Source organism: Pantoea sp. SS70 (assembly GCF_029866845.1).
In the GTDB taxonomy this organism is placed as follows: Bacteria; Pseudomonadota; Gammaproteobacteria; order Enterobacterales; family Enterobacteriaceae; genus Pantoea; species Pantoea leporis.
Window position 1 is genome coordinate 1,784,406 of the sequence record NZ_CP117199.1, and the last position, 56,932, is coordinate 1,841,337.

56 protein-coding genes, 1 other RNA gene and 1 other annotated feature (2 of these 58 only partly in view) are annotated in these 56,932 nt (G+C 54.2%); of the genes, 37 read left to right on the plus strand and 20 right to left on the minus strand.

Annotated features, from left to right (window positions below; genetic code table 11):
• From PO881_RS08290 to PO881_RS08305, 4 genes are all read left to right on the plus strand, one after another.
• Positions 1-526, plus strand: partial view of an ABC transporter permease gene (locus PO881_RS08290; RefSeq protein ID WP_101764597.1) — the final stretch only. The gene continues 542 nt to the left of window position 1, outside the view; 526 of the gene's 1,068 nt are visible here — the last part of the coding sequence; its start codon lies beyond the left edge, outside the window; it ends in the stop codon at positions 524-526.
• Between the two features lie 11 nt (positions 527-537).
• The gene (locus PO881_RS08295; RefSeq protein WP_101764596.1) at positions 538-1,335 is read left to right on the plus strand and encodes a glucose 1-dehydrogenase; all 798 of its coding nucleotides are present in this window, start codon (positions 538-540) and stop codon (positions 1,333-1,335) included.
• Between the two features lie 32 nt (positions 1,336-1,367).
• On the plus strand, positions 1,368-1,493 hold the full coding sequence (locus tag PO881_RS08300; protein WP_271459885.1) for a hypothetical protein: 126 nt from the start codon (positions 1,368-1,370) through the stop codon (positions 1,491-1,493).
• Positions 1,494-1,794: 301 nt separating this feature from the next.
• Positions 1,795-3,231 (plus strand): YchO/YchP family invasin, encoded by a 1,437-nt coding sequence (locus tag PO881_RS08305; RefSeq protein WP_192233611.1) that lies wholly within the window; start codon positions 1,795-1,797, stop codon positions 3,229-3,231.
• A gap of 90 nt (positions 3,232-3,321) precedes the next feature.
• Here the strand turns inward: PO881_RS08305 and PO881_RS08310 are convergent, their stop codons facing one another.
• Entirely contained in the window at positions 3,322-4,395 is a 1,074-nt protein-coding gene (locus PO881_RS08310) for a porin (protein ID WP_280172729.1), read from the minus strand.
• Between the two features lie 878 nt (positions 4,396-5,273).
• On the opposite strand from PO881_RS08310, the gene PO881_RS08315 reads away from it, so the two are divergent.
• From PO881_RS08315 to spy, 6 genes are all read left to right on the plus strand, one after another.
• Complete coding sequence (locus PO881_RS08315) at positions 5,274-6,494, plus strand: aspartate aminotransferase family protein (protein WP_110866001.1); 1,221 nt, start codon at positions 5,274-5,276, stop codon at positions 6,492-6,494.
• Positions 6,491-7,522 (plus strand): arginine N-succinyltransferase, encoded by a 1,032-nt coding sequence (gene astA / locus PO881_RS08320; protein WP_280172730.1) that lies wholly within the window; start codon positions 6,491-6,493, stop codon positions 7,520-7,522. The genes PO881_RS08315 and astA overlap by 4 nt, the downstream gene beginning before the upstream one ends.
• Positions 7,519-8,985 (plus strand): succinylglutamate-semialdehyde dehydrogenase, encoded by a 1,467-nt coding sequence (astD, locus tag PO881_RS08325; RefSeq protein ID WP_280172731.1) that lies wholly within the window; start codon positions 7,519-7,521, stop codon positions 8,983-8,985. Before astA ends, astD begins: the two co-directional genes overlap by 4 nt.
• The gene (gene astB, locus PO881_RS08330) at positions 8,985-10,313 is read left to right on the plus strand and encodes an N-succinylarginine dihydrolase (protein ID WP_110866004.1); all 1,329 of its coding nucleotides are present in this window, start codon (positions 8,985-8,987) and stop codon (positions 10,311-10,313) included. Before astD ends, astB begins: the two co-directional genes overlap by 1 nt.
• Before the next feature lie 45 nt (positions 10,314-10,358).
• Positions 10,359-11,354 (plus strand): succinylglutamate desuccinylase, encoded by a 996-nt coding sequence (gene astE, locus PO881_RS08335; RefSeq protein WP_101764588.1) that lies wholly within the window; start codon positions 10,359-10,361, stop codon positions 11,352-11,354.
• Positions 11,355-11,738: 384 nt separating this feature from the next.
• Complete coding sequence (gene spy, locus PO881_RS08340) at positions 11,739-12,236, plus strand: ATP-independent periplasmic protein-refolding chaperone Spy (RefSeq protein WP_137385657.1); 498 nt, start codon at positions 11,739-11,741, stop codon at positions 12,234-12,236.
• A 79-nt stretch (positions 12,237-12,315) separates the two neighbouring features.
• Here spy and cho read toward each other — a convergent pair whose 3' ends face one another.
• The 3 genes from cho to PO881_RS08355 all read right to left on the minus strand — a co-directional run bounded on the left by cho (position 12,316) and on the right by PO881_RS08355 (position 15,422).
• Positions 12,316-13,176, minus strand: coding sequence for an excinuclease Cho (gene cho / locus PO881_RS08345; protein WP_280172732.1), 861 nt, complete (start codon positions 13,174-13,176; stop codon positions 12,316-12,318).
• 110 nt (positions 13,177-13,286) lie between these two features.
• Positions 13,287-14,114: an ammonia-dependent NAD(+) synthetase gene (nadE, locus tag PO881_RS08350; RefSeq protein ID WP_101764585.1), complete on the minus strand. Its 828-nt coding sequence runs from the start codon at positions 14,112-14,114 to the stop codon at positions 13,287-13,289.
• A 117-nt stretch (positions 14,115-14,231) separates the two neighbouring features.
• A complete protein-coding gene (locus PO881_RS08355) occupies positions 14,232-15,422 on the minus strand; it encodes a multidrug effflux MFS transporter (RefSeq protein ID WP_280172733.1) in 1,191 nt (396 codons plus the stop codon).
• Between the two features lie 192 nt (positions 15,423-15,614).
• On the opposite strand from PO881_RS08355, the gene osmE reads away from it, so the two are divergent.
• Positions 15,615-15,950 carry an osmotically-inducible lipoprotein OsmE gene (gene osmE, locus PO881_RS08360; protein ID WP_007892614.1) on the plus strand — a complete coding sequence of 112 codons (336 nt, stop codon included), beginning with the start codon at positions 15,615-15,617 and terminating at the stop codon, positions 15,948-15,950.
• A 55-nt stretch (positions 15,951-16,005) separates the two neighbouring features.
• Here osmE and PO881_RS08365 read toward each other — a convergent pair whose 3' ends face one another.
• From PO881_RS08365 to hxpB, 6 genes are all read right to left on the minus strand, one after another.
• On the minus strand, positions 16,006-16,389 hold the full coding sequence (locus PO881_RS08365) for a DUF6515 family protein (protein WP_101764583.1): 384 nt from the start codon (positions 16,387-16,389) through the stop codon (positions 16,006-16,008).
• Positions 16,390-16,632: 243 nt separating this feature from the next.
• The gene (locus PO881_RS08370) at positions 16,633-18,024 is read right to left on the minus strand and encodes an L-cystine transporter (protein ID WP_192413538.1); all 1,392 of its coding nucleotides are present in this window, start codon (positions 18,022-18,024) and stop codon (positions 16,633-16,635) included.
• A 150-nt stretch (positions 18,025-18,174) separates the two neighbouring features.
• Entirely contained in the window at positions 18,175-18,765 is a 591-nt protein-coding gene (locus PO881_RS08375) for a metal-dependent hydrolase (protein ID WP_110866437.1), read from the minus strand.
• A gap of 140 nt (positions 18,766-18,905) precedes the next feature.
• Positions 18,906-19,667: a 2-dehydro-3-deoxy-D-gluconate 5-dehydrogenase KduD gene (gene kduD / locus PO881_RS08380; RefSeq protein ID WP_110866010.1), complete on the minus strand. Its 762-nt coding sequence runs from the start codon at positions 19,665-19,667 to the stop codon at positions 18,906-18,908.
• A 13-nt stretch (positions 19,668-19,680) separates the two neighbouring features.
• Entirely contained in the window at positions 19,681-20,517 is an 837-nt protein-coding gene (kduI, locus tag PO881_RS08385) for a 5-dehydro-4-deoxy-D-glucuronate isomerase (RefSeq protein ID WP_280172734.1), read from the minus strand.
• Positions 20,518-20,674: 157 nt separating this feature from the next.
• Positions 20,675-21,343 carry a hexitol phosphatase HxpB gene (gene hxpB, locus PO881_RS08390; protein ID WP_280172735.1) on the minus strand — a complete coding sequence of 223 codons (669 nt, stop codon included), beginning with the start codon at positions 21,341-21,343 and terminating at the stop codon, positions 20,675-20,677.
• 142 nt (positions 21,344-21,485) lie between these two features.
• On the opposite strand from hxpB, the gene PO881_RS08395 reads away from it, so the two are divergent.
• Positions 21,486-22,022, plus strand: a complete 537-nt coding sequence (locus PO881_RS08395) for a YniB family protein (RefSeq protein ID WP_280172736.1) — start codon at positions 21,486-21,488, stop codon at positions 22,020-22,022.
• A gap of 4 nt (positions 22,023-22,026) precedes the next feature.
• Here the strand turns inward: PO881_RS08395 and PO881_RS08400 are convergent, their stop codons facing one another.
• Both PO881_RS08400 and ghoS read right to left on the minus strand, forming a co-directional pair.
• Positions 22,027-22,920, minus strand: coding sequence for a fructosamine kinase family protein (locus PO881_RS08400; RefSeq protein ID WP_280172737.1), 894 nt, complete (start codon positions 22,918-22,920; stop codon positions 22,027-22,029).
• Between the two features lie 89 nt (positions 22,921-23,009).
• Positions 23,010-23,300 (minus strand): type V toxin-antitoxin system endoribonuclease antitoxin GhoS, encoded by a 291-nt coding sequence (ghoS, locus tag PO881_RS08405; RefSeq protein ID WP_137385661.1) that lies wholly within the window; start codon positions 23,298-23,300, stop codon positions 23,010-23,012.
• Between the two features lie 331 nt (positions 23,301-23,631).
• Here ghoS and PO881_RS08410 point away from each other — a divergent pair, with 331 nt between their 5' ends.
• From PO881_RS08410 to PO881_RS08485, 16 genes are all read left to right on the plus strand, one after another.
• Complete coding sequence (locus PO881_RS08410; protein WP_101764576.1) at positions 23,632-24,393, plus strand: DUF481 domain-containing protein; 762 nt, start codon at positions 23,632-23,634, stop codon at positions 24,391-24,393.
• Between the two features lie 246 nt (positions 24,394-24,639).
• Positions 24,640-26,577 carry a threonine--tRNA ligase gene (gene thrS / locus PO881_RS08415; protein ID WP_101764575.1) on the plus strand — a complete coding sequence of 646 codons (1,938 nt, stop codon included), beginning with the start codon at positions 24,640-24,642 and terminating at the stop codon, positions 26,575-26,577.
• Complete coding sequence (gene infC / locus PO881_RS08420) at positions 26,573-27,124, plus strand: translation initiation factor IF-3 (RefSeq protein WP_036621995.1); 552 nt, start codon at positions 26,573-26,575, stop codon at positions 27,122-27,124. Before thrS ends, infC begins: the two co-directional genes overlap by 5 nt.
• 99 nt (positions 27,125-27,223) lie before the next feature.
• The gene (gene rpmI, locus PO881_RS08425; RefSeq protein ID WP_004157374.1) at positions 27,224-27,421 is read left to right on the plus strand and encodes a 50S ribosomal protein L35; all 198 of its coding nucleotides are present in this window, start codon (positions 27,224-27,226) and stop codon (positions 27,419-27,421) included.
• A gap of 170 nt (positions 27,422-27,591) precedes the next feature.
• Positions 27,592-27,948 carry a 50S ribosomal protein L20 gene (gene rplT, locus PO881_RS08430; protein WP_007892678.1) on the plus strand — a complete coding sequence of 119 codons (357 nt, stop codon included), beginning with the start codon at positions 27,592-27,594 and terminating at the stop codon, positions 27,946-27,948.
• A gap of 116 nt (positions 27,949-28,064) precedes the next feature.
• Positions 28,065-28,190: a sequence feature (Phe leader region), on the plus strand.
• Positions 28,070-28,114 (plus strand): pheST operon leader peptide PheM, encoded by a 45-nt coding sequence (gene pheM, locus PO881_RS08435; RefSeq protein WP_106120997.1) that lies wholly within the window; start codon positions 28,070-28,072, stop codon positions 28,112-28,114. (Overlaps the previous feature by 45 nt.)
• A 71-nt stretch (positions 28,191-28,261) precedes the next feature.
• Positions 28,262-29,245 carry a phenylalanine--tRNA ligase subunit alpha gene (pheS, locus tag PO881_RS08440; protein WP_280172738.1) on the plus strand — a complete coding sequence of 328 codons (984 nt, stop codon included), beginning with the start codon at positions 28,262-28,264 and terminating at the stop codon, positions 29,243-29,245.
• A gap of 14 nt (positions 29,246-29,259) precedes the next feature.
• Positions 29,260-31,647, plus strand: coding sequence for a phenylalanine--tRNA ligase subunit beta (pheT, locus tag PO881_RS08445; protein ID WP_280172739.1), 2,388 nt, complete (start codon positions 29,260-29,262; stop codon positions 31,645-31,647).
• A 4-nt stretch (positions 31,648-31,651) separates the two neighbouring features.
• The gene (gene ihfA / locus PO881_RS08450) at positions 31,652-31,954 is read left to right on the plus strand and encodes an integration host factor subunit alpha (protein WP_007892687.1); all 303 of its coding nucleotides are present in this window, start codon (positions 31,652-31,654) and stop codon (positions 31,952-31,954) included.
• 191 nt (positions 31,955-32,145) lie between these two features.
• On the plus strand, positions 32,146-32,508 hold the full coding sequence (locus tag PO881_RS08455; protein ID WP_280172740.1) for a DUF2502 domain-containing protein: 363 nt from the start codon (positions 32,146-32,148) through the stop codon (positions 32,506-32,508).
• 90 nt (positions 32,509-32,598) lie between these two features.
• The gene (gene btuC / locus PO881_RS08460) at positions 32,599-33,582 is read left to right on the plus strand and encodes a vitamin B12 ABC transporter permease BtuC (protein WP_101764571.1); all 984 of its coding nucleotides are present in this window, start codon (positions 32,599-32,601) and stop codon (positions 33,580-33,582) included.
• A gap of 39 nt (positions 33,583-33,621) precedes the next feature.
• Complete coding sequence (locus PO881_RS08465; RefSeq protein WP_110866017.1) at positions 33,622-34,167, plus strand: glutathione peroxidase; 546 nt, start codon at positions 33,622-33,624, stop codon at positions 34,165-34,167.
• Positions 34,168-34,914, plus strand: coding sequence for a vitamin B12 ABC transporter ATP-binding protein BtuD (btuD, locus tag PO881_RS08470; RefSeq protein ID WP_280172741.1), 747 nt, complete (start codon positions 34,168-34,170; stop codon positions 34,912-34,914).
• A 69-nt stretch (positions 34,915-34,983) separates the two neighbouring features.
• A complete protein-coding gene (locus PO881_RS08475) occupies positions 34,984-35,442 on the plus strand; it encodes an NlpC/P60 family protein (protein WP_280172742.1) in 459 nt (152 codons plus the stop codon).
• Between the two features lie 314 nt (positions 35,443-35,756).
• Positions 35,757-36,500, plus strand: a complete 744-nt coding sequence (locus PO881_RS08480) for an EAL domain-containing protein (protein WP_280172743.1) — start codon at positions 35,757-35,759, stop codon at positions 36,498-36,500.
• A gap of 98 nt (positions 36,501-36,598) precedes the next feature.
• Positions 36,599-38,038, plus strand: coding sequence for a protein adenylyltransferase SelO (locus tag PO881_RS08485; RefSeq protein ID WP_192413517.1), 1,440 nt, complete (start codon positions 36,599-36,601; stop codon positions 38,036-38,038).
• A 7-nt stretch (positions 38,039-38,045) separates the two neighbouring features.
• On the opposite strand, the gene PO881_RS08490 is transcribed toward PO881_RS08485, so the two are convergent.
• Together PO881_RS08490 and PO881_RS08495 are read right to left on the minus strand one after the other, a co-directional pair.
• Complete coding sequence (locus PO881_RS08490) at positions 38,046-39,092, minus strand: 3-deoxy-7-phosphoheptulonate synthase (RefSeq protein WP_280172744.1); 1,047 nt, start codon at positions 39,090-39,092, stop codon at positions 38,046-38,048.
• 195 nt (positions 39,093-39,287) lie between these two features.
• The gene (locus PO881_RS08495) at positions 39,288-40,115 is read right to left on the minus strand and encodes a pyruvate, water dikinase regulatory protein (RefSeq protein WP_110866022.1); all 828 of its coding nucleotides are present in this window, start codon (positions 40,113-40,115) and stop codon (positions 39,288-39,290) included.
• A gap of 449 nt (positions 40,116-40,564) precedes the next feature.
• Between PO881_RS08495 and ppsA the strand changes: the two genes are divergently transcribed.
• Positions 40,565-42,952 carry a phosphoenolpyruvate synthase gene (gene ppsA, locus PO881_RS08500; protein ID WP_192411946.1) on the plus strand — a complete coding sequence of 796 codons (2,388 nt, stop codon included), beginning with the start codon at positions 40,565-40,567 and terminating at the stop codon, positions 42,950-42,952.
• A gap of 99 nt (positions 42,953-43,051) precedes the next feature.
• Here ppsA and rprA read toward each other — a convergent pair.
• From rprA to PO881_RS08515, 3 genes are all read right to left on the minus strand, one after another.
• Positions 43,052-43,159, minus strand: an RNA gene (gene rprA / locus PO881_RS08505) — antisense sRNA RprA.
• Positions 43,160-43,502: 343 nt separating this feature from the next.
• Positions 43,503-44,615 carry an AI-2E family transporter YdiK gene (gene ydiK, locus PO881_RS08510; protein WP_101764562.1) on the minus strand — a complete coding sequence of 371 codons (1,113 nt, stop codon included), beginning with the start codon at positions 44,613-44,615 and terminating at the stop codon, positions 43,503-43,505.
• Between the two features lie 77 nt (positions 44,616-44,692).
• Positions 44,693-44,872, minus strand: coding sequence for a hypothetical protein (locus PO881_RS08515; protein WP_271460182.1), 180 nt, complete (start codon positions 44,870-44,872; stop codon positions 44,693-44,695).
• On the opposite strand from PO881_RS08515, the gene PO881_RS08520 reads away from it, so the two are divergent.
• Entirely contained in the window at positions 44,821-47,874 is a 3,054-nt protein-coding gene (locus PO881_RS08520; protein WP_101764561.1) for an FAD-binding and (Fe-S)-binding domain-containing protein, read from the plus strand. The genes PO881_RS08515 and PO881_RS08520 overlap by 52 nt on opposite strands.
• A gap of 30 nt (positions 47,875-47,904) precedes the next feature.
• Here the strand turns inward: PO881_RS08520 and PO881_RS08525 are convergent, their stop codons facing one another.
• Entirely contained in the window at positions 47,905-48,309 is a 405-nt protein-coding gene (locus PO881_RS08525) for a hypothetical protein (RefSeq protein ID WP_008102969.1), read from the minus strand.
• A 389-nt stretch (positions 48,310-48,698) separates the two neighbouring features.
• Here PO881_RS08525 and sufA point away from each other — a divergent pair, with 389 nt between their 5' ends.
• From sufA to PO881_RS08560, 7 genes are all read left to right on the plus strand, one after another.
• Positions 48,699-49,073, plus strand: a complete 375-nt coding sequence (gene sufA / locus PO881_RS08530; protein WP_280172745.1) for a Fe-S cluster assembly scaffold SufA — start codon at positions 48,699-48,701, stop codon at positions 49,071-49,073.
• 7 nt (positions 49,074-49,080) lie between these two features.
• Positions 49,081-50,574, plus strand: coding sequence for a Fe-S cluster assembly protein SufB (sufB, locus tag PO881_RS08535; protein WP_101764559.1), 1,494 nt, complete (start codon positions 49,081-49,083; stop codon positions 50,572-50,574).
• 34 nt (positions 50,575-50,608) lie between these two features.
• On the plus strand, positions 50,609-51,355 hold the full coding sequence (gene sufC / locus PO881_RS08540; protein WP_008102973.1) for a Fe-S cluster assembly ATPase SufC: 747 nt from the start codon (positions 50,609-50,611) through the stop codon (positions 51,353-51,355).
• Positions 51,330-52,607, plus strand: a complete 1,278-nt coding sequence (gene sufD, locus PO881_RS08545) for a Fe-S cluster assembly protein SufD (RefSeq protein ID WP_192411942.1) — start codon at positions 51,330-51,332, stop codon at positions 52,605-52,607. Before sufC ends, sufD begins: the two co-directional genes overlap by 26 nt.
• Positions 52,604-53,827: a cysteine desulfurase SufS gene (gene sufS / locus PO881_RS08550; protein ID WP_192411941.1), complete on the plus strand. Its 1,224-nt coding sequence runs from the start codon at positions 52,604-52,606 to the stop codon at positions 53,825-53,827. Before sufD ends, sufS begins: the two co-directional genes overlap by 4 nt.
• Before the next feature lie 20 nt (positions 53,828-53,847).
• Positions 53,848-54,264: a cysteine desulfuration protein SufE gene (gene sufE / locus PO881_RS08555; RefSeq protein WP_101764556.1), complete on the plus strand. Its 417-nt coding sequence runs from the start codon at positions 53,848-53,850 to the stop codon at positions 54,262-54,264.
• A 61-nt stretch (positions 54,265-54,325) separates the two neighbouring features.
• Positions 54,326-55,312, plus strand: coding sequence for a L,D-transpeptidase family protein (locus tag PO881_RS08560; protein WP_101764555.1), 987 nt, complete (start codon positions 54,326-54,328; stop codon positions 55,310-55,312).
• Between the two features lie 75 nt (positions 55,313-55,387).
• On the opposite strand, the gene PO881_RS08565 is transcribed toward PO881_RS08560, so the two are convergent.
• Positions 55,388-55,624, minus strand: coding sequence for a major outer membrane lipoprotein (locus PO881_RS08565; protein WP_007892735.1), 237 nt, complete (start codon positions 55,622-55,624; stop codon positions 55,388-55,390).
• Between the two features lie 303 nt (positions 55,625-55,927).
• On the minus strand, positions 55,928-56,932 hold the 3' portion of the coding sequence (pykF, locus tag PO881_RS08570) for a pyruvate kinase PykF (protein WP_110866028.1). 408 nt of this gene lie beyond the right edge of the window; only the last 1,005 of its 1,413 coding nucleotides appear in the window; its start codon lies beyond the right edge, outside the window; the stop codon is at positions 55,928-55,930.

The window sequence follows — 56,932 nt, forward strand, 5'->3', positions numbered from 1 at the left end:
CCCGATATGGATGATGCTCGGCTTCCTGCTGCTGGGGTTGTATCTGACGCGTAAAACACCGCTGGGTCGTTACATCTATGCCACCGGTGGCAACGAATCGGCGGCGCGCCTGGCGGGTGTGCCGATTATCAAGGTCAAAGTGTTTGTCTACGCCTTTTCCGGCTTGTGCGCCGCGCTGGTCGGTTTGATTGTGGCGTCGCAGCTGCAAACCGCGCACCCGATGACCGGCAACATGTTCGAGATGGACGCCATCGGTGCCACGGTGCTGGGCGGCACGGCGCTGGCGGGTGGACGCGGTCGCGTTTCAGGCTCGATTATCGGTGCTTTTGTCATCGTGTTTCTCGCCGATGGCATGGTGATGATGGGCGTCAGCGATTTCTGGCAAATGGTGATCAAAGGCCTGGTGATTGTCACTGCGGTGGTGATCGATCAGTTCCAGCAAAAATTACAAAGTAAGGTGGTGCTGCTGCGCAGACATGAAAAAAAGCAGCAATCGGCCGCCCTGCCTGAAGCGACACATGGATAACAGGAGGCAATATGACACGCGATTTTAGTGGAAAGACGGTGGTGATTACCGGCGCCTGCCGCGGCATTGGCGCGGGCATTGCAGCGCGCTTTGCACGCGACGGGGCGCGTTTGGTGATGGTGTCGAATTCGGAACGCGTTTTCAGTACCGCGCAGGCCATCGAACAGCAGTTTGGCAGTGAGGTTCTGGCGCTGCAGGTCGATGTTACCGATGAAACGGAGGTGCAGCAGCTTTATCAGCAGGCGGCTGAGCGCTTTGGCAGCATTGATGTGTCGATTCAGAATGCGGGGGTGATTACCATCGATCGTTTCGATGCGATGCCCAAAAGTGACTTCGAGAAGATCCTCGCGGTGAACACCACGGGCGTGTGGCTGTGCTGCCGGGAAGCGGCGAAATATATGGTGAAGCAGGGCAGCGGCAGCCTGATCAACACCTCGTCCGGTCAGGGACGGCAGGGTTTCATTTATACGCCGCACTATGCCGCCAGCAAGATGGGCGTGATCGGTATTACCCAGAGCCTGGCGCTGGAGCTGGCGCCGTGGCATATCACGGTGAATGCTTTCTGTCCGGGCATCATCGAGAGTGAAATGTGGGACTACAATGATCGCGTGTGGGGCGAGATCCTCAGCAGCGATAAAAAGCAGTATGGCAAAGGCGAACTGATGGCCGAATGGGTGGAAAACATCCCGCTTAAACGCGCAGGGCAGCCGGAAGATGTCGCTGGCTTAGTGGCTTTCCTCGCCTCTGACGATGCGCGCTATATCACCGGGCAGACCATCAATGTGGATGGCGGTTTAATCTTTTCCTGATAGTTCGCTGTTGGGTCGCCATTGATGGCGTCATGCTAAACACTAAGCCTCATGGTCGCACCTTCCGTAGCGGCGTGATTCATCGCGCAATGCCGATCACTAAAGCGCTGTATCAAATCTCCGCACCTTCAGTAGCGGCGCGATTTATCGCGCAATGAATTGCGCCGCTACAACATATGCTCTCGGTAATTAGGGGTTTCATATTTTAACTGACGAGCATTACGCAATGCATTGCGCCGCTACAATGTGCGCGCTCAATGATTTGAGCGGTCATCTCTTGATGGGCAAGCAGGGCACAACATATTGCGTCGCCTGCTTACCTACATTCTGATTTTTTCGTTTTCTGCCTTAATCGAAACCAGACATGTCCGGCACTTGCATCAGAATATGCTAGGGTAGACTTATGCAGTTTTGTGAGCCACCTCTAATTCTGAACCGGGTCGAACCCTATTTTTAGCTATGTTATTTACTTTGTTATCACCTAAAAGCGTGCGTTATCTCTCTGGTTTTTCACTACTTGCCGCATCCGCGCCTGCGCTGGCGTTGATCTCTGACACTAAACTCGCCGATGCGCCGTTTAGCGATCCCACACGTTTCCAGAAAATGGCCGATCAGTTGCCTGCATTGGGTTACCAGGATGAAACGGAAGCGTTCAACAAAAAACTGGCGACCATTGCCAAAAGCATTGGTGAAGCCAGCCAGAACAGTACGGACGACAATGCCCTTGGCCAGCAGGCGGGGCTGTGGGCCTTTAACCATTTCCGCGATGAAGTGGGCAATCGACTGGTTGATGAAGGCCAGTCGCTGTTGTCACCGTATGGCAATGCTCAAATCGATTTCAATGTGGATATGGAGGGCAATTTTGCCGGCAGCGGTGCTTCGCTGCTGACACCCTGGGCGGATAACTATCGCTATCTGACCTTCAGTCAGGTTGGCTTTCATCAAACTGATGATGGGCTGGTCGGCAATGCTGGCCTCGGGCAACGTTGGGTGGCAGGAAAATGGCTGCTGGGCTATAACGGTTTTGTCGATCGCATGTTCAGCAGTGGCCTACAGCGCGCTTCGCTGGGTACCGAAGCGTGGGGCGATTATCTGCGCTTCTCCGCCAACTACTATACGCCGCTCTCAGGTTGGCAGGATCGCAATCCCTTCCAGCAGCAGCGCATGGCGCGCGGCTATGATTTCACCACGCAAGGCTATTTGCCGCACTATCGCCAACTCGGTGCGTCAGTAAGCTGGCAGCAATATCTGGGCGATAACGTCGATTTGTTTAGCTCCGGCAACCGCTACCATAACCCATCGGCGTTGACCTTTGGCGTCACCTACACGCCGGTGCCGCTGGTAACCTTATCCGCCAGCCATAAAACCAGCGACAGCGGTGAGAGCCAGGATCAGCTCGGCTTGCGTCTTAACTATCGCTTTGGCGTGGCGCTCAGCCAGCAGCTGAGTCCGGATAACGTAGCGGCTGCGCACTCACTGCGCGGCAGTCGCTACGATAACGTGACGCGCAGCTATACGCCGGTGCTGGAATATCGCCAGCGTAAAACGCTGTCGGTGTTTCTCGCTACGCCGCCGTGGCAGCTGAATGGCGGAGAAAGTTTGCCGCTGAAACTGCAAATCCGTAGCACCAATCCGATCGCTAAAGTGATGTGGCAGGGCGATACCCAGGCGCTGAGCCTGACGCCGGGTGCCAATCCCAACGATCCACAGGGTTGGAGCGTGATCCTGCCCGCGTGGGATAGCTCGCCGGGTGCGCATAACAGCTATCGCTTGTCGGTGGTGTTAGAAGACAGTAAACAGAATCGCGTTACTTCAAACGAAATCGTCCTGCAATTGCAACCGCCGTTCTCACTGGATCAGGGCGATGATGATCGCTTTGATCTGATGGCGCCGTAATCGCCTCGCACCAATAAAAAAGGGCAGCTTTCGCTGCCCTTTGCGCATATTCAGCCGACACTAGCCGAACAGCCATGAGGGTATTGCCACTTAGAACTGGTAAATCAGACCCACAGCGGTGACATCATCAGAAGCGATGCCCAACGCATTGTTATCTTTTAACAGGTTGATCTTGTATTCAGCATAAACAGACATGTTTTTGTTGAAGTAGTAGGTTCCACCGACAGCGACGTATTTGGTGAGATCGACATCACCAATATTTTCAATCTCTTTGCCTTTCGATGAAACATAGCCGATTGAAGGACGCAGTCCGTTAATGAACTGATACTGCGCAACGGCTTCAAAGTTGACGGCTTTGTTAGCAAAGCCACCAGTGATTGGGGTTGCGTTGAGCGTTTCGCCGTACATGGTTGCCAGGTAAATCTGGTTAGCATCGTATTTCAGGCCCGTGGTCCAGTGCTGTGCTTTCTCGCCTTCGCCACGTAAGGCCTGGTTCTGCGTATTGGTACGATCCAGGCTCGCGTAAGCGCCAACCACGCTCAGACCGAAATCGAAATCATAAGAAGTGGAGAGCGCGAAGCCATCACCATTCGAACGGCGTACGGCAACGTTTGCATCGTTACGATCGTTTTTACCTTCGTACTGTGCAGCAACGTTCCAGCCTTTCACCAGACCGAAGAAATCTTTGTTGCGCCAGGTCAACACGCCACCTGAGCGGCTAGACAGGAACCCATCAGAGTAACCTTGATCGCCACCAAAGAAGGGCAGCATATCGGTGTAACCCAGCACGTCATAAATCAAACCGTAGTTACGACCGTAATCGATCGAGCCGAACTGACCAAACTTCAGGCCAGCAAAGCCCAGGCGGGTTCTGTTACCGCTGTTGGCATCGCTGCCTTCAGAGTTGCTCAGGCTGTACTGGTACTGCCATTGACCGTAGCCGGTCAGCTGGTCGTTGATCTTGGTTTCGCCTTTAAAACCAATACGGGTATAAGACGAGGTATCACCATTTGACCCTTCGTTATCGGAGAACAGATGCGAGACGTTAATTTTGCCGGTCAGGTCCAGCTTGTTGCCATCTTTGTTATAGATTTCGGCGGCCTGAGCCGAAGAAAGTCCCAGCAGTAAAGGCATCACTGCTGCCAGTAAGGAGCGCTTCATCATTTAATTTTTACCCTGTGATATTTTTTAATTTTGTCCCCATCTGCGGGGTGAAAAGAAAATGACACAAAAGGTTCAAGATCGACAGTGCAATATATGTAACTAAATATTTCTCGTTAACTTTTTGTGTGATTTTTAATCTTAAATTCCATTATGTGGAATTTTGTATTGGTTAAACTTATCCATAAGACAACATGTGTAATGATGATTTTAATATTTATCTGTATGATTTTATTGAATAACTTTAAATTTAAAGATGCGTAAATAAAATCAGTAGCTTGTTCGTGAAATAGCACAAGCCTATGCATTATTGTTCAATAGCAAATATCTGAATCCAGCTAATCATTAGCAGAGTAATTATCGGCTTCATGGCTTTGTGTCCTTTTATTTCTGTTCTGATAATAACCTTGGTCACAAAATGTTATTTAGCTTTTCGCTTAACAATGAACTGGCGAAATAATATTCAATTCAGTGAGAGAAATGTTAAAACCCGATTAATTCGCGCCATGCTAAATTTGCACCGCGCTATCACTTTCCTGCACCAATCAGGCACATTGCGCCCTAAAAAAGTGCGTTTATCGCATTAATTTGGCGAAATATTTCCTGCCCGATCACAAAAGCAATATTTCATTTTGCCGATGCATAAATCCGCTAAATAAATTACTGCTATTCAGCCTGCATCAGACTGATATTCACTTTTTATGCAATTAAAGTGAATATCACCACCTGTTAAGTTATTGATATTCCGTAGTGGTAAGACGGTTATGCATTTTTGCGGCTGGCTGGCACGCTATCTGCAATATACAGTAGAGCTGCCACTTAACATTTTTAACAATTTCAAAACAAAAGGCTTCACCGGGTGTGGAGCAGGAGAAAGGGCTATGTCACTGCAGGTTTCACGTCAGAATTTCGATCAATGGATGATGCCAGTTTATGCACCCGCGGCTTTTGTTCCGGTCCGCGCGGAAGGTTCAACGCTGTGGGATCAGCAAGGCAAAGAGTATATCGATTTTGCCGGTGGCATTGCGGTCAACGCATTGGGACATGCGCATCCGGCGTTGCAGCAGGCGCTGATCGAACAGGCCGGCAAACTGTGGCATACCGGAAATGGCTATACCAATGAACCTATCCTGCGTCTCGCCAAACAGTTGATTGATGCTACTTTTGCCGATCGCGTGTTTTTCTGTAACTCCGGCGCTGAAGCGAATGAAGCGGCGCTGAAACTGGCACGTAAAACCGCACACGACCGTTTCGGTGCTGAGAAAAATGGCATCGTTGCTTTTAATAATGCTTTTCACGGTCGCACGCTGTTTACCGTGACAGCAGGCGGACAACCGGCCTATTCCCGTGATTTTGCGCCGCTGCCACCGGCGGTCGAACACGCTAATTTCAACGATCTGGCCTCGGCGGCCGCGCTGATCAATGACCAAACCTGCGCGGTGATCGTCGAGCCGATTCAGGGTGAAGGCGGCGTCCTGCCAGCCGATCCCGCTTTCCTGCGCGGACTGCGTGAACTCTGCGATAAACATCATGCGCTGCTGATTTTTGATGAAGTGCAGAGCGGCGTAGGTCGCACCGGTTCGCTGTATGCCTATATGCATTACGGCGTGACCCCGGATGTATTAACCACCGCCAAAGCGCTGGGTGGCGGCTTCCCGATTGGCGCGATGCTGACACGTGAAGATCTGGCGCAGGTGATGGGCGTGGGCACGCACGGCACCACCTACGGCGGCAATCCGCTGGCGGGCGCAGTCGCGGGCAAAGTGATGGAGCTGATTAATCAGCCGGAATTTATGGCCGGCGTGGCCGAGCGTCATCAATGGTTTGTTACGGCGTTGCAGGAACTGAACAAGCGTCTGCCGGTATTTAAAGAAGTGCGCGGGTTGGGTCTGTTGATTGGCGCCGTGCTAAACGACGATTTCGCCGGTAAAGCCAAACAGTTCAACCTCACCGCGGCCGAAGAGGGCGTAATGGTGCTGATAGCAGGTGCCAACGTGGTACGTTTTGCGCCAGCGCTGAACATCAGCGAGCGCGAAGTTAAAGAAGGTTTGGCGCGTTTCGAACGTGCCTGTGAACGCGTGCTCAAAGGAGCCACATCATGATGGTGATTCGCCCCGTCGAACGTGACGATCTCTCGCAGTTGTTGTCGCTGGCGGGCAAAACCGGGGGTGGCTTAACCTCGCTGCCCGCGGATAGCGAAACGCTTAAAGCCCGTATTGAGCGTTCGCTGCTCACCTGGCAAGGCGCGTTACCGCCTGCCGAACAAGGCTATGTGTTTGTGCTGGCCGACAGCGAGGATAATCGTGCCGTCGGCATCTGTGCCATCGAAGCGGCGGTGGGTTTGCAGGATCCTTGGTACAACTTCCGCGTTGGCACACAGGTGCACGCCTCGAAAGAGCTGAACGTTTATGCCAGCCTGCCGACGCTGTCGCTGAGCAACGATCATACCGGCAGCAGCGAACTCTGCACATTGTTCCTCGATCCCGATTACCGCGATGGCAAAAACGGCCATCTGCTTTCGAAGTCGCGCTTTCTGTTTATGGCCAACTTCCGCGACCGCTTTATGCAACACGTGGTGGCGGAGATGCGTGGCGTCAGCGATGACAGCGGCCACTCGCCTTTCTGGGACAGCGTCGGTAGCCGCTTCTTCTCGATGGAGTTCAGCAAAGCCGACTTTCTGAGCGGCACCGGGCAGAAAGCCTTTATCGCCGAGCTGATGCCCAAACATCCGCTCTACATTCATTACCTGTCTGAAGCGGCGCAAAAAGTGATTGGCGAAGTCCATCCGAAAACCGCGCCCGCGCGTGCGGTGTTGGAGGCGGAAGGTTTCCGCTATCTCAACTATGTCGACATCTTCGACGGCGGCCCGACGCTGGAGTGCGAAATCGATCGCATTCGTGCCATTCGCAAGAGTCGCCAGTTAACCGCTGAGAACGGTGCAGCCGATGAAAGCTGGCCGCTGTGTCTGGTGGCCAACGCGGATTTTCAGCATTTCCGCGTGGCGCTGCTGCCGGTGGATATGGCATCCGGCACGGTAAAACTGACTGAAAGCCAGCGCGCGGCGCTGCATTGCAACATTGGCGATCAACTGCGTGTGGTCACGCTGTGTCGCGAGGAGAAAAAAGCATGACGCATTTTATTCAAGGTCAATGGGTGACCGGCGGCGCTGACGCCCTGAGCAAACACAATCCGGTAACCGGCGAAACGCTGTGGCAGGGCAAAGCGGCATCGGCAGCACAAGTGGCCGCGGCCTGCGAAGCGGCGCGCGCGGCGTTCCCGCAGTGGGCGAGAAAACCGTTTGCGGAGCGTCAGGCGCTGGTGGAAGGGTTTGCCCGTCTGCTTGAAAGCCACAAAAACGCGCTGGCGGAAACCATCGCCCAGGAAACCGGCAAGCCGCGCTGGGAAACGCTGACCGAAGTGCAGACGATGATCAACAAAATTGCCATTTCGATTAAGGCCTATCACAGCCGCACCGGCGAACAGGCCGATGGCGAGAGCTCGCTGCGCCATCGGCCGCACGGCGTTTTGGCGGTGTTTGGTCCGTATAATTTTCCTGGCCATCTGCCGAACGGCCATATCGTGCCAGCTCTGCTGGCGGGTAACTGCGTAGTGTTTAAGCCGAGCGAGCTGACGCCGCTGACGGCGGAGAAAACTGTGCAGCTGTGGCAGCAAGCGGGTTTACCGGCGGGCGTAATGGCGCTGCTGCAGGGCGGTCGTGAAACCGGCCAGGCGCTGGCCAATGCGGCACAAATTGATGGTCTGCTGTTTACCGGCAGCGCCGCCACCGGCTATCACCTGCATCGTCAGTTCGCCGGACAGCCAGAAAAAATGCTGGCGCTGGAGATGGGCGGCAACAATGCGTTGATTGTTGAAGATCCTGCGGATCTTGATGGTGCGGTACATATCGCTATTCAGTCGGCCTTTATTACCGCCGGACAGCGCTGCACCTGCGCGCGTCGTCTGCTGGTGAAGCGCGGCGCGGCGGGCGATGCCTTCCTGCAGCGTTTGGTTGAGGTCAGTGCGCGCTTGCAGCCTGGCGCGTGGAATGCCGAGCCGCAGCCGTTTATGGGCAGCGTGATTTCACCCACCGCCGCCGGACATATTTTTGCCGCCTGGCAGCAGCAGGTGGAAAAGGGCGGGAAAGTGATGCTCGGCATGCACTGGCCGGACCGCGACAGTGCCATCATCACGCCGGGCATCATTGATGTGACCGAAGTGAAAGATTTAGCGGATGAAGAAGTCTTTGGTCCGTTGCTGCAGGTGATTCGTTACGACAGCTTCGAGCAGGCGATTGCTATCGCCAATAATACCCGCTATGGCTTGTCGTGCGGTCTGATTTCGCCGCAGCGCGCGCAGTTTGATCAGCTATTGCTGGAGGCGCGCGCCGGTATCGTTAACTGGAACAAACCGCTGACCGGCGCGGCCAGCACCGCCCCCTTTGGTGGCATTGGCGCATCCGGGAATCATCGTGCCAGCGCGTGGTACGCCGCCGATTACTGTGCATGGCCAATGGCGTCGCTGGAGAGCCCAAGCCTGGCGCTGCCGGGCAGCTTAGCGCCGGGCCTCGATTTCTCCGCGCAGGGAGCGAAATAATGCAAGCATTTGAAGCGAACTTTGATGGGCTGGTCGGCCTGACACATCATTACGCGGGATTGTCGTTTGGTAACGAAGCCTCGACGCGCAATCAGCTGCAGCCCTCAAACCCGCGTCTGGCGGCGAAGCAGGGTTTGCTGAAGATGAAAGCGCTGGCGGATATGGGCTACGTACAGGGCGTGATCCCGCCGCACGAACGTCCTAATCTGCCGCTGCTGCGCCAGCTCGGCTTTGGCGGCAGCGATGAGCAGGTGCTGGCGCAGGCGGCGAAGCACGCGCCGCAGCTGCTGTCGGCGGCCAGCTCAGCCTCAGCGATGTGGGTGGCGAATGCCGCCACGGTGTCACCGTCGGCGGATAGCGCCGATGGTCGCGTGCATTTCACCGTCGCCAATCTGAATAACAAATTCCATCGCGCCATTGAGGCGCCGGAAACTGCCGATCTGCTGCGCGCGATTTTCCGTCATCCGCAGCACTTCTGCGTGCACGATGCGCTGCCGCAGGTGGCGCAGTTTGGTGATGAGGGCGCGGCCAATCACAATCGTTTCGGCAGTGATTACGGTGATGCGGGCGTGCAGCTGTTTATTTATGGCCGTGATGGTCAGCAGCAGGGCGCAACGCCAGCACGTTATCCAGCGCGTCAAACGCGTGAAGCCAGCGAAGCGGTGGCGCGGTTGCATCAGCTCGATGCGCAACGCACGCTGTTTGCTCAGCAAAATCCAGCGGTGATTGATCAGGGCGTGTTTCATAACGATGTGATTGCGGTGAGCAATCAGCAGGTGCTGTTCTGCCATCAGGATGCCTTTGTGAACCAGCCGCAGTTGCTGAGTGACATCGCCGCCCGCGTTAGCGGTTTCCAGCCGATTGAAGTGCCGCGCGATAAAGTATCGGTAACCGATGCGGTCAATACCTATCTGTTTAACAGCCAGCTGTTGCAGCGCGCCGACGGCGGTATGCTGCTGGTGCTGCCAGAAGAGTCACGCCAGCATGCGGGCGTGTGGCGTTATCTCACTGAGCTGGTGGAGAGCGGCGGGCCAATCCGTGAACTGAAAGTTTTCGATCTGCGTGAAAGCATGTTTAACGGTGGCGGTCCGGCCTGTTTGCGTCTGCGCGTGGTGTTAACCGAAACCGAGCGTCAGGCGCTGAATCCGGCGGTATTGATGAACGATCGCCTGTTTGCCACGCTCAACGATTGGGTGGATCGCCACTACCGCGATCGCTTAACTCAGGCCGATTTAGCCGACCCGCAACTGCTGCGTGAGGGGCGCACCGCGCTGGATGAGCTGACGAAGCTGCTAGACTTAGGCAGTGTCTACGCGTTTCAGCGTTAACGCCGGGGTGAGAGGTTCGCCCCACGTCGTTAAAAAGGAGTGAACATGCAGGATTTTTTACAGCAGACCTTGTCTGGTGAGCCGCCACAGCAAAGAGAGGGCAGCAACGATCATCTCAGTTGGCAATGGCATAACGAGGGACTGATGTCCCTCACGCCGCATACGCCCACACAGCAGGCGCTGGTGCTCTCTGCGGGCATTCACGGCAATGAAACCGCGCCGGTTGAGATTCTCAATCTGTTGCTGACGCCACTCTTAAAAGGCGAGAAGCCGCTGGCGGTGCGCTTACTGGTGATTTTGGGAAATCCAGCCGCGTTGCGCAGCGGCAAGCGCTACCAGCAACATGATATCAACCGCCTGTTTGGTGGACGCTGGCAGCAGGTGGCCGATGTACCCGAAGCGCAGCGCGTGCTGCAGCTGGAGCAGGAGCTGGAGAGTTTCTGGCGCGCCTGTCTCGATCATGAAGTGCGCTGGCATCTCGATCTGCATACCGCGATTCGCGGCTCGTATCATGCGCGTTTTGGCGTAATGCCGCTGAATCCCAATCCGTGGCCCGAGGCGTTTATGCACTGGCTGGCGGCGGCAGAAATGGAGGCGCTGGTGTTCCATCGTTCACCGGGCGGCACCTTCACCCATTACAGCTGCGAGCACCATAATGCGGCGAGCTGCACGCTGGAGCTGGGCAAGGCTTTGCCGTTTGGTGAGAACGATTTAAGTCAGTTTGCCGGCGTGCAGCGGGCGCTGGCGGCGTTGCTGTATGGCGATGCCTTACCGGAGGTGCGTGAACAGCCACGCCATTATCGCGTGGCGCAACAGCTGACCCGGCACGGCGATAAGTTTGTGTTGCACATGGGGCCGGAGACGCTGAACTTTACCGCTTTCCCGCAGGGCACGCTGCTGGCGGAGGAGGGTGACCGGCGTTACTACGTGCAGCAGGCGCGCGAGTATGTGCTGTTTCCCAATCCGAATGTCGCGCCAGGATTGCGCGCGGGGCTGATGCTGGTGGAGGAGAATGAACAGACGCAGGCGCTGGCGTTGTGATTTTCCCTCACCCTAACCCTCTCCCGCAGGCGGGAGAGGGAGCCGAACGAGCGAATATTTGGATTGAGTGACATGTGGCAGCGTTTCCATCTTCCGGTGGGAGAGGGCCAGGGTGAGGGCATCAACGCGCCGACATTTCCCTTCCTGAAAACCGACAATACCGTTACACTCCTCCTTAATTCCTGCGTTTTTCCCTTGATTGTCATAAACTTTTTCAATTCCTCACGCATTTCTTCTCTTTCTCTCCATGATTGCCTGATCTCTGTCTTTTATGCTTTCAGGGCTTTACTCAGCCTCTGAGTAGTTGACGTTCAGCGTCGTATGCTTGTTTCCGAAGACGCGACACAGGCTGTCGTCATTAAACTGATAAGTAAGGACAATATTATGCGTAAATTAACTTCTGTGTTCCTGGCTACCGCAATGGCTTTTGGTGCTGCAAATATCGTCCATGCAGCGGCAGACAACCTGACTCCGCCGCCAGCAGGCAGCGAAAAGCCGATGCACAAGCCGCCGATGCGTCATCACGGTATGGAGATGATGTTTAAAGGTCTGAACCTGACCGATGCGCAGAAAGCGCAGATCAAAACGATTTTGCGTGATGGACATAAAGAGATGAAACGCCCGTCGCTGGAAGAGCGTCGTGCTGACCATGCCATCATCGCTTCCGATACCTTTGACCGTGCGAAAGCCGAAGCGCAGGCTGAGAAGATGACGGCGAATGCCAAAGATCGTGCGCTGCAGATGATGGAAACTCAGAACAAGATCTACAACGTGCTGACACCAGAGCAGAAGAAACAGTACAACGCGAACTTTGAGAAGCGCTTAACTGAGAAAGGCCCGCACGATGGTAAAACGCCACCACCGCCGGCTGATGCTGAATAAGTTCTTTCGCTAACGGAATAGAGACCGCCGGGGTTGTCCATCGCATCTGATGCTTTGGGCAACCTCGGCGGTTTTGTTTTTACAGCTCGATCAGCGGGAACACGCCAGAAAGCAGCGGACGGCAGAGAATTTTATAGCCGTCATGATCGAAGCCGTGCGAGGCGCGCTGCAGCTGGCGCGCTTCAGCTTCGCTGTTGACCGATCCCAGCCAGAACCAGTGATCGATCACGTGGATTTGCGTAATGTTTGTCCCCGTTTCCACCATGCCAACCGGGCCTTGCCACGGCCAGCATTGAATGCGCATCTGCTCTAATGCCGCATGCAACCGCTGCTGATGCTCAGCAACCGACTCGTTACCACAGCAGGCACCGGCGCAGCGTTTTAGTGCAGCACGAAAACAGCCGCGTCCTGGACGCAACGACTCCAGCCCCAGCAAGCCGTGGCACAAGCGCTGCTCATCGGCGATGGCTTTTAGCTTCTCCAGCGCGGCAAAGCGACTGCGAAACAGGCCATAAAGATTGGGCGAGCGGGAGAAGTCGAGATCCTTTGCATACACCACCTGCGGCGCACCGTCGCCCAGCTGCAGCGAACAGAGCTGGCGGTTCTTACGCAGGCGCTTATTAAACAGCGGCTGTTGCGTTTTGATCATCTGCGCTTCCAGCAGCTGCGCGCCGACGTCGCCAGCGGTAGGGATCCAGGTGACGCGCCGCGCCTGACGCAGCATTTTCGCTTCATCCGGCGCCCGGAAATGCGCCATCACCCGACTGCGCAGGTTGACGCTTTTGCCGATATACAGCGGCAGATTTTCGCTTTCACCGTGAAAGGTATAGACGCCCGGCTGGTTGGGTAAACCTTCCAGCCACTGACGTAGATGTTCGGGATATTGATAGATGGCTGCCGCATCGAAATCGAGGCGGTGGCTGGCTGCACGTCTGACCAAAGCACACTCCAATTACTGGTTGTTCATCCAGTGTATCAAACTGTGCTTTTTCTCGCCAGTCAGCGGCGATGAGAAAGTTTCCCGCCCGGACGGCGGGAAACGCCATGCACTTACTTCTTCCAGAAGTCGTCGAACACGGTGATCGGCGGGCGACGTTTGTGCTCAGTTTTCAGATACCAGCCTTCGATGGTTTTTGCTGCGGCGGCATCGATGGTCTTGCCTTCCAGATAGGCATCGATTTGCTGATAAGTCACGCCGAGCGCCACTTCATCCTGCAAGCCAGGACGATCATCTTCCAAATCGGCAGTAGGATGCTTGAGATAGAGGTGTTCCGGGCAGCCCAGCGTTTTCAGCAGCTGTTTGCCCTGGCCTTTATGCAGGCGGAAGATCGGGTTGATGTCGCTGCCGCCGTCACCGTACTTGGTGAAGAATCCGGTGATCGCCTCTGCCGCATGGTCAGTACCGACCACCACGCCTTTGGTCATGCCGGCGATGCTATACTGCGCTTTCATGCGCTCACGCGCTTTTTCATTGCCGCGCACGAAATCCGATACCGTAATACCCGCATCTTTCAACGCACGTTCGCTGGCCAGGATCGCTTCTTTGATGTTCACCACCAGCGTGCGATCGGGTTGGATAAATGCCAGCGCATCCTGACAATCCTGCTCATCGGCCTGCACACCATACGGCAAACGCACGGCAATAAAGGTGTAATCGTTATCGCCGCTCTCTTCACGCAGTTCGCGAATCGCGGTTTGCGACAAAATGCCGGTCAGTGTCGAATCCTGGCCGCCGCTGATGCCGAGTACCAGCGTTTTCAAAAAGGGATGGGCTTTCAGGTAAGACTTCAGAAAATCAACGCTGACGCGGATCTCCTGCTGCGGGTCGATAACCGGTTTTACACCAAGGGCTTCAATGATTTCCTGTTGCAGTGACATGAACCTCTCCTCAAGTCAGTAGCCTGACGGCACAATGCGAATCATCTGCTAAAGCTAACGCCTCTCCCCACAAACAACAAGCCGCACGGCTGGTTGTTCAGGTTATTTGCTGGCAAATCAGACGTTTTTTGCCTTCTGCACCAGCAGATTGAACGACACAATCGCCAGCATAAAGCAGCCAAAGATGGTGCCGGTCATGCTCGCGACCGAGGTGCCGCCCAGGCCGGTAATGGGTACGCTAATGGCACCAAAGGTGAACATGCCGACGCCAATCACCGCCGAGGCGCTGCCCGCGCGCTGGCCCTGGCTTTGCATCGCCAGCGAAGAAGCGGTGGTGGCGATCACGCCATTACTGGCGATGGTGAAGAACAGCGCGACCAGCAGAACTGGCAGCGCTGCGTCGGTAAGTCCCGCCAGCAGCAAGCAGCTCGACGCAACAAACGCCAGCGTCAGGCCCCCTTTCAGTACGCGATATTCTCCCCACAGCGGACAGAGGCGCGCACTGGTTTGTGATGCAATAATCAAGCCGAAGCCGTTGGCAGCGAAGCAGAAGCTAAAGGCTTGCGGCGTCAGGCCATACAGCTGTTGCAGTACAAACGGCGAGGCACCGATATAGGCAAACATGCCGGACATCATAAAACCTTGCGTCAGGCAGAAGCCCATAAACTGCCGATGCGTGACGACCTGGCCGAGCGCCGCCCAGGCGGAAAAGATCGAGCCCTGACTGCGGCGCGCTGGCGGTAAAGTTTCGTGCAATTTCCAGCGGGCAAGGAAGATCAGCACGACGGCGATGCAGCCGAGCACCACGAAAATGCCGCGCCAGTTAAGCACCGTCATCAAGGCGCCGCCCAGCACCGGCGCACCAATCGGCGCTAAACCATTGACCAGCATCAGCAGTGCAAAGAAACGCGTCAGCTCATGGCCGCTGTACATATCTCGGGCAATGGCACGCGACAGCACCGCGCCGCCGGCGCCTGCCAAACCTTCAAACAGACGCGCTACCAGCAGCGAGTGGATGTCTTTTGCCAGCGCACAGCCAATCGAGGCAATAAACAGCAGCACCAGCGATAACAGCAGCGGACGGAGGCGACCAAACTTGTCGCTCATTGGCCCAAACAGCAATTGACCCGCACCCAAACCCAGCAAGCCAGCGGTGAGGCTCAGCTGCGCCGTGGCGGTTTCGGTGTGCAGATCGCGCGCCAGCTCCGGCAGCGCCGGCAGGTAAAGGTCGATACAAAGTGGCCCGAGCGCAGCGAGCAGGCCCAGCGTGATGGCATAAACCAGCCGATGAGAAGGTGCAGGTGTCATTAATCCTCTGTCTTTATTCATTGCTATAGGTATTTTTTCGCGGGTGATTATACGAACCGTAGCGCATCAACACAGCATTTTTACCAAATCCTAACGCTTCGGAATTTAGCTAAATTTATCCCATAAAGTTGATAAATCTGGATTTATGTTCCAGGCTAATTTCACACGGACAAAAAAACGAGGAACAACAACATGAATAAAGTGATGGGATGTATCGCTGCCGCTATGACGCTGGCAGCCCTGTCTGGTTGTACGACTTATGACAAAGCCGAAAGCTACGTAACCAAGCCGGTAGTGAAGGATGTTAAGAAAGGCATGACGCGCGATCAGGTTCGCCAGATTGCCGGCCCAGCGTCTACTGAAATCACCATGGTTCACGCTCGCGGCACTTGCCAGACTTACGTGATTGGCGAGCGCGACGGCAAACCGCAGACCTACTTCGTGAGCTATAACGATACCGGTCGCGTCATGAACTACGGTTTCCAGAGCTGTAAAGACTACGATACCGATCCGCAAGCGGCTCAGTAATCGCAGCAGAATAAGAAACGGCCCGTCATTGACGGGCCGTTTTTCGTTGTGGCGCTTATAAACCGTAAGGACGCGGCACTTCGATATACTCGCCGCCGATCTCGCGCTGGTAGTAGTGACCTTCCTGCACGTAATAACGCTTGCCGTTGAAATCCAGCACGCGCATACCGCCGCCCGGCGGGGCTTCAGGCGGCTGCACCACCACATAGGTGTCGCCCTGACGCTGATAGTAGTTACCGTTCAGCATGTAATAGGTCAGACCGCCCAGCAAAACGGCGGTTGCTGCTTCGGGTAGGAAACGCAGCGGGCCGGGACCACCCCAACGTGGACCTCCACCCCAATGCGGGCCTGGGCCGGGGCCCCAACCGCCGGGATGGGCAAAACTGATGGCTGGTGTTAATAAGGTTAACGCCAGCACCGAGGCGATAACTGTTTTCATCGGTGATTCTCCTGCTGTGATTAACTGCAGAATTGGCTTTACTGAGCGAAAACTCAAGCGAAAAGCGGCTGATTTTTCCTCTGTTTACCATGCTTAACGCTTTCCTGACGCTAGCGCCATGATTGGGTTGAATTGGGGAGGAAAGCGGGTAAGGTCGTCATAAACGGCGACCTTACGGGGCATATCGCGCAGGCATAAAAAAACGGCAGACCTTGCGATCTACCGTTGTTGCAACTCATCAATTTAGCGGTGTGCCAGTTCGGCGTGTTCGTCGCTCTCCAGCACTTTCTTGTCGGTCAATCCGAGCCAGCGGCTGGTGAGTGAACCGGCGGTCATTGAACCATTAACGTTGAGCGCGGTACGCCCCATATCGATCAGCGGTTCGATGGAGATCAGCAGCGCGACCAGCGTGACCGGCAGGCCCATCGCCGGCAGCACGATCAGCGCGGCGAAGGTGGCACCGCCGCCCACGCCAGCCACACCGGCAGAACTCAGCGTCACGATACCTACCAGCGTTGCAATCCACATTGGATCAAACGGGTTGATGCCCACGGTTGGCGCAACCATCACCGCCAGCATGGTGGGATAGAGACCGGCACAGCCGTTCTGGCCGATGGTGGCACCGAATGACGCCGAGAAGCTGGCGATCGATTCTGGCACGCCCAGGCGACGCGTCTGGGTTTCCACGTTCAGTGGAATACTGGCGGCGCTGGAACGGCTGGTGAAGGCGAAGGTGATCACCGGCCATACTTTACGGAAGAAGCGCATTGGGTTGATGCCGTTAACCGACAGCAGCAGTGCGTGTACGGCAAACATGATCGCCAGACCGAGATAAGAGGCCACCACGAAGCCACCCAGCTTGATGATGTCCTGCAGGTTGGAACCTGCTACTACTTTGGTCATCAGCGCCAGCACACCGTACGGCGTCAGCTTCATGATCAAACGCACCAGCTTCATGACCCAGGATTGCAGGGTATCGATCGCCACCATCACGCGCTCGCCTTTGACCTTGTCATCTTTCAGCAGTTGCAGCGCCGCCACACCGAGGAAGGCGGCGAAAATCACTACGCTGATGATCGAGGTGGGATTGGCGCCCGCCAGATCGGCAAACGGGTTTTTCGGAATGAAGGAGAGCAGCAGCTGCGGCGTGCTGAGGTCAGCCACTTTGCCCACGTAGTTGCTCTGAATCGCGCTCAGACGCGCGGTTTCCTGCGCACCTTGCACCAGACCTTCAGCGCTCAGGCCAAACAGGCCGGTCACCAGCACGCCGACCAGCGCGGAAATTGCGGTGGTAAACAGCAGCACGCCAATGGTCAGCACGCTGATTTTACCCAGCGATGAGGCATTGTGCAGACGTGCGACCGCGCTCAGGATCGAGGCGAACACCAGCGGCATCACGATCATCTGCAACAATTGCACGTAGCCGTTGCCGACGATATTGAACCAGCCAATCGACGCTTTCACGGTTGGGCTGTTTTCGCCATAGATGGTTTGCAGCGCCAGACCAAAGGCCACACCGAAAACCAAACCGGTCAGCACGCGTTTGGACAGGCTCCAGCTTTGGTTGCCAATCCGATTCAGCAGAATCAGTAGTGCGATAAACGCCACGATATTAATAATGAGGGGAAAATCCATGCTCAACTCCAGGGTGTGACGCGCCATCCTGGGATGGCACGAAAAACAGTAAGTCCCGGTTAGGGAATATTTGGAATGTTATCAGTTCAGCGTGGGGCGGGCTTATACCCAAAAAGAATGCTTTATAACTTTAACGCTTGATTCGACTGCTTATTGACCGTTTTGACCATTAACCAACCGACCGACGCCATTTTGTAGCGTATTGAACAGTTGCTCCGGCCAGCCGTTGGCACCAAAAGAGGGCATGCCGGGCGGGAACCACAACGCATAACCGACCAGCGCCAGGCAAAGTGCTCGCTCCAGCTGGTTACCTTTTTGACTATTCAGGATGGGCAAACGGAAGCGCCAGCGGCAGGGCCACAGCAGCGGCACGCCGGCGGGCGTGAGCATATCGGCGACAATATGGCTGAGATAGCCGAGCGTCATGCCTTGCAGTACGTCGGCGGGAAGAAACCAGTCGGCGGGCACATTGATCTGGAATAGCCACAAACTCACCGCCACCGCCAGCAAACTGTGGGTAAAACCGCGATGACCAAAGATGCGGGCGATGGGATGAGATAGCCACCTTAAGCGCTGGCCAAGCACGGATTTAGGGTGATCGATATCGGGCAGCAGGCAGGTTAACAGCGCAGCAGGCACTAAATGCCACCAGTCGGCGCTGGCCAATACTGGCGTCAGTTCCGCGCGCTTGGCAAAAATGGCGCTGGCAATGGCAAAAATGATATGGCCTTCGGCCGTCATGATGGAACCTGGCTGCATAAAACTGTCGATGCATCCAGTATAGGGATTTATCCAGTGAATGAGAATGGTGACGCTGTAACGAAGCGTTAATATTTTTCACTTTCCCGCGTCACAATGACGCGGGAAAAGAACAGGTTAGCCTAGCGCGCTAACCATCCGCCGTCGACGGCCAACGTATAACCTTGCACATAGTCGGAGGCGCTGGAGGCGAGAAACACAATTGGGCCCATCATGTCGTCCGGGATGCCCCAACGACCTGATGGAATGCGGCCTAAAATCTCCTCGTTGCGTGACTCATCGCTGCGCAGCTGTTCCGTGTTATTGGTGGCCATGTAGCCCGGCGCAATGGCGTTAACGTTGATGCCGTGCTTCGCCCATTCGTTGGCCATCAAACGGGTTAACCCCATCACTGCGCTTTTTGATGCGGTATAAGAAGGCACCCGAATGCCGCCCTGGAAAGACAGCATCGAGGCGATATTGATGATCTTGCCGCCATTGCCTTGCGCGATAAACTGCCGCGCAACCTGCTGTGACAGGAAGAACAGACTTTTGCTGTTGATGTTCATCACATCATCCCAATCCTGCTCGCTGAAGTTGAGTGCATCTTCGCGGCGAATGATGCCTGCGTTATTCACCAGGATATCGATGCGACCGGCCTGCGCCACCGCCTGTTCAACAATTTGCGGCACGATGGATGGCTTGGTCAGATCGGCCTGAATTGACCAAAAACGGCGGCCTAACGCCTCAACTTTGGCCTGCGTATCATCCGGTCCGGCGCGGTTAACGCCAATAATGTCACATCCCGCCTGCGCCAGACCCAGCGCCATACCTTGGCCTAAACCGGTATTGCAGCCGGTGACCAGCGCGATTTTGCCTGCAAGATTAAATGCGTTGAGTATCATGATTCGCTCCTTGTTAGCGCAGTGCGCTGATGTTGACGTGGTCCATGTCATCAAATACCTGGTTTTCGCCCACCATGGCCCAGATAAAGGTATAGCGCTGCGTTCCCACGCCCGCGTGAATCGACCAGCTCGGTGAAATCACCGCTTGCTCGTTATGGACCAATAGATGACGCGTCTCCTGCGGCTGGCCCATCATGTGGAACACGGCGCTGTCGTCGGCCATATCGAAATAGAAGTAGACTTCCATGCGACGTTCGTGGGTGTGACACGGCATGGTGTTCCACAAGTTGCCGTCATCAAGGCGGGTTAATCCCATGGTTAGCTGGCAGGTTGGCAACACGTCCGGCACGATGAATTTGTTGATGGTGCGGCGGTTCGAGGTGGCGGCATCGCCGAGCGTGGCTTTCACAGCCTCGTCGAGGGTGATTTTTTTGTCTGGATAATGGGTGTGTGCCGGCGCGCTGTTGTAGTAAAACTTCGCCGGGCGGCTGGCATCGCTGCTGCAGAAAATCACGCTCTGCGCGCCTTGTCCGACATACAACGCTTCCTGCTGATCAATCTCCCAGGTTTTGCCATCCACTTCAATCACCCCGGGTCCACCGATGTTGATTACGCCGAGTTCGCGGCGTTCGAGAAAGTAACTGACGCCCAGCTGCTTACCCACTTCATGGCCGATAGTCACCGGTTTCTGCACCGGCATCACGCCGCCGATAATGATGCGATCGATATGGCTGTAAGTGAGGGTGTAATTGTCGGCGTCGAAAATCTTGTCGATCAGAAACTCACGGCGTAAGCCGTCCGTGTCCAGGGTTTTGGCATGCTCGCTATGAATGCTTTGACGAATGTCCATCTCAGGCCTCTCAAGAGTTAAAGGAAGTGGTCCCGATGCGGGTCTTTGGGCATCTTAGGCAGGATGAGATGTGAATTCAATAAAAATGAAACGATGTTTTATTTATTTGCGTGCGCGATCAAGTTGCATAAAAAAGCCCGCGTTAAGCGGGCTGCGATTAACCGTGCAGATGTTCGAGTTTGAGCTGGGTTAAATCATCAAGAATCACATTGGCCAGCGCCCAACGCGCATCTTCACGATGCTCGGCCGCCGGCACCACAATTGAACGCATGCGTGCGGCTTTGGTGGCGATCATGCCGTTGAAGGAATCTTCCAGCGTGACGCAGTTAAGCGGATCGATACCCAGTTTGGCTGCGGCGTCGAGATAGACCTGCGGATGCGGCTTGCTGTACGGCAGCGCTTCCGCGGACGCCAGCACATCAAAGTATTTGCGCAGGTCAAACATCTCCAGCACGCGCTCCAGCATGTGCAGCGGCGAGGCGGAGGCGAGGCCGATTTTCAAACCTTGCTGCTGGCACAGTTGCAGCGCCTGCTCCACGCCAGGCAGCAGCGGACGCGTCTCTTCCACCAGCGCCAGCGCGCGGGCGATGATGCGTTGCGTCACTTCCTGTTGATCCGGGCCGCTCCAGGGCAGCGCTTCAAACCACATGCGCACGGTTTGATCGATGCGCAGACCCAGCGTATCGGGCAACTCGTGGCGGCGGGTGATGTCCACGCCAAGGCTGGCGAATATATCCAGTTCCGCGCGATCCCACAGCGGTTCTGAGTCGATCAACAATCCATCCATATCAAAGATGGCGGCCAATACGGGACGACGATATGACATATAACTGCTCCCTTAGAAATTTGGCTTACCATAGCACGAGAGCCGGATAAAGCCGACTTGCGGCAGGCCACGCATTTTTCAGGAAAAATTGCAGTAGTACAGGTAGACTTAGGCAAAACTATTTTTGGTTCAGGGAGACACCATGACTTACCAACAGGCTGTCCGCATCGCCATCCTTAAGCGAGTGGCTGGCTGGGTGATTTTTATACCCGCATTGTTATCCACGATGATTTCGCTGCTGGGCTTTATGTTTAAGCACAGTGAAAAGCAGCCGGGCATCGATGCCGTGATGCTCGATTTTGTGCATGTCATGGTCGACATGGTGAAGTTCAATACGCCGTTTCTTAATGTGTTTTGGCAGAACTCTCCGGTGCCGGAATTTAACGGTGGCGCGAATATCGGGTTTTGGCTGATCTACATCCTGATCTTTATCGGCATAGCGCTGCAGGCTTCAGGTGCGCGCATGTGGCGTCAGTCGCGCCATATTAAAGAGGGAATTGAAGATCAGCTGATCATGGAACAGGCCAAAGGCAGTGAAGGGCGCACGCGAGCGCAGCTGGAAGAGAAAATCCACATCCCGCGTCACACCATTTTCTTGCAGATTTTCCCGCTCTATATCCTGCCGATCATTATCGCAATCGCGGGCTACTTTGTGCTGAAACTGCTCGGCATGCTGTAACACGTCAGGCCGGTCTGGCCTGACGTTCGCCCAACACATCTTCATCTAACAACTGGCCGATGGCGAACTGCGCTTCGCCCGTCCAGTTGCCACCGAAAACATTGGCGCGATTCAGCAGGTAATAGAGCTGATACACCGGCTGACGCTGCGAGAATCCGTCTTCCAGTGGCCAAACCGCCTGGTAGCCATCATAGATCTGGCGCGGCAAATCGGCGTAGTAACTCAGCATCGCTAAATCGCACTCGCGATCACCCCAATAGCAGGCGGGATCAAACAACCACGGACCCTCTGCGCTGCCGGCGCAGTTGGCGGGCCACAAATCGCCGTGTAATAAAGAAGGTTGCGGATGGTGGTTGGCTAACGTGCGCTGCACACAATCAACAATCAGTTCGGTATCGCCATAGTGCACGCCTTTTTCCGCGGCCAGTTGCAGCTGCCAGCCGATGCGCTGCTCAGCGAAGAACACTGACCAGCGGCGTAACCAGCTATTCGGCTGAGGTGAGGTGGTGATGTTGTTGTCGAAATCGAGACCAAATTGCGGTTGCTCGCTCCATTGGTGTAGATGCGCCAACTGCTGGCCGAGCTGGAAAGCGCTCTGTGCGGTAAAGGGTTGAGGCGGAATATATTCCAGCAGCAGGAAGCTGGTATCACGATCATTGCCAACGCCATACACTTTCGGGACGCGAACGGTTTGCGTGCGCGCCAGCAGGTCGAGTTGATCGGCTTCCCAACTGAACAAGGTGAGCATATCGCGGGTGTTACATTTGACGAACACATCCAACTCGCCATAGCGGATGCGCCAGGCGGGATGGACATCGCCACCGGGAAGTTCCTGACGATCGGTGATTTCGGCATCACCGGCGTACTCGCTTAACAGACGACTAATGGCTGACCACATCGGGTAATCCTCTTTGTTCGCTGCGTGAGTTCGATTGTAACGCGCAAAACCTGAGCAAACCTGGCGTCGATGCCGTTTTTTGCACTGCGTCAGGATTGTTGTTTCAGAAATGCCTCTAACGTGATGACGGTGACCTCAGGTTTATGATCGAGCGCGATTTGGGCATATCCCGCGGCTTGCTCTGCTATTTCATGCTCCTCTAACGCGCTGACAATGCCGAAGCTATTGGTGCCCAACTCATGCGGATGACCTTCATCATCGCTGAAGGTGGTGCTGTAACCGCCATTGATCATGGCACTGGTCACTGACTGCACGTCGCCGAGTCCACTTTCCTGATATTTTAACGTGACAATGTAACGTTTGACATCATGGTCACTCATTATTCACCTCATTGTTATCGAACAGATTTCAGCGTAGACCAGCGCGCAGTATAGAGCGAATTTTAGCCAATTCATTAGTGAAAATAGCAGGTAAAGCTTTGTCAAAAGAGTTCAGAAAAATCGTGTAGCCTTCAGGCTGCTATTTGAGTAATTGCCCCCTATAATGCGCAGCGAAAATGGGAAAAGTCCCATTAAAAGAGCGGTCCAGCGGCTTTCCTGGTTTTTTATGCGGATACATACTTTTTTACAAAACTTACGGTAAATTGCATTGATTGGCCGGAGAAACGCTTCAGACTCTTCGTTTTTTAAACTGTCGTACGGGTTACTTTTAATGAAAGCCTTTAACAAGCTGTCCGCTGTTTTATTGCTCTCTGCTGGAGCATTTTGTCACCAGGCCTTTGCAGATAACGCCGTTTTCACCTCCATGGATGACCCTGCAACGGCGAAAAAGCCGTTTGAAGGCAGCGCGTCAGCGGGTTACCTGGCTCAAACTGGAAACACCACCAGTTCTTCGCTGAGTGCGTCTACCAATATGACGTGGTATCAAACCAATACCGCATTGAGTCTGTGGGGCAACGCCGCAAACAACTCCTCAAACGATGAGCGTTCATCTGAGACTTACAACATTGGTGGCCGTAGCCGTTATAACCTCAACAGCGCTGACTACCTGTTTGGTCAGGCAAGCTGGTTAAGCGACCGTTTCAACGGTTATGACTCACGCGATGTGCTGACCGCCGGTTACGGTCGTCAGATCCTCAGCGGCCCGGTTCACTCACTGCGTGCTGAATTCGGTCCGGGTGTGCGTTACGACGATTTCCATGATGGCGGCCATGAAACCAAAGCATTGGGTTATGGTGCAGTGAGCTATCAATGGCAGCTGACAGATACCACCAAATTTATCCAGGGTGTTTCTGTGCTGAGCAGCTTCGGTGAAGACACCACGCTGAACTCAGAAACCGCGTTGCAGGTGGCCATCAATGCCCATTTCGCGCTGAAGCTGGGCTACAACGTGACCTGGAACAATAATCCGCCAGAATCTGCGCCGGATCGTACCGATACCAAAACCACGATCCAGCTCTCATACTCAATGTAAGCGAGACGGATGTGAATCACCGCTGCCAGGCCTGTGCCTCGCAGCGGTTTTTTTTATTTCTCTTTAGCTTAGCGAATCTCTGCACGGGTTTTGATCGGCGGCGAAAGCTGCTATTATCATCGCCGCTTTACATTCCTGGCGTCATTCCGACAACGTGGGTCTGACATCACGCCGGGTTACACACTACGAAACTCATTTTTGCATGTAGGCTTTCGTGTGGCTTACCACTGCAATTAAGGATATGAAATGCCAGTAATTACTCTTCCTGATGGCAGCCAGCGCAGCTTTGACCGTCCGGTCAGCGTGATGGATATTGCGTTGGATATTGGACCGGGTTTGGCGAAAGCCTGCATCGCGGGTCGCGTGAATGGCGAATTGGTTGATGCGGTTGATCCGATCACCGAGGACGCTCAGGTCGCGATTATTACCGCTAAAGACGACGCCGGTTTAGAAATCATTCGTCACTCTTGCGCGCACCTGTTAGGGCATGCGATTAAGCAGCTGTGGCCAAACACCAAAATGGCGATCGGCCCGGTGATTGATAACGGTTTCTATTATGACGTTGACCTGGAACATACCTTAACCCAGGAAGATCTTGAGCTGCTGGAAAAGCGTATGCACCAGCTGGCTGAAACCAACTACGATGTGGTGAAGAAAAAGGTGAGCTGGCAGGAAGCACGTGACGTGTTTGCTGAGCGTGGCGAAAGCTACAAAACCACCATTCTTGACGAGAACATCAGCCACGACGATCGTCCTGGCCTGTATCAACATGAAGAATACATCGACATGTGCCGCGGTCCGCACGTGCCGAATATGCGTTTCTGCCATCACTTCAAACTGCAGAAAATCTCCGGGGCTTACTGGCGCGGCAACAGCGACAACAAAATGCTGCAGCGTATTTACGGTACGGCCTGGGCGGATAAAAAGCAGCTGGCTGCCTATCTGCAGCGTCTGGAAGAAGCGGCGAAGCGCGATCACCGTAAAATCGGTAAGCAGCTTGATCTCTACCACATGCAGGAAGAAGCACCGGGCATGGTGTTCTGGCACAATGACGGCTGGACCATCTTCCGCGAGCTGGAAGTGTTTGTGCGTACCAAGCTGAAAGAGTACGACTATCAGGAAGTGAAAGGTCCGTTCATGATGGACCGCGTGCTGTGGGAGAAAACCGGGCACTGGGAGAACTATAAAGAAGCCATGTTCACCACCTCTTCAGAGAACCGTGAATATTGCATCAAGCCGATGAACTGCCCAGGCCACGTTCAGATCTTTAATCAGGGTCTGAAATCCTACCGCGACCTGCCGCTGCGTATGGCGGAGTTTGGTAGCTGCCATCGTAACGAGCCATCAGGTGCCTTGCATGGTCTGATGCGCGTGCGCGGCTTTACCCAGGATGATGCTCACGTCTTCTGTACCGAAGATCAGGTACGTGATGAGGTGAACAGCTGTATCCGCATGGTATACGACATGTACAGCACCTTCGGTTTTGAAAAAATCGTGGTGAAGCTGTCGACCCGTCCGGAAAAACGTATCGGTACCGACGAAATGTGGGATCGTGCGGAAGTGGATTTGGCAGAAGCGCTGAAAGAGAATGATATTCCATTCGAATATCAGCCGGGAGAAGGTGCCTTCTACGGCCCTAAAATTGAGTTTACCCTGTACGATTGTCTCGACCGCGCCTGGCAGTGTGGTACCGTTCAGCTAGACTTCTCCCTGCCGAAGCGTCTGGACGCGACTTTTGTCGGCGAAAACAACGACCGCCAGACACCGGTAATGATCCATCGCGCAATTCTCGGTTCAATGGAGCGCTTTATCGGCATCCTGACCGAAGAATTCGCTGGATTCTTCCCGAGTTGGCTGGCGCCGGTGCAGGCTGTGGTGATGAATATCACCGACAGTCAGTCAGAATACGTCAGTGAATTGACGAAGAAATTGCAGAATGCTGGCATTCGTGTCAAAGCAGACTTGAGAAACGAGAAGATAGGCTTTAAAATCCGCGAGCACACATTACGTCGCGTCCCTTATATGCTGGTTTGCGGTGACAAAGAGGTGGAAGCAGGCAAAGTTGCCGTGCGCACCCGCCGTGGTAAAGACCTTGGGAGCATGGACGTAGATGTGTTTGTTGAGAAGCTGCAACAAGAGATTCGCAGCCGACATCTTCACCAATTAGAGGAAACAGGTTATTAAAGGCGGAAAACGAGTACAACCAACACGTCCGAACCGTATCAACGGCGAAATCCGTGCCACCGAAGTGCGCTTAACTGGCGTAGACGGCGAGCAACTTGGCATTGTCACCCTGCGTGAAGCCATTGAGAAAGCTGAAGAAGCCGGCGTAGATTTAGTTGAAATCAGCCCGAACGCCGAACCGCCGGTTTGCCGTATCATGGATTACGGCAAGTTCCTTTATGAAAAAAGCAAGTCTTCTAAGGAACAGAAGAAGAAGCAGAAAGTTATCCAGGTCAAGGAAATCAAATTCCGTCCTGGTACCGATGATGGCGACTATCAGGTCAAACTACGCAACCTGATTCGCTTTCTGGAAGAGGGTGATAAAGCCAAAATCACGCTGCGTTTCCGCGGTCGTGAGATGGCGCACCAGCAGATCGGTATGGAAGTGCTTAACCGCGTCCGTAAAGATCTGTGTGAAGACATGGATCTGGCGATTGTCGAATCCTTCCCTTCGAAGATCGAAGGTCGTCAGATGATCATGGTGCTCGCTCCTAAGAAGAAACAGTAGGCCTTCAAGTAATAAAGCCGCGCAGCGCTTGCGTTGTGCGGATTTTTATTCGCCTGTCTGATTCATTTTATTAACAATGCGAAGTGGATATTTGTAAAAATGCCAAAGATTAAAACTGTACGTGGCGCCGCTAAGCGCTTCAAGAAGACCGCTTCTGGCGGCTTCAAGCGTAAGCACGCGAACCTGCGTCATATTCTGACTAAAAAGTCTACTAAGCGTAAACGTCACCTGCGTCCGAAAGGCATGGTGTCTAAAGGCGATCTGGGTCTGGTTATTGCCTGCCTGCCGTACGCATAAGTAAATTTTTTTAGTTTAATTCCCCGAAAGATTTCGGGTTGCAGCAAGGCGGCAACTGAATGAATCCCTGAACTTACATCAGTAAGTGACTGGGATGAATGAAGACAGCCACCGCCGCTGCGGCACGAAAGATGAAGGGAAATCACAGAATATGATATAGGAGAGCTCACATGGCTCGCGTTAAACGTGGTGTAATTGCTCGCGCACGTCACAAGAAAATCTTAAAACAAGCTAAAGGCTACTATGGTGCACGTTCACGTGTATACCGCGTTGCCTTCCAGGCTGTTATCAAAGCTGGTCAGTATGCTTACCGTGACCGTCGTCAACGTAAGCGTCAGTTCCGTCAACTGTGGATCGCGCGTATCAACGCTGCGGCTCGTCAGAACGGTATCTCTTACAGCCGTTTCATCAATGGCCTGAAAAAAGCCTCTATTGAAATCGACCGTAAGATTCTGGCTGACATCGCTGTATTCGACAAAGTGACATTTACTGCACTTGTTGAAAAAGCAAAATCAGCTCTGGCGTAAGTCAGTTGAAAAAGGGAGCTTGCTCCCTTTTTTATTACCCGCAACTCACGCAAAAGATTGACATTTTGGCCGCTGCGCATTTCAATAGTGCGGTTTCTAAATATGACAAGGTAACGCAAGCATGAATGCTGCTATTTTCCGTTTCTTTTTTTACTTTAGCGCCTGAACATCAGGGGCTTTTGCGCATAAGAAAAGAAACGAAAAATCGCGCTGAAAGCCTCCCTCGTGGAGGCTTTTTTGTTTCTGGCGACACTTAATCGGATCATCTGATCCCAACGAGAACTGACCAGCCCGGCTGGAAGAAGAGGAAATCATGTCCCAACTCGCAGACCTGGTGGCTCGTGCCACGGCCGCCATCGACGAGGCGGCGGATATCGCTGCTCTGGACGCCGTGCGCGTCGAATTTCTGGGTAAGAAAGGGCATCTGACGCTGCAAATGACCACCCTGCGTGAACTGCCGGCAGAAGATCGCCCGGCTGCGGGTGCGGTCATCAACGAGGCCAAACAGCAAGTGCAGGACCGCCTTACCGCGCGCAAAGAGACGCTGGAAAGTGCGGAGCTGAATGCGCGTCTGGCTGCGGAAACCATCGACGTGTCGCTGCCTGGCCGCCGCGTTGAGAATGGTGGCTTGCATCCGGTGACCCGCACTATCGATCGTATCGAAACCTTCTTCGGCGAACTGGGTTTCGCGGTGGTAACAGGTCCGGAAATTGAAGACGATTACCACAACTTTGATGCGCTGAACATTCCCGGCCATCACCCGGCGCGTGCCGATCACGACACGTTCTGGTTTGATGCCACGCGTCTGCTGCGCACCCAAACTTCAGGCGTGCAGATCCGTACCATGAAAAACCAGCAGCCGCCAATCCGCATCATCGCGCCAGGCCGTGTTTATCGTAACGATTACGATCAGACGCACACGCCAATGTTCCACCAGATGGAAGGTTTGATTGTCGATAAAGAAATCAGCTTTACCAACCTGAAAGGCACACTGCACGATTTCCTCAACAACTTCTTCGAAGAGAATCTGCAAATTCGCTTCCGTCCTTCTTACTTCCCGTTCACCGAACCGTCCGCAGAAGTGGACGTGATGGGTAAAAACGGCAAGTGGTTGGAAGTGCTGGGTTGCGGCATGGTGCACCCGAACGTATTGCGCAATGTTGGCATCGATCCGGAAATTTATTCGGGCTTTGCGTTTGGCATGGGCATGGAGCGTCTCACCATGCTGCGCTACGGTGTGACCGATCTGCGCGCCTTCTTCGAAAATGATTTACGTTTCCTCAAACAATTTAAATAAGGGCAGGTTATCCAATGAAATTCAGTGAACTCTGGTTACGCGAATGGGTAAATCCAGCCCTGGACAGCGCTGCGCTGTCTGAGCAAATCACCATGGCCGGCCTTGAAGTGGACGGCGTGGATCCGGTTGCCGGTGCGTTCCACGGTGTCGTGGTGGGTGAAGTGGTTGAGTGCGGCCAGCATCCGAATGCCGACAAACTGCGCGTCACCAAAATCAACGTCGGTGGCGATCGCCTGTTGGATATCGTCTGCGGCGCGCCAAACTGCCGTCAGGGCCTGAAAGTGGCGGTAGCGACCGTTGGCGCTGTGCTGCCGGGCGATTTCAAAATCAAAGCGGCAAAACTGCGTGGCGAGCCGTCTGAAGGCATGCTGTGCTCCTTCTCTGAGCTGGGTATTTCCGACGATCACAACGGCATCATCGAGCTGCCAGCCGATGCGCCAATTGGCACCGATATCCGCAGCTATCTGCAGCTGGATGACAACACCATTGAAATCAGCGTCACGCCAAACCGCGCCGATTGCCTGGGCATCATCGGGATTGCGCGTGATGTAGCAGTTTTGAACGGTTTGCCGCTGACGGCTCCCGCAATTGAGCCGGTAAAAGCCACCATCAACGATACCTTCCCGATTCGCGTTGATGCCACCGCCGCTTGCCCGCGCTACCTTGGCCGCGTGGTGAAAGGTGTCAACGTCAAAGCCGATACGCCATTGTGGATGCGTGAGAAGCTGCGTCGTTGCGGTATTCGCTCAATCGATCCGGTGGTCGATATCACCAACTTTGTACTGCTGGAGCTTGGCCAGCCGATGCATGCCTTCGATCTCGACCGCATCGACGGCGGCATCGTGGTGCGTATGGCAGAAGAGGGCGAAGTGCTGACGCTGCTGGATGGTACCGAAGCTAAACTCAGCAGCGACACGCTGGTGATTGCCGATCACCACAAAGCGCTGGCGATGGGCGGCATCTTTGGTGGCGAGCATTCCGGTGTCAATGAAGAGACGCAAAATGTGCTGTTCGAATGCGCCTACTTTGATCCGCTGGCGATCACCGGCCGCGCTCGCCGTCAGGGCCTGCATACCGATGCATCTCATCGTTACGAGCGTGGCGTCGATCCAGCGTTGCAGCACAAAGCGATTGAACGCGCGACGCAACTGTTGCTCGACATCTGTGGCGGCGAAGCGGGCCCGGTCATCGACCAAACTGACGCGAGCGCGCTGCCGCCACGCGCCACCATCACGCTGCGCCGTGAAAAGCTCGATCGTCTGATTGGCCATGTCATTGCTGACGAACAGGTTACTGACATCCTGACGCGTTTGGGTTGCGAAGTGAAAGTGAGTGCAGGAGAGTGGCAAGCCGTTGCGCCAAGCTGGCGTTTCGATATGGCTATCGAAGAAGATCTGGTCGAAGAAGTGGCGCGCGTTTACGGCTATAACAATATCCCCGATGTGCCGGTGAAAGCCAGCCTGATCATGACGCAGCATCGTGAAGCCGACCTGTCGCTGAAGCGTGCGAAAAATCTGTTGGTAGATAAAGGTTATCAGGAAGCGATTACCTACAGCTTCGTTGATCCCAAACTGCAGCAGTTGCTGCATCCGGGCGAAGAGGCGCTGATCCTGCCCAGCCCAATCTCCAGCGATATGTCGGCAATGCGCCTGTCGCTGTGGACCGGTTTGCTGGGCGCGGTGGTGTATAACCAAAACCGTCAGCAGGGCCGCGTACGCCTGTTTGAAAGCGGTTTACGCTTTGTTCCTGATACACAGGCCGATCTGGGTATCCGCCAGGATCTTATGCTGGCCGGCGTTTTAAGCGGCAATCGCTATGAAGAGCATTGGGATCTGGCGCGTCAGACGGTTGACTTCTATGATTTGAAAGGCGATTTAGAATCGCTGCTGGATTTGACCGGTAAACTTGATGAGATTTCCTTCCGTGCGGAAGCCAATCCGGCGCTGCATCCAGGACAAAGCGCCGCCATTTATTTACGCGGCGAACGAATCGGATTTATCGGGGTGGTTCATCCAGAGCTGGAACGTAAGCTGGATCTGAATGGTCGCACCTTAGTGTTTGAACTGCTTTGGAATAAGGTCGCAGACCGCGTCCTGCCTGATGCGCGCGAGATTTCTCGCTTCCCGGCAAACCGTCGTGATATCGCCGTTGTGGTGGCTGAAAATGTGCCTGCAGCAGATATCATTGCGGAGTGTAAGAAAGTTGGCGTAAATCAGGTAGTTGGCGTAAACTTGTTTGACGTGTACCGTGGTAAGGGCGTAAACGAAGGTGAAAAGAGCCTAGCGATTAGCCTGATTTTGCAGGATACCAGCCGGACACTCGAAGAAGAGGAGATTGCCGCGACCGTTGCCAAATGCGTTGCGGCATTAAAAGAGCGATTCCAGGCAACCTTGAGGGATTGAACCTATGGCGCTTACAAAAGCTGAAATGTCAGAGTACCTGTTTGAAAAACTCGGGTTGAGCAAACGCGATGCCAAAGAGTTGGTAGAACTTTTTTTTGAAGAGGTTCGCCGCGCGTTGGAAAACGGAGAACAGGTAAAACTGTCCGGATTTGGTAATTTTGATCTGCGTGACAAAAACCAGCGTCCGGGCCGTAACCCGAAGACGGGGGAAGATATTCCTATCACCGCGCGCCGAGTGGTGACATTCCGTCCGGGACAGAAGTTGAAAAGTCGCGTCGAGAACGCGACACCCAAGGATGCTGACTAATTTCAGTACGACAAAAAGGCCGCTTAGCGGCCTTTTTTTTTGTCTTAAATCTGGCCGCTCCTCACGATTTATTCACGATGTAAGGATTTAGTAAGTATCCGGAAAGTAGGGCGAAAATCGGTCCTCACCGATAGTGACGGCATCAACACTTTTGTTATAACAGCGCCATCACAGAGCAAAAGGTTCGAATAATGAAAAAGACAGCAATTTTATTAAGTGTCTTGTTAGGCATGCCGCTGCTGGCTAGCGCCAATGTTTCCGTCAGCATCAACACGCCGGGCGTTTCGGTGCATATCGGCGATCAGGATAAACGTGGCTACTATTGGGATGGCTACGACTGGCGCGCGCCAACGTGGTGGAAACAGCACCACAACCAGCGCATCGGCACCAAAGGTCCGCACGGTTACTGGAACGGTAACGGCTGGCAGGCGCAGCATCCGGGCAATGGACCGCACCGCGACGACAAACGTCAGCCGCAACCGCAGCATCACGGCAAGCGTGACAATCAGCAGAAGCGTGATAATCATGGTCAGCCGCTTCCTCCGCATCAGTAAGGCTTCTCCAGCGGCGCCTCCACAGCGCCGCTTTCTTTTTGCTGTAATCCCACTACAATCAAATCTCTGTTTTCTCAGCCAATCTTATCTATGACTCTGCTGGATCAGCTTGCTTCCCAGGCAAATCGCCGCAGCCAGCGCTGGCTCATCGCACTCATTGCGCTGCTATTGCTGCTCATCGGGCTTAGCCTGTGTGCCGGCGACAGCTGGATCTCTCCCACACAATGGTTTTCGGCGGAAGGCGATCTGTTCGTCTGGCAGCTGCGCATGCCGCGCACGCTGGCGGTGCTGCTGGTGGGGGCGGCACTGGCGGTGTGCGGTGTGGTGATGCAGGCGCTGTTCAATAATCCGCTGGCGGAACCCGGCTTACTTGGCGTGTCTAATGGGGCGGGGATTGGTCTGGTATTAGGCGTGATGCTCGGTAACGGTTCGCTATGGAGCTTAGCGCTGGCGGCCATGGCCGGTGCGCTGCTGATCACGCTGATGCTGCTGCACTTCGCTCACAAACAACTCTCAGTGAGCCGCTTACTGCTGACCGGCGTGGCGCTCGGCATTATCTGTAGCGCCATCATGACGTGGGCAGTGTACTTTAGCACCAGCCTTGACCTGCGCCAGTTGATGTACTGGATGATGGGCGGCTTTAGCGGCATCGACTGGCGCTATGGCTGGATGATGTTGGCGCTGCTGCCGGTAACGCTGCTGCTGATCGCCACCGCACGCACGTTGAATTTGCTGGCGCTGGGCGAAACCTCGGCACGTCAGCTCGGATTACCGCTGCTGCTGTGGCGCAACCTGCTGGTGCTGGCGATGGGCTGGCTGGTGGGCGTGAGCGTAGCGATGGCGGGTGCGATCGGTTTTATTGGTCTGGTTATCCCGCATCTATTGCGTCTCAGCGGTTTTAGCGATCATCGTTATTTGTTGCCTGCGGCGGCGTTAGCCGGTGCCGCAGTGCTGCTTGGCGCGGATATTATTGCGCGGCTGGTGTTAACCTCTGCCGAACTGCCGATTGGCGTGGTAACGGCCACGCTCGGCGCGCCGCTATTTATCATGTTATTAGTGAAGTCTTCGCGCTAGCTTTGGCTGGCAACGTGTTATCAACAACAGGAATCGACTATGAGCATTTATCAGACAGAACTGGTTACGCTGGACGGTGAAAAAACCACGCTGGCGGCCTATGAGGGCAAGGTGCTACTGGTAGTTAATGTGGCATCTAAATGTGGCCTGACGGCGCAGTATGAGCAGTTAGAATCGCTGCAGAAAGCCTGGCAGGATAAGCCGTTCAGCGTGCTTGGCTTCCCATGCAATCAGTTCCTCGAGCAAGAGCCGGGCAGTAACGAAGAGATCAAAACCTTTTGCAGCACCACTTACGGCGTCACTTTCCCGATGTTCGATAAAACCGATGTCAACGGCGAGCATCGTCACCCTCTCTATGCGCAGCTGACGGCGGCGCAGCCGGTGGCGCAACGCCCGGAAGGCAGCGGTTTCCTCGAGCGCATGGAGAGCAAAGGGCGCGCGCCGAAAGCGCCAGGCGATATCCTGTGGAACTTCGAAAAATTCCTTATTAATAAGCAGGGCAAAGTCATTGCGCGCTTCTCACCGGATATGACGCCAGACGATCCCATCATCCTGAAAAGTGTAGAGCAGGCGCTGGCCGAATAAATGCTATTGCAGTGTCAGGGAGTCAGCGTCACAGGGCGGCTGGCTCCCGTTGAACTTAGCGTTAACGCCGGTGAATTAGTGCATCTGGTGGGGCCGAACGGCGCCGGCAAAAGTACCTTGCTCAACGCGCTGTCCGGTTTGTTGCCGAGTCAGGGCAGCATTCTGCTGGATGGCGCGCCGCTGTCCACGTTAAACGGTGCAGCATTGGCCCCGCTGCGCGGCTGGCTGCCGCAACAGCAGATGGCGCCGGGACAAATGCCGGTGTGGCATTACTTACGCATGCATATCACCGCACATACGGCGAAAACAGACTGCGTGTTACAAGAGGTGCTCGCGCAGTTAGCGCTGCAGGACAAACTGACGCGCAGTCTTACGCAGCTTTCTGGTGGCGAATGGCAACGCGTGCGGTTGGCTGCCGTGGTGTTGCAGGTTCATCCGGCGATCAATCCACGCGGCAAACTGCTGCTACTGGATGAGCCGATGAGTGCACTCGACGTGGCGCAGCAACGTGCGGTCGATAAGCTGCTGGCCGAACTGTGTTACAGCGGTCTGGCGATTGTTGCCAGCGGACACGACCTCAACCACAGCCTGCGCCATGCCGAGCGCGTGTGGTTAATGCATCAAGGCGCGGTTTTCCGTCAGGGCAGGGCCAGCGAGGTGCTGACCGCTGCGCATTTAGCGCCGCTTTACCAAACCCCGTTTGAACAAATTGATACCGCACAAGGTCCGCTGCTGTTTATTCCCTGACAGAGGATTGCGTGCCGTAGCGCTTTGCCGCTACAGTGTCTGCCGGACAAGGGAGAGAGGAAAAGGCGGATGCGGCTGAGAATTTTGATTTTGGCACTGTTGCTGGCGGGCTGTAGCCATCATGCACCGCCGCCGAATGGCCGTTTGTCTGACTCTATCACCGTGATTGCCCAACTCAACGATCAGCTGAGCCGCTGGCGGGGAACGCCGTATCGCTATGGCGGATTAAGCCGCGGTGGCGTAGATTGTTCCGGCTTCGTCTATCTCACCTTCCGCGATAAATTCGATATGCAACTGCCACGCTCGACCATTGATCAAACCGACATTGGTACGCGCATCGACAAGGGCGATCTGCTGCCTGGCGATCTGGTGTTCTTCAAAACCGGCAGTGGAGAAAACGGTTTGCACGTCGGTATTTACGATACCGACAACACCTTTATTCACGCCTCAACCAGCCAGGGCGTGATCCGCTCGTCGCTGGATAATGTTTACTGGCGTAAAGTATTTTGGCAGGCGCGTCGCATCTAAATAGCGTTGTTATCGCTTAATAAAGACGCGAAAAAAGAAAGGGTATCTCACCCTGAATTAAATCTGAATTCTGCCGATATTTAACTATCATTTAAAATGGCACTTTACCCGCCATTGATTTAATACTAATAATAAAGCTAAATTTATTTAATTGGTATGGACATTAACCCCGGCTTATTTGGCTTAAGTATTATTTGCGGTTTAAATCAGCGTAATAAGACCTAAAACGGCACCTCTTCAAACGTTTGGTCCTATTGCCTGGTGGTATTCGTTGATATACGATGCGCCAATTGCCATTGCTTCTGGCTTGAAAAATGAAAGTCCATTTGTCTGCCGACTATCAGTCGGAAACCTGGTTTTATCCAGTTTACTCTCTGGCGGGCCAGCTGACTGCGGTCGAGCTGGTGACGCAATTTGTCCACGACAGCGCACCTATTACGCTGCCGCAGGATTTGCTGTTGCCGCAATTGGACGATGCGCAGCAATTACGTTTGCTGCAGAGCCAGCTTTCATTGCTGGAAAAGTACCGCGACTTTTTTGAGATTAATCAAATTACCGCGTTGGTACGTATTGATGATTCTATGGCCAATACACTTTTAGCCAGCGAATTTCTGTTAAGGAAATTCCGACAAATCCCTTTTATTGTTTTAGATATCAGCGAAACGTTTCCGCAATTATCTTTGGGTAAATCCCATCCATTGCTTGCAGCATTACAAAGTGAGTTTCGTTTATCGCTTTCACAATTTGGCGCAGGAAAAGCACCGGCAACCGCGGTGTACGATAATCTGTTTAGCGTGTTAAAACTGGATAAAGCCTTTATTCATAACCTGGCCAAGCGCGCCTCGTTTACGCCTTTTATTCAGACAGTTATCAATAATTTTTCCGATTTTGCGGACCAGATCATTATTTGTGGTATTGACGATAACCAAATGATGGAAAAGATGACCACGTTGAGTGGTGCGCAGCTACAGGGCAGCCTGTTCCCGGTGGTGAAAGCTGAACGTCTTAACGATCTCATCTATTCCGACCTGAATTTACATACGCCTTCGCAGCAGTAACCCTTTCGCCTGTCTTCCGCGCCGCGTCGGCGTTACACTCTCTGTTATCTTATAACTCATTGCGGGTGCCTGATTTAAGCGCACCTTCCGGAGTGTCGATGCAATTTACCAATAGCTGGCAGCAAGAATTACCCGGATTCTACACCGCGCTGGACCCAACGCCATTAGCGGGTGGACGGCTGTTTTATCACAATGCGCCGCTGGCACAAGAGATGGGTTTAGATGATGCGCTGTTCGCCGGCAGCGGGCATGGCGTGTGGTCAGGACGCGAAATGCTGCCCGGCATGTCGCCGCTGGCGCAGGTTTATAGTGGCCATCAGTTTGGCGTCTGGGCCGGACAGTTGGGCGATGGGCGCGGCATTCTGTTGGGTGAACAGCAGCTGGCCAACGGTCGCAAGCTCGACTGGCACTTGAAAGGGGCCGGATTAACGCCCTATTCGCGCATGGGTGACGGTCGCGCGGTGATCCGCTCCAGCGTACGCGAATTCCTCGCGTCTGAAGCGCTGCACCATCTGGGCATTCCCACCACGCGCGCGCTGGCGTTAGCCATTGGCGATGAGCCGGTGCTACGCGAAACCCAGGAACGCGGTGCGATGCTGATGCGCATTGCCGACAGCCATCTGCGTTTCGGTCATTTTGAGCATTTCTATTACGGCGGTGAACAAGACAAAGTGCGCCAGCTGGCGGATTACGCCATTCGCCATCACTGGCCGCAGCTCAAGGATGAAGCGGATCGTTACCTGCTGTGGTTCACCGATATCGTTAAACGCACGGCGAGCCTGATCGCCCATTGGCAGAGCGTTGGCTTTGCGCACGGCGTGATGAACACCGATAACATGTCGATTCTGGGCTTAACGCTGGATTACGGTCCTTACGGTTTCCTCGACGACTATCAGCCGGATTACATTTGCAATCACAGTGACTATCAGGGCCGCTACGCTTTCGAAAATCAGCCGATGATTGGCTTGTGGAACCTTAATCGCCTGGCGCATGCCTTGTCGGGATTGATGACCACCGAGCAGCTTAAGCAGGCGCTGGGTCATTATGAAGGTGAACTGATGCGCGTTTGGGGGGAGAAAATGCGTGCCAAACTCGGCTTGCTGACGGCGGATGCTAATGACAACACGCTTCTGACTGGCTTGCTGTCGATGATGACGGCGGAACACAGTGATTACACGCTGACCTTCCGCATGCTGAGCGACACGCAGCAAGATGAAAGCCGTTCGCCGTTGCGTGATGAGTTTATTGATCGTGAGGCCTTTGATCGCTGGTACAGCGATTATCGCCAGCGTTTGTTGCAAGACCACGCCAGCGATGCGCAGCGTCAGGCGGTGATGAAGGCGGCGAATCCGGCGCTGGTGTTACGCAACTATCTGGCACAGCAGGTGATTGAAAAGGTCGAGAACGGCGAGACCAAGGCGTTAGCGAAGCTGCATAGCGCGTTACAGCAACCGTATAGCGATGCGGCCGTCAGCGCAGAGTTGCGCCAACGGCCACCAGAGTGGGGCAAATCGCTGGAAGTGAGTTGTTCCAGCTAGGTCAGAATTAAAAACGGCTGTCGACCGCGGCAGCCAGTTTTGCCAGCACCTCGGCGCTGTCTTCCCAGCCGAGGCACGGATCGGTGATTGACTGACCATAGGTCAGCGCCGCACCGCTCACCACTTTCTGATTCCCTTCCTGCAGGAAACTCTCGATCATCACGCCCGCAACCGCGCGCGATCCGGCACGGATTTGCGCCGCCACATCATCGGCAACGTCACGCTGACGACCGTGCTGCTTCAGGCAGTTGCCGTGGCTGAAGTCGATCACCAATTGCTCCGGCAGATTGAAGTCGCGCAGATTGGCCGCTGCCGCCGCCACATCTTCGGCGTGATAGTTCGGCTGTCGACCGCCGCGCAGGATCACGTGACCATGCGGATTACCGCTGGTTTGATAGATGGTCATCTGACCGTTTTTATCCGGTGACAGGAACATGTGGCTGGCACGCGCGGCGCGAATCGCATCGACCGCAATTTGCACGTTGCCGTCGGTGCCGTTTTTGAAACCGACCGGACAGGAGAGCGCTGACGCCATTTCACGATGAATCTGGCTTTCGGTGGTACGCGCGCCAATCGCGCCCCAGCTGATCAGGTCGGCAATAAACTGGCCGATCACCATATCGAGGAATTCAGTGGCGGTTGGCATGCCCAGCGCGTTGATATCCAGCAGCAGTTTGCGCGCAATGGCGATGCCGCGGTTTACATCGTAGCTGCCATCCAGATCGGGATCGGAGATCAGGCCTTTCCAGCCAATCACGGTGCGCGGTTTTTCGAAATAGGCACGCATCACGATTTCCAGACGATCTTTATGGTGCTCACGCAGCACGTTCAGACGTTCAGCATACTCAATCGCCGCTTTAGGATCGTGCAGCGAGCAAGGGCCAATAATCACCAGCAGACGCGGATCTTCACCGGTCAGAATGCGTGCGATGCGCTGGCGGGAAGCGGTGACGTTGGCGGCAATCTCTGCCGAAATAGGGTGTTCATGCGCGAGCGCAGCCGGGGTCAGTAGGCTACCGATGCGCGCGGTACGCAGTTCATCAGTCTTGTTCATTGAGATTCTCAAAAATTTGTTCTTCGCAGCGGTGAAATACCGGGAAGTGATGGTGATCACAATAAACTAATAGCCTGCGAATTCAACCTGCTAAAAACAAAGGTCTTAAAACCAGACGGAAGCCAGACTTTACGATTGCAATACAGGTCCGGTATGTGGCGGGAGGTCGCCACTTATGGCGACCGGCAGAGAAACCTAATACATGCTGCGGCTCAGACCCATGATATCGAGGATTTTGGTGGCGATCTCTTCCACCGAATAGTTGGTGCTGTTGAGATAACGAATCTGGTTGGTACGGAATAGCGCTTCCACTTCGCCTACTTCGAGACGGCACTGGCGCAACGAAGCGTAGCGGGTATTTTCCGCGCGCTCCTGGCGAATCGCCGCCAGGCGTTCCGGGTCGATGGTTAAACCAAACAACTTATGCTGATGTGCACGCAGCGCCGGCGGCAGTTTCAGGTTATCCATATCATCGGCGATAAACGGATAGTTAGCGGCACGCACGCCAAACTGCATTGCCAGATACAAGCTGGTGGGCGTCTTCCCGCAGCGCGACACGCCGAGCAGAATCACCTGCGCATCTTCGAGGCCGCGCAGGGAAATGCCGTCATCATGCGCAAGGGTGTAATCGATGGCGGCAATGCGCGCGTCATATTTGCCGAGGTTGCTGGCGGTCAAACCGTGCGTGCGGTGCGCCACCGGCATTGACGCCACGCCGAGTTCGCTCTGCAACGGCGCGACCAGCGCCTGCACGATGTCCTGACAAAAGCCTTCGCTTTCGAGAATAATTTCACGGACATCGGGTGTGACGATGGAGAAGAACACCAGCGGGCGCACGCCGCTCTGCTGGTAAAGCGCGTTGATCTGTGCTTTAACCGCCTGAGCGCGTTGCACATTCTCGACAAATGGCAGCGTCACGCTGTGGGTTATCACCGGGAACTGGGATAACACCGCATGGCCCAGCACTTCGGCGGTAATGGCGGTGCCATCAGAGATGTAGAATACGCTGCGTTCAGTGTTCATAGTGCAAATATCCTCTTGCGTAGCAATGCCCAAATTATCGATGACAACATTTCATTTTAAATAATAATAAAATGAAATATCCATATTGTCCGCTATTGCGCTCACAAAGATGAATCAGTGAATAATCAATATTAGATGAAATGCTGTTTTGAAAAGCATTATTTTCGCGCATTTTCCTTTTCGCGCATGAAATAAAGTGTGAGGGCGTTGCGCAACAAAAATCAATCGCTAACCCTCTGAAAAGGGGAAAAATATCGCTACAGCAATCCATTAGCGTGAAATAGGGCGGTTGCGCAACACAATTAATTCTAAGTACTAATCCGATTTTGTCTTTCTTTTCCTGCTTTAACGATTCAACACTTAGTCTTTATTAATCGGTTGTGCCAGGCTGGTTTGGCGAATAGCAAAATGTTCCATGTGTATTCACATCATTTAAAAGGATAATCTCAATGTCCAATCAAGACCAACAGTCGCTAGTGCTCTGGTACAACCAGCTTGGCATGCATGATGTTGATCGGGTGGGAGGCAAGAATGCTTCCCTTGGAGAAATGATTACGAATTTGTCGTCGCTGGGTGTTTCCGTACCCAACGGTTATGCGACCACATCTTACGCGTTTAATCTGTTCCTCGATCAAAGCGGACTGAACCAGCGGATCTATGATTTGCTGGATAAAACGGATGTTGATGATGTTGCTGAGCTCGCGCAAGCGGGTAAACAGATTCGTCAATGGGTGATCGATACGCCATTCCAGCCTGAACTGGAAGCGGCAATTCGTAGCGCCTACGAACAACTCTCTGCTGATGATGCCGACGCCTCCTTTGCGGTGCGCTCGTCAGCCACCGCCGAGGATATGCCCGACGCCTCGTTTGCCGGCCAGCAGGAGACTTTCCTTAACGTGCAGGGTTATGACGCGGTCATCATCGCAGTGAAGCACGTTTATGCCTCCTTATTTAACGATCGTGCCATCTCTTACCGTGTGCATCAGGGCTACGACCATCGCGGCGTGGCGCTCTCGGCCGGTATTCAGCGCATGGTGCGATCGGACCTCGCCTCGTCGGGCGTGATGTTCACCATTGATACCGAATCGGGCTTTGATCAAGTGGTGTTTATCACCTCCGCCTTTGGTTTGGGCGAAATGGTGGTGCAGGGCGCGGTAAACCCCGACGAGTTCTACGTGCATAAACCCACGCTGGCCGCCAATCGTCCGGCGATTGTGCGCCGCACCATGGGCTCAAAAAAGCTGCGCATGGTGTATGCGGATTCGCAGGAGCATGGCGAGCAGGTGCGCATTGAAGATGTCGAGCAGGAACAGCGCGATCGCTTCAGCTTAACCGATGACGAAGTGCAGGCGCTGGCGCGTCAGGCGGTGCTGATTGAGCAGCACTACAAACGCCCAATGGACATTGAATGGGCGAAAGATGGCCACACCGGCAAACTGTTCATCGTGCAGGCGCGTCCGGAAACGGTGCGCTCCAACGGTCAGGTGATGGAACGTTATACGCTGCAGGGCAAAGGCAACGTGGTGGTCGAAGGCCGCGCCATTGGTCATCGCATCGGCGCCGGTGAAGTCAAAGTCATCCACGACATCAGCGAGATGCATCGCATTGAAAAAGGCGATGTGCTGGTAACTGACATGACCGATCCCGATTGGGAACCGATCATGAAGAAAGCCTCAGCCATCGTCACCAATCGCGGCGGTCGTACTTGCCACGCAGCGATCATCGCGCGTGAGCTGGGCATTCCGGCGGTGGTGGGCTGTGGCGATGCCACCGATCACCTGAAAGATGGCCACAAAGTCACGGTTTCCTGCGCCGAAGGTGATACCGGTTATGTCTATGACGAACTGCTGGACTTCGAAGTGACCAGCTCGCAGGTCGATACCATGCCGGAACTGCCGCTGAAGATCATGATGAACATCGGTAATCCGGATCGTGCGTTCGATTTCGCCTGCTTGCCGAACGAAGGTGTTGGCCTGGCGCGTCTGGAGTTCATTATCAACCGTATGATTGGCGTGCATCCCAAAGCGTTGCTGGAGTTTGATCAGCAAACGCCGGAATTGCAGCAGCAGATTCGTCAGATGATGAAAGGCTTTGATGACCCGATTGAGTTCTACATCGGCCGTCTGACCGAAGGGATTGCGACGCTGGGTGCCGCATTTGCGCCGAAGCGCGTGATTGTGCGTCTTTCCGATTTCAAAACCAACGAATACGCCAACCTGGTGGGTGGCGAGCGTTATGAGCCGGAAGAAGAGAACCCGATGCTCGGTTTCCGTGGCGCCGGTCGCTACGTTGCTGACAACTTCCGCGACTGCTTCAGGCTGGAGTGCGAAGCGGTGAAGCGCGTGCGTAACGAAATGGGGCTGACCAACGTTGAAATCATGATTCCGTTCGTGCGTACCGTCGATCAAGCCGAAGCGGTGGTCGCCGAGCTGGCGAAAAACGGTCTGAAGCGCGGCGAGAATGGCCTGAAAGTGATCATGATGTGTGAGATCCCGTCCAACGCCTTGCTGGCTGAGCAGTTCCTCGAGCACTTCGATGGCTTCTCCATCGGCTCTAACGACATGACGCAGTTGGCGCTGGGCCTCGATCGTGACTCTGGCGTGGTGTCCGCGCTGTTTGATGAACGTAATGATGCCGTGAAAGCGCTGTTATCGATGTCGATCAAAGCGGCGAAAAAACAGGGCAAATACGTCGGTATTTGCGGTCAGGGACCGTCGGATCATCAGGACTTTGCGGCATGGTTAATGGAGCAGGGCATTGATAGCCTGTCGCTTAATCCGGATACCGTGGTTGAAACCTGGTTGAGTTTGGCAGAGCTGAACGCATCCAAACATTAACCAGGCGGTAATTTGATGCATCAGATGAGAATTTGACGTGTCATTAATGTAATTATCAAGGTCAGCGCTGCTGGCCTTGTTTTTTTGTCTGAAAAAAAGCCAAAAAAAAGCCCATCACAGGGGATGGGCAAAGACTACACACAGCAATTCTTCACTTTACTCAGGGGAATAAGGTTGTTTAGAAATCAGTAGCTTGATTCAAAACATAGGAAACATGTTATTGATCAGGCTCGCTGGCGTCTTTAAGAATCCTCTTATTAGTTTAAAGCTGATAACCTTTCGTGGCCTTTTTCTTCCCTGCTAAGCGGCAATTCAGCTGTAAAAATAATCATTCCGTAAGAGAATTCCGCCTAAAGCGCCTAAAACTGCGTTTTTTCTTAAAAATCGCTTATGGAAAAAAATTATTATCAGTAAGAAATGCGCGGTGGCGATGTTGGGGCATTAGGCCGGTTAAAGTAAGGCCAGTGTAAAACTGAGAGAACGTGCATCTTCGCTAAGTGGGCGTTAATGTGAATGAGGTCGCCATGAACGGCGACCCGGCGGGGAACGCTTAATGTAGTTCTTCTTCGTGATCGGCCAACGCTTCGATGGCGGTCTGCACATCGTCATCCGGTTCGGGCGCTTCATGCATCCACACTGAAACCAGACGATAAGACACCGCCAGGACCACCGGACCGATAAACAGCCCAATCATACCGAAAGCAATCAATCCGCCAATAACGCCGGAAAGAATCAGGATCATCGGTAGATCGGCACCCATGCGAATCAACACCGGACGCAACACGCTGTCCAGCGTACCGACCACGCAACTCCACACCAGCAGCACCGTGCCCCACGTGGTATCGCCGCTCCAGTACAGCCAGATAATCGCTGGCACTAACACTACCAGCGGCCCGAGCTGCACCAGGCAGGTCAGAATCATCAACACGGTTAACAGCGTGGCGTAAGGAATGCCGGAAATGGCTAAACCAATACCGCCGAGCACGCCCTGAACCAGCGCGGTGACCACCACGCCTAGCGCCACAGCACGAATCGCCTGACCGGCCAGCAGCACTGCGGCATCGCCACGGCGTCCACTCATGCGATAAGCAAAATGACGAATGCCGTGGCCCACCTGCTCGCCGCGCCAGTAGAGCAGCACGCTGAACAACAGCATCACGATGAGGTGCATCATAAAGCGGCCGAAGTGGCCGGCCTGCGCCACAAAGAAGCCGGTGGTGCGACCAATATAAGGCTGCACCTGATTCAGCATCGCCGCGCCGCCGCCATCCACTAATTTGTGGTAGCTCGAGTAGAGTTTCCTGCCGACGTAGGGAATCTGTCGCAACCAATCGAAGTCAGGCATTACCAGATGGCGCTGCGTTGCCCAGGCGATCACCGGCGCACTGTTATCAATCAGGCTGCTGACCAGCAGGGCGATAGGAATAATAAACAACAGTAATAGCAAAATGGTCATGGCGATCACCGCCAGCGAGCGGCGTCCCCACAACATGTGCTGTAGACGAATCATCAACGGCCAGGTGGCGATCACCACCATGCTGGCCCAGGCGAAGCCAAGAATAAAGGGCTGCACCACCCACAGACTGGCGATGATCATGATTAGAATGAACATCAGTGAAAACAGCATTTGCGGTAAATCCATACCGCGTTGCAGGTCTTTCATCACAACGGTTAACCTCGATTGAATCCTTCAGAGTGGGGCTGAACAGCCCTGATTAATGATGATCTATTTCCTGAAAATTAAACAGGAAAAGCAGCGACGGCGGCGCGCTTTCCTGAAAAAACAGCAGCCAGCAGAAAAGTATGATAAAACCAAGGGCTGAAAAAAATCACGACGCAAACGTTTACAACATCTCGGTCACTCAATAATGATCCCACAGATTTCTCAGGCACCAGGCCTCGTTCAACTGGTGCTGACATTCCTGCAGTCCTTGAAAGAGCAAGGCTTTACCGGCGATACCGCCACCAGCTATGCCGATCGCCTCTCGCTTGCCACCGACAACAGTATTTATCAGCTGCTGCCTGATGCGGCGCTGTTTCCGCGCTCGACGGCGGATGTGGCGTTGATTGCGCGCCTTGCCGGTGAAACCCGTTTTACCAGCCTGGTGTTTACGCCACGCGGTGGCGGCACCGGCACCAACGGACAGTCGCTGAATCAGGGCATCGTGGTGGATATGTCGCGCTACATGAACCGCATCCTGGAAATCAACACCGAGCAAGGTTGGGTGCGGGTTGAAGCGGGCGTGGTGAAAGATCAGCTCAATGCGTGGCTCAAGCCGTATGGCTTCTTCTTCTCGCCGGAGCTCTCCACCAGCAATCGCGCCACGCTCGGCGGCATGATCAACACCGATGCTTCGGGCCAGGGTTCGCTGGTGTATGGCAAAACCTCCGATCACGTTGAAGGCCTGCGCGCGGTGCTGCTGGGTGGTGACATCCTTGATACGCGCGCCATGCCGACTGAATTGGCGGAACAGCTGGCCAGCACGCCGACCGCGGAAGGGCGCATTTACCAGCAGGTGTTGAGTCGCTGCCGCGAACAGCGCGATCTGATTCTGGAGAAATTCCCCAAGCTCAATCGCTTCCTGACCGGCTACGATCTGCGTCATGTGTTCAGCGACGATTTGCAGACGTTTGATTTGACGCGTTTGCTGTGCGGCGCGGAAGGCACATTGGCCTTTATTACCGAAGCGCGCCTCGACATCACCCCCATCCCAAAAGTGCGCCGTCTGGTCAACATCAAATACGATTCGTTCGACTCGGCCCTGCGTAACGCCCCTTTAATGGTGGAAGCCAAAGCGCTGTCGGTGGAAACCGTTGACTCAAAAGTCCTGAATCTGGCGCGAGAAGATATCGTCTGGCATTCGGTAAATGAATTGATTACCGATGTGCCAGATAAACAGTTGCTGGGGCTCAACATCGTGGAGTTTGCAGGTGATGATGGCGAACTGATTGAGCAGCAGATCAGCACGCTATGTCAGCGCTTAGATGAGCTGATGCAGCAGCAGTTGGGCGGCGTGATTGGCTATCAACTGTGTGACGATTTAGGCGGCATTGAGCGCATCTATAATATGCGCAAAAAAGCGGTTGGCCTGCTGGGGAATGCCAAAGGGCGCGCCAAGCCGATTCCGTTTGTGGAAGATACCGCGGTGCCGCCAGAACAGCTGGCGGATTATATCGTCGATTTTCGCGCGCTGCTCGACAGCCACGGCCTGAGCTACGGCATGTTTGGGCACGTGGATGCTGGCGTGCTGCATGTGCGTCCGGCGCTGGATATGTGCGATCCGCAGCAGGAGCTGCTGATGAAGCAGATCTCCGATGAAGTGGTGGCGCTGACCGCGCGCTACGGCGGGTTATTGTGGGGCGAGCACGGCAAAGGTTTCCGCGCGCAGTACAGCCCGGAGTTCTTTGGCGAAACGTTATTCAATGAGCTGCGCCGCATCAAAGCCGCGTTCGATCCTGACAACCGCATGAATCCCGGCAAAATCTGTACGCCGCTCGGCAGTGATGAACCGATGATGCAGGTTGATGCGGTGAAACGCGGCACCTACGATCGGCAGATTCCGGTTACGGTGCGCAACGAGTGGCGCGGTGCGATGGAGTGTAATGGCAACGGTTTGTGCTTCAACTTTGATGCACGTAGCCCAATGTGCCCGTCGATGAAAATTACCCGCAACCGCATTCACTCGCCGAAAGGGCGCGCCACACTCACGCGTGAATGGCTGCGTTTGCTCTCCGAGCAGGGCGTGGATCCTACCCAACTTGAGCAGGCGCTGCCGAAACAGGGCGCCAGCTTGCGTACGCTGATTCAGCGCACGCGCAATACCTGGCATGCGAATCAGGGCGAATATGACTTCTCGCACGAAGTGAAAGAGGCGATGTCGGGCTGCCTGGCGTGTAAAGCCTGCTCGACGCAGTGCCCAATCAAGATCGATGTGCCGAACTTCCGTTCACGCTTCCTGCAGCTGTATCACACCCGCTATCTGCGCCCGATGAGCGATCATCTGGTGGCCACCGTGGAGAGTTACGCGCCGCTGATGGCCAAAGCGCCTAAGGTGTTCAACTTTTTCCTCAAGCAGCCGTGGATGCGCGAGCTGAGCAAAAAGCATATCGGCATGGTGGATTTGCCGCTGCTGTCATCGCCGAGCCTCAAGCAGCAGTTAGGCGGCCATCCGGCGATGAACCTGACGCTGGAGCAGTTAGAAGCGCTGGATGCGGCGCAACGCGAAAACTGCGTGCTGGTGGTACAAGATCCCTTTACCAGCTATTACGAGGCACAGCTGGTCACCGATTTCGTCAAGCTGATTGAGAAACTCGGTTATCGTCCGGTGCTGCTGCCGTTCTCACCGAATGGCAAGGCGCAACATGTGAAAGGCTTCCTGCAGCGCTTTGCGCGCACCGCCAGCAAAACCGCTGATTTTCTCAATCGCGTGGCAAAACTGGGCATGCCGATGGTCGGTGTCGATCCGGCGACCGTGCTCTGTTACCGCGATGAGTACCATCAGGTGCTGGGCGAGCAGCGCGGCGAGTTTAACGTGCAGCTGGTGCATGAGTGGCTGCAAACCGCCTTGTCGGCACGTGCGGAGCAAACCGCCAGCGGCGAAGCCTGGTATCTGTTTGCGCACTGCACCGAAGTGACCGCGCTACCGTCCACGCCGAATCAGTGGCAGAGCATTTTTGCGCGCTTTGGTGCGAAGCTGGAAAACGTCAATGTGGGCTGCTGCGGAATGGCGGGAACCTACGGCCATGAAAGCGTAAACCTGGAGAATTCGCTGGGGATTTATGAGCTGTCCTGGCATCCGCAATTGCAAAAGCTGCCGCGTCAGCGCTGTCTGGCAACCGGTTTTTCGTGTCGTAGCCAGGTAAAACGCGCAGAAGGCAATGGCATGCGTCATCCACTGCAAGCATTACTGGAAATGATGTAAACAAATTGTAGGAGACGTCACAAAGCTGGATTAGAATATCCAGCCTGCGTGGCGAACAAAATCACTCTGCAGGCGGGTGGCTTGATCCCACTCGCCGCTGAGCGCCAGTTGATGACACAAGCGTGTTAATGACAGGCGCGCCAGTTGATAGGCCTGAATCCGGAACAAACGGTCACGATCGGCATTGCCCATCTCCTGCACTAAGCGGTGATGGAGCTTGCCCATGGCATGCAGAAAGCTGTGATCGTCGCCATTGAGTTCGCAGATTTCTGCCATATCAAGACAGGTGTCGTTAAAGCGCCGCAGTTGGTCGAGCGTGCAATCAGTGCGGTTGAGCTTTGCCTGAGCCATGTAGAAGTCAACGGTGATATCACGCACCGAAAACTTATATTCGTCGATTTTATGTTGTAACCAGGCTGAGACGGTAAGCGTCATATCGCCACCTTTATAGGTTAATGATAATCATTATCATATTAAACCGCGTCAGGAATGCAATTCCCGCTGTGAAATTTTATTGATTTCCTCTGCCTGTTACTAAAATCGGTAATAACAATTTCTTTACATAGTGGAAAGGCGTAACCTATCAATCAGGATGGAAACGTAAAATTGATTTTGGAAATTTTACGACAATTTAACGGGTTACGTTGGTCAGGCGCGCACGGGAATGCTGCCGTCAATCTGCTTTGAAGCGACTATGCTTAATAAAGCAGCAGTAAAAAACAGCACGAGATGATTATCCCTGCAAAACAAGAGGTTGAAGTGATATCTGATATCACTACCATAGGGGGATAGCCTGAAAAGGCCCAGTCATACGAGGTAGCACAATGTCATCAGTAAATGCCGACTCTTTTTCACCCGAAGATTTCGTCTGGAAAGGGCTCACGCTGACCGAATCGGCAGCGAAACAGATTCTTAACCTGGTAGAACAAGACCCTGAACTCAAGGGCTTGAAACTGGGTGTGAAAACGTCCGGCTGTGCCGGTTTTGGGTACGTTATGGACCTGGTGAAAGATCCTGCCGATGACGACCTGCAGTTTGAGCAATTCGGCGCAAAACTGTTTGTGCCACTTCAGGCGATGCCGTTTGTTGACGGTACCGAGCTGGATTATGTCCGCGAAGGTCTTAACCAGATTTTTAAATTCAACAACCCTAAAGCTCAACACGCCTGCGGGTGCGGTGAAAGCTTTGGCGTCGAGTAAGTGAAATATGTCACGACACAGCGAAGCATCTGACGATGTACAAATGTGGGAAGGTAAGCTCAACTATAAAGAGGGCTTCTTTACCCAGTTACAAACTGAAGAATTTGCCCACGGCATCAATGAAGATGTGGTGCGCGCCATTTCGGCTAAACGTAACGAACCTGAATGGATGCTTGAATTCCGTCTCAAGGCGTTCCGCGCCTGGGAGCAAATGGAAGAGCCGCACTGGCTGAAAGCGCACTACGAGAAACTGGATTATCAGGATTACAGCTATTATTCCGCGCCGTCCTGCGGCAACTGCGATGACAGCTGTGCTTCTGAACCCGGTGCCACGCAAACCTCCGGCAGCGTCGCGTCCAGCGACTACCTGACGAAGGAAGTGGAAGACGCGTTCAACCAGTTAGGCGTTCCGGTGCGTGAAGGTCGTGAAGTGGCGGTGGATGCGATTTTCGACTCCGTCTCCGTTTCAACCACCTATCGCGGCAAGCTGGCGGAGCAGGGCATCATCTTCTGCTCGTTCGGCGAAGCGATTCACGATCACCCTGAGCTGGTGCAGAAGTATCTCGGCACCGTCGTGCCGCCAAACGATAACTTCTTCGCTGCGCTGAACTCCGCTGTGGCCTCTGACGGTACCTTCGTTTATATCCCGAAAGGCGTACGTTGCCCGATGGAGCTGTCGACCTATTTCCGCATCAACGCGGCAAAAACCGGTCAGTTCGAGCGCACCATTTTGATCGCCGATGAAGACAGCTACGTCAGCTACATCGAAGGTTGCTCTGCGCCTGTGCGTGACACCTATCAGCTGCACGCCGCAGTGGTAGAAGTGATCATCCATAAAAACGCTGAAGTGAAATATTCCACTGTACAGAACTGGTTCCCAGGCGGCGAAGGCGAGGGCGGTATCCTCAACTTCGTGACCAAACGTGCCCTGTGCGAAGGCGATCACAGCAAGATGTCCTGGACGCAGTCTGAGACCGGTTCGGCGATCACCTGGAAATATCCTAGCTGCATTCTGCGCGGTGATTACTCGATCGGTGAGTTCTACTCGGTCGCACTGACCGCAGGCCGCCAGCAGGCGGATACCGGTACCAAGATGATTCACATCGGTAAAAACACCAAGTCGACCATCATCTCCAAAGGTATCTCTGCCGGTAAGAGTCAGAACACCTATCGTGGCCTGGTGAAAATTATGCCAACCGCGACCAACGCGCGTAACTTCACCCAGTGTGACTCGATGCTGATTGGTGCCGAGTGCGGTGCGCACACCTTCCCATATGTGGAAACGCGCAACAACACCGCCCATCTTGAGCACGAAGCCACCACCTCGCGCATTGGTGAAGATCAGATGTTCTACTGCCTGCAGCGTGGCATCAGCGAAGAAGATGCGATCTCAATGATCGTCAACGGCTTCTGCAAAGACGTTTTCTCCGAGCTGCCACTGGAATTCGCCGTGGAAGCGCAAAAATTGTTAGCTATCAGCCTTGAGCACAGTGTGGGCTGATGCCCGTTGCCGGAAGCAATGTGAAGGAAAGAGTATGTTAAGCATTAAAGATTTGCAGGTTAGCGTTGAAGACAAAGAGATTTTGCGCGGTCTGAACCTTGAAGTGAAACCGGGCGAAGTCCACGCCATCATGGGACCGAACGGTTCAGGTAAAAGTACCCTGTCTGCAACGCTGGCTGGCCGTGAAGATTACGAAGTCACTGGCGGTTCTGTCACCTTCAAGGGCAAAGACCTGCTGGAGCTTGAGCCAGAAGAGCGTGCCGGTGAAGGCATCTTCATGGCCTTCCAGTATCCGGTAGAAATTCCGGGCGTCAGCAACCAGTTTTTCCTGCAGACCTCGGTCAACGCTGTACGTAAATACCGTGAGCAGGAGCCGCTGGACCGTTTCGACTTCCAGGATTTCATCGAAGATAAAATCCAGCTGCTGAAGATGCCAGAAGATTTGCTGACCCGTTCAGTGAACGTGGGCTTCTCTGGTGGTGAGAAGAAGCGCAACGACATCCTGCAGATGGCGGCACTGGAACCTGAGCTGTGCATCCTTGATGAAACCGACTCCGGTCTGGATATCGATGCGCTGAAAATCGTGGCAGAAGGCGTAAACAGCCTGCGCGACGGTAAGCGTTCATTCATCATCGTGACGCACTACCAGCGTATTCTGGATTACATCAAGCCGGACCACGTACATGTGCTGTATCAGGGCAAGATCGTTAAATCTGGCGACTTCTCGCTGGTGAAACAGTTGGAGGAGCAAGGCTATGGCTGGCTTACCGACCAGGAGTGATAACGCCCTGCAGCAGTGGCATCATCTGTTTGAATCGCGCGGTGACGTACGTTCTTTGCAGGCGCAGCAGCACTGGCAGCAACTGATGCGTGTCGGCCTGCCGACGCGTAAGCATGAAAACTGGAAATACACGCCGCTTGATGGCCTGTTGGCGCAGCAGTTTGTGCTGCCGCAGCCGCAGGAAGTGAGCGCGGAACAAGTTGAAGCGCTGGCGCTGCCGGTTGATGCGGTGCGTTTGGTGTTTGTTGACGGTCGTTTTCAGGCTGAATTGAGCAGCCGTGATACCGGCCTGTTTGAAATTCAGCATGCGCAGGCTTCTGAGCGTCGTCCGCTACCGGCACCGATTCAGCCGGAAGTGTTCCTGCATCTGACTGAAAGTCTGGCAGAAGAAGCCACGACAATTCGTCTGGCGCGTGGTAAATCAGCGGCTAAACCGCTTTATCTGTTGCACATCACCAGCGGTCAGGATGCGGGCACTAACACCGTGCACCATCGCCACCATCTGCAGCTGGAAGCCAGCGCAGAAGCGGAAGTGATTGAGCACTATGTCACGCTGAATGACGTGGCGCACTTTACCGGCGCGCGTTTCACTTTCGACGTGGCCGACAATGCCAAACTGCAGCACATCAAACTGTCATTTGAGAGCGAGGAGGCTTACCACTTCGCGCACAATGATGTGGTGATGGGCCGCGATGCGAATGTGGCCACTACCAGCTTCCTGCTGGGTGCGGGCTTATCGCGTCACAACACCAGCGCGCAGCTGAATGGCGAAAATACCAATCTGGCGATCAACAGCTTGTCGTTGCCGGTGAATCAGGAAGTGTGCGATACCCGCAGCTATCTGGAACACAACAAAGGCTACTGCACCAGCCGTCAGATGCATAAAGTCATCGCGCGCGATAAAGGTCGTGCGGTGTTCAACGGCATGATCAAAGTGGCGCAGCACGCGCTGAAAACCGATGGACAGATGACTAACAACAACCTGTTGCTGGGCCGTCTGGCTGAAGTGGACACCAAGCCGCAGCTGGAAATCTATGCGGATGACGTGAAGTGCAGCCACGGTGCGACCATTGGTCGTATTGATGAAGAGCAGATGTTCTACCTGCGCTCGCGCGGCATCGATGAGACTGCCGCACAGCGTATGATCATCCATGCCTTTGCCGCTGAACTCACTGAAACGCTGGAAAATCCGGTATTGCGTCAGGTGGTGCTGCAGCGCATTGCCGCGCGTATCCCGGGAGTTGAGTCATGAGTTTCGATCTCGAACGCATCAGAGCGGAATTTCCGATTCTGAAACGTGAGGTCAACGGACATCCGCTGGCCTACCTTGATAGCGCGGCCAGCGCACAGCGCCCGCTCGCGGTCATCAATGCGGAAAGTTATTTCTACCAGCACGGCTATGCGGCCGTGCACCGTGGTATCCATTCGTTGAGCGCGCAGGCGACCACCGACATGGAGAACGTACGTCATCAGGCAGCGCGTTTTCTTAACGCCGCTTCGCCAGAAGAGATTATTTTCGTCAAAGGCACCACGGAAGCCATCAATCTGGTGGCGAACAGTTGGGGCGGCAGTCAGTTGCAGCCGGGCGACAACATCATCGTCACCGAGATGGAGCATCACGCTAACATCGTGCCGTGGCAGATGGTGGCGCAGCGTACCGGCGCAGAAATTCGCGTTTTGCCGCTGAATGCGCAGGGCGAGCTGGCGCTGGAACAGCTGAGTGGTTTGATCGATAGCCGCACCCGTTTGCTGGCGGTCACCCACGTTTCTAACGTGCTCGGCACCGTCAATCCCGTAAAAGCTATCGTGGCACAAGCGAAAGCCGCTGGTGTGATTACGTTGGTGGATGGCGCGCAGGCGGTGATGCATCACAAGGTGGATGTGCAGGATATCGACTGCGACTTCTACGCTTTCTCCGGCCATAAGATTTATGGTCCGACCGGCATTGGTGTGTTGTATGCGCGTAAAGCATTGCAGGAGATCATGCCACCCTGGGAAGGCGGCGGTTCGATGATTTCGGAGGTTGTGCTGCCAACCGGCACCACCTTTAACACTACACCATGGCGTTTCGAAGCGGGCACGCCGAATACCGGCGGCATCATTGGTTTGGGTGCGGCGTTAACGTGGATCAGCGAACTGGGCTTGGACGTGATTCATCAGCGCGAATCGATGCTGATGCGTTATGCGCTGGACAAACTGGCTTCGGTGCCGGATCTGGTGATTTACGGCCCGGAAAGCCGCAGCGGCGTAGTGGCCTTCAACCTCGGTAACCATCACGCCTTTGATGTCGGTAGTTTCCTTGATCAATACGGTATTGCGATCCGCACCGGCCATCACTGTGCGATGCCGCTGATGCGTCATTATGCGGTGCCGGCAATGTGTCGTGCCTCCTTCGCGCTGTACAACACCGAAGAAGAAGCCGATCGTCTGGCCGCAGGTTTGACCCGTATTCATCGTCTGCTGGGCGGTTGAGCAGACTTCAGGAGTGATTCATGGCGAATTTGCCAGATAAAGAGAGATTAGTGCGTAACTTCAATCGTTGCGCAAACTGGGAAGAGAAGTACCTCTACATCATTGAACTCGGTGGGAAATTACCAGAATCCTCCGAAAGCTTACAGCAGCCGGAACACGTGATTTCAGGTTGTCAGAGCCAGGTGTGGATACGCATGACCCCGCAGGCCGATGGCACCATCGCCCTCGAAGGCGACAGCGATGCCGCCATCGTTAAAGGGTTGATTGCAGTGGTATTTAGCCTGTATCAAGGGCTTAAGGCGTCAGAGATTCTCGATCTCGATGTGCGCCACTGGTTCGGCGAATTGGCGCTGACCTCACATCTCACTCCCTCGCGTTCGCAGGGGCTGGAAGCGATGATCCGCGCGATCCGGCATAACGCTCAGACCCTCAGCTAAGTTACACTCTCCTGACCCCGGCTTGACCGGGGTCTGTTCTATCCGACAAAGAGAAAATTGCATGAAACCAGCCTTACGTTTAGCCGGTGCATTGCTGTTGTCCTGTTGCGGACTCTCTGCACCTGCATTTGCTACGGAATATCCCCTACCGGCCGATAACAGCCGTTTGATTGGCGAAAACACCCTGACCACCGTGCCGGATGACAAGCGGCCGCTGGAGAGCATTGCCGCACGTTATAAGATAGGCATGCTCGGCATGCTTGAAGCTAATCCAGGCGTTGATCCCTGGCTACCCAAGGCTGGCACACAATTAACCGTGCCACTGCAGATGCTGCTACCCGATGCACCACGGGAAGGTATCGTGATTAACCTCGCGGAACTGCGACTTTACTATTATCCGAAAGGTGAAGATCGTGTGGTCGTCTATCCGATCGGGATCGGTCAGTTAGGCGCTATGACGCCAACCATGGTCACCAGCATCAGCCAGAAAATCCCGAATCCTACCTGGACGCCAACCACCAATATCCGCAAGCGCTACGCCAAAGAGGGTATTACCTTGCCGGGCGTGGTGCCAGCCGGGCCAGATAACCCGATGGGGCTGTTTGCGATGCGTCTGGCGCGTGGGACCGGTCAGTATCTGATTCACGGCACCAATGCTGACTTTGGTATTGGCATGCGCGTAAGTTCTGGCTGCATTCGCTTGCGCCCGGATGATATTGAAGCGCTGTTCAACAGCGTGCCGAAAGGGACGCGGGTGCAGGTGATCAATCAGCCCATCAAATATGCGATTGAACCCGACGGTAAGCGCTACGTTGAAGTGCATCAGCCGTTATCACGTAATGATAAGGACGATCCGCAAACCATGCCGATTGCGCAGTCAGCGCAGCTTAAAGCCTTCTCGAAGAGCGAGAAGAGTGATACGGCGTTGATCAAGGAAGCGATAGCCCGACGTTCCGGGATGCCGGTATTAGTGAGCAGCGGTGAGCCGGTTACAGATGAAAGCGCAGTACCAATGGAGCAGCGTGGTGAGGCCGTGGCGCAGCCCTGAATTCGGACCAGAGAATCGCAGAATCAGGACAAAAAAAATGGTGCCACATGGGCACCATTTTTCAAACCAGAACTCTTACTTACGGTAAGAGTGAGCCTGGTTGTCCAGACGCTGGTTAGCACGAGCTGCGTCATCTTTAGCAGCCTGAACGTCAGAACGGATTGCGTTCACGTCGTTGCTCAGCTGATCAACTTTAGCGTTCAGAGTCTGAACGTCTGAAGACAGTTGGTCGATTTTAGCGTTGCTTGAGCAACCAGCCAGCATAGTTGAAGCCAGGATTACAGCGCCCAGTACCAGTTTAGTGCGATTCATTCTTTATACCCTCTAGATTGAGTTAATCTCCATGTAGCGTTACAAGTATTACACAAAGCTTTTTGAGTTGAGAATAAATTTTTGATGAGAACATGCTTAAATTTGATCGTTCGCTCAAAGAAACAGCATTTAACAGAAGATGATGAAAATAATTAGCTAAAACAGAGAGATTTAATCGGACTAACCTTAATCATACGAGATTTTGAATAGTTAATTTCGATTGGAAATTTCTGGCTTTTGTATTACCTCTGCAATAAAAAAAGCGCCTTTAAAGGCGCTTTTAAATAAAAATTCAGTTGCTAATCAGATTACATGTACAGACGCGGTATTTGTCGTTCCGCTTGGTACTAATGCACCTGAAACCATTACCACCACATCGCCTTTCTGCGCATATCCGCTTTCCAGCGCCATTTCCTTACCAATGCGGTAGAAATCATCAGTTGAGGCAATTTCTCTCACCAGATGAGTTTCGATACCTTTGCTCAGAATCAGCTGACGAGCGGTGGTTTCGTTGGTGGTGAGCGCCAGAATGGTGGCATCCGGGAAATACTTACGGATAGCTTTAGCAGATTTACCACCTTCGGTGGCTACAACAATCAGTGGTGCTTCCAGCTTCTCTGCAGTCTCAACGGCACCGCGGCATACCGCTTCGGTGATGCGCAGCTTGCGTGAGTCCTGCAGCGAGTCAATGCGCGATTTCATCACGCGATCGGTACGCTCACAGATGGTCGCCATGATGGTGACCGACTCCAGTGGATAACGACCTTTAGCACTCTCACCAGACAGCATGACCGCATCGGTACCGTCGAGGATGGCGTTCGCCACGTCGCCGGCTTCCGCACGGGTAGGGCGTGGGTTCTTGATCATGGAATCCAGCATCTGCGTCGCGGTGATGACCACTTTGCGTGCTTTATTACATTTCTTAATCATCATCTTCTGCGCGAAAATCACTTCCTCAACCGGGATCTCAACGCCGAGGTCGCCACGAGCAACCATGATGCCGTCTGAGGCTTCGAGGATCTCGTCGAAGTTGTTCAGGCCTTCCTGGTTCTCGATTTTCGAGATGATCTGGATATGCTCGCCGCCATGCGCTTTCAGGTGCTCACGGATTTCCAGCACGTCAGAACGCTTACGAATAAACGAAGCGGCGACGAAATCAACGTTCTGCTCGCAACCAAAGATCAGGTCGCGCTTATCTTTTTCCGCCAGTGCAGGCAGCTGAATGGAGACACCTGGCAGGTTAACACCCTTGTTCTCACCCAGATCGCCATTGTTCAGGACATTACAGATTACTGAATTCTCAGTCAC

Coding starts and splice junctions, on each gene's coding strand:
- ppsA (WP_192411946.1), top strand. CDS start 40,565: ATGTCCAATCAAGACCAACAGTCGCTAGTGCTCTGGTACAACCAGCTT.
- PO881_RS08465 (WP_110866017.1), top strand. CDS start 33,622: ATGAGCATTTATCAGACAGAACTGGTTACGCTGGACGGTGAAAAAACC.
- sufE (WP_101764556.1), top strand. CDS start 53,848: ATGGCGAATTTGCCAGATAAAGAGAGATTAGTGCGTAACTTCAATCGT.
- btuC (WP_101764571.1), top strand. CDS start 32,599: ATGACTCTGCTGGATCAGCTTGCTTCCCAGGCAAATCGCCGCAGCCAG.
- PO881_RS08455 (WP_280172740.1), top strand. CDS start 32,146: ATGAAAAAGACAGCAATTTTATTAAGTGTCTTGTTAGGCATGCCGCTG.
- PO881_RS08355 (WP_280172733.1), bottom strand. CDS start 15,422: ATGACACCTGCACCTTCTCATCGGCTGGTTTATGCCATCACGCTGGGC.
- PO881_RS08300 (WP_271459885.1), top strand. CDS start 1,368: ATGCTAAACACTAAGCCTCATGGTCGCACCTTCCGTAGCGGCGTGATT.
- pheS (WP_280172738.1), top strand. CDS start 28,262: ATGTCCCAACTCGCAGACCTGGTGGCTCGTGCCACGGCCGCCATCGAC.
- kduD (WP_110866010.1), bottom strand. CDS start 19,667: ATGATACTCAACGCATTTAATCTTGCAGGCAAAATCGCGCTGGTCACC.
- PO881_RS08365 (WP_101764583.1), bottom strand. CDS start 16,389: ATGAAAACAGTTATCGCCTCGGTGCTGGCGTTAACCTTATTAACACCA.
- rpmI (WP_004157374.1), top strand. CDS start 27,224: ATGCCAAAGATTAAAACTGTACGTGGCGCCGCTAAGCGCTTCAAGAAG.
- astE (WP_101764588.1), top strand. CDS start 10,359: ATGCAGGATTTTTTACAGCAGACCTTGTCTGGTGAGCCGCCACAGCAA.
- PO881_RS08310 (WP_280172729.1), bottom strand. CDS start 4,395: ATGATGAAGCGCTCCTTACTGGCAGCAGTGATGCCTTTACTGCTGGGA.
- sufS (WP_192411941.1), top strand. CDS start 52,604: ATGAGTTTCGATCTCGAACGCATCAGAGCGGAATTTCCGATTCTGAAA.
- sufC (WP_008102973.1), top strand. CDS start 50,609: ATGTTAAGCATTAAAGATTTGCAGGTTAGCGTTGAAGACAAAGAGATT.
- kduI (WP_280172734.1), bottom strand. CDS start 20,517: ATGGACATTCGTCAAAGCATTCATAGCGAGCATGCCAAAACCCTGGAC.
- sufB (WP_101764559.1), top strand. CDS start 49,081: ATGTCACGACACAGCGAAGCATCTGACGATGTACAAATGTGGGAAGGT.
- PO881_RS08495 (WP_110866022.1), bottom strand. CDS start 40,115: ATGAACACTGAACGCAGCGTATTCTACATCTCTGATGGCACCGCCATT.
- pheT (WP_280172739.1), top strand. CDS start 29,260: ATGAAATTCAGTGAACTCTGGTTACGCGAATGGGTAAATCCAGCCCTG.
- PO881_RS08515 (WP_271460182.1), bottom strand. CDS start 44,872: ATGTCAGCACCAGTTGAACGAGGCCTGGTGCCTGAGAAATCTGTGGGA.
- PO881_RS08315 (WP_110866001.1), top strand. CDS start 5,274: ATGTCACTGCAGGTTTCACGTCAGAATTTCGATCAATGGATGATGCCA.
- sufD (WP_192411942.1), top strand. CDS start 51,330: ATGGCTGGCTTACCGACCAGGAGTGATAACGCCCTGCAGCAGTGGCAT.
- astD (WP_280172731.1), top strand. CDS start 7,519: ATGACGCATTTTATTCAAGGTCAATGGGTGACCGGCGGCGCTGACGCC.
- ihfA (WP_007892687.1), top strand. CDS start 31,652: ATGGCGCTTACAAAAGCTGAAATGTCAGAGTACCTGTTTGAAAAACTC.
- PO881_RS08565 (WP_007892735.1), bottom strand. CDS start 55,624: ATGAATCGCACTAAACTGGTACTGGGCGCTGTAATCCTGGCTTCAACT.
- btuD (WP_280172741.1), top strand. CDS start 34,168: ATGCTATTGCAGTGTCAGGGAGTCAGCGTCACAGGGCGGCTGGCTCCC.
- ydiK (WP_101764562.1), bottom strand. CDS start 44,615: ATGAAAGACCTGCAACGCGGTATGGATTTACCGCAAATGCTGTTTTCA.
- astB (WP_110866004.1), top strand. CDS start 8,985: ATGCAAGCATTTGAAGCGAACTTTGATGGGCTGGTCGGCCTGACACAT.
- PO881_RS08485 (WP_192413517.1), top strand. CDS start 36,599: ATGCAATTTACCAATAGCTGGCAGCAAGAATTACCCGGATTCTACACC.
- PO881_RS08370 (WP_192413538.1), bottom strand. CDS start 18,024: ATGGATTTTCCCCTCATTATTAATATCGTGGCGTTTATCGCACTACTG.
- PO881_RS08295 (WP_101764596.1), top strand. CDS start 538: ATGACACGCGATTTTAGTGGAAAGACGGTGGTGATTACCGGCGCCTGC.
- osmE (WP_007892614.1), top strand. CDS start 15,615: ATGAATAAAGTGATGGGATGTATCGCTGCCGCTATGACGCTGGCAGCC.
- PO881_RS08375 (WP_110866437.1), bottom strand. CDS start 18,765: ATGACGGCCGAAGGCCATATCATTTTTGCCATTGCCAGCGCCATTTTT.
- PO881_RS08480 (WP_280172743.1), top strand. CDS start 35,757: ATGAAAGTCCATTTGTCTGCCGACTATCAGTCGGAAACCTGGTTTTAT.
- hxpB (WP_280172735.1), bottom strand. CDS start 21,343: ATGTCATATCGTCGTCCCGTATTGGCCGCCATCTTTGATATGGATGGA.
- PO881_RS08490 (WP_280172744.1), bottom strand. CDS start 39,092: ATGAACAAGACTGATGAACTGCGTACCGCGCGCATCGGTAGCCTACTG.
- rplT (WP_007892678.1), top strand. CDS start 27,592: ATGGCTCGCGTTAAACGTGGTGTAATTGCTCGCGCACGTCACAAGAAA.
- PO881_RS08305 (WP_192233611.1), top strand. CDS start 1,795: ATGTTATTTACTTTGTTATCACCTAAAAGCGTGCGTTATCTCTCTGGT.
- ghoS (WP_137385661.1), bottom strand. CDS start 23,300: ATGAGTGACCATGATGTCAAACGTTACATTGTCACGTTAAAATATCAG.
- thrS (WP_101764575.1), top strand. CDS start 24,640: ATGCCAGTAATTACTCTTCCTGATGGCAGCCAGCGCAGCTTTGACCGT.
- PO881_RS08410 (WP_101764576.1), top strand. CDS start 23,632: ATGAAAGCCTTTAACAAGCTGTCCGCTGTTTTATTGCTCTCTGCTGGA.
- nadE (WP_101764585.1), bottom strand. CDS start 14,114: ATGTCACTGCAACAGGAAATCATTGAAGCCCTTGGTGTAAAACCGGTT.
- spy (WP_137385657.1), top strand. CDS start 11,739: ATGCGTAAATTAACTTCTGTGTTCCTGGCTACCGCAATGGCTTTTGGT.
- PO881_RS08475 (WP_280172742.1), top strand. CDS start 34,984: ATGCGGCTGAGAATTTTGATTTTGGCACTGTTGCTGGCGGGCTGTAGC.
- PO881_RS08525 (WP_008102969.1), bottom strand. CDS start 48,309: ATGACGCTTACCGTCTCAGCCTGGTTACAACATAAAATCGACGAATAT.
- astA (WP_280172730.1), top strand. CDS start 6,491: ATGATGGTGATTCGCCCCGTCGAACGTGACGATCTCTCGCAGTTGTTG.
- sufA (WP_280172745.1), top strand. CDS start 48,699: ATGTCATCAGTAAATGCCGACTCTTTTTCACCCGAAGATTTCGTCTGG.
- PO881_RS08560 (WP_101764555.1), top strand. CDS start 54,326: ATGAAACCAGCCTTACGTTTAGCCGGTGCATTGCTGTTGTCCTGTTGC.
- PO881_RS08520 (WP_101764561.1), top strand. CDS start 44,821: ATGATCCCACAGATTTCTCAGGCACCAGGCCTCGTTCAACTGGTGCTG.
- PO881_RS08400 (WP_280172737.1), bottom strand. CDS start 22,920: ATGTGGTCAGCCATTAGTCGTCTGTTAAGCGAGTACGCCGGTGATGCC.
- PO881_RS08395 (WP_280172736.1), top strand. CDS start 21,486: ATGACTTACCAACAGGCTGTCCGCATCGCCATCCTTAAGCGAGTGGCT.